The sequence below is a fragment of the Mesorhizobium waitakense genome (assembly GCF_056431085.1).
This window is the reverse complement of sequence record NZ_JBWKME010000046.1, coordinates 1-43,176: the sequence shown is the minus strand read 5'-3', so window position 1 is coordinate 43,176 and position 43,176 is coordinate 1. Positions and strand designations below refer to the sequence as shown.

Genomic DNA, 43,176 nt, shown 5'->3' with positions numbered 1-43,176 from the left:
GGGTTTGGGGAAGCTCGTCTACCGAATTGCCTTCAGGCAGCGGTCACGGACGTTCGGCCCGCCGCCGAGCCGAGCTTCGGCTCGGCGCATGTCGAGCTGCTCGAGGGTCGCACCCATCAGTGGCCAGCCTTGCCTTCGAGCGCCTTCCAGGCCGCCGGGAACAGGATCGCGGCCAGCACGGCCTTGACGACGTCGCCAAGGATGAAGGGATAGAGGCCTAGTTGCAGAACCGGCTTGTCGAAGCCGATAACCGCGCCCAGCCACAACAGCCCGGGCACGTAGATGACCGCGCCGGAAAGCAGCGCGGCGACCATGCCGCGAAGCGGATTGCGGTCCCAGCCATGCGCCGCCAGCCAGCCGCCGATCAGCGCGGCCGGCACATAACCCAGGAGGTACCCCCCCGTCGGTCCCATCATATAGGCAAGGCCGATGCCCTTCTCAGGCGTGCCGGCAAAGACGGGCAGCCCGACCGCGCCCTCGGCCAAATAGAGCAGTATCACGGCCGACCCCCGCCATGGCCCAAGCGCCAGGCCGAGCCCGATGACGGCGAAGGTCTGCATGGTCAGCGGTACCGGATAGAACGGCACGGAAATCTTCGCGGAGACGGCGAGCAGCAGCGATGCCGCCACGACAGTAGCCGCGTCCATGGCGAAGCTGCCCACACCGCGCCGATCGGCGATGGCGTTGAAAAGGGTCATTGTTTCTCTCCCGATCGGACTCGAATGGCGGATGGGCCGTCGGGAGGCAATTAGCCTAAGGAAGGCAGAGAGAAAATGGTTGAAAAGGTGCAAAGGCATAATATACAAAAAAGAATATTGCAAAATGCGAATTTGTGAAAATGGCACCTCCGAAGCTCTATATCGGCCGAAAGATCCGCGAACTGCGCGAGGCCAACAAGGCTACGCAGGCTGCCTTCGCCGATCGGATCGGCATTTCGACCAGCTATCTGAACCAGATCGAGAACAACCAGCGGCCCGTTTCGGCTGCGGTCCTGCTCGGGCTGGCGGAGAAATTCAAAATCGACATTGCTGAAATATCCCAGGGTGAAGGCGACCGGCTGTTATCATCACTGTCGGAGGCCTTGATAGACCCGCTTTTTGAGACCTATTCTCCGACCCTACAGGAGTTGAAGCTGGTCACGCAGAACACGCCGGGACTAGCGCGGGCGTTAATCTCCTGCCACCAGGCCTATCGGCGCAATAGCGAGCAATTGGCGAGCCTCGACGACACGCTCGGTCGCGGTGCATCGGCCACCGAGCTCACACCCTATGAAGAGGTGCGCGACTTTTTCCACTTCGTCGACAACTACATCCATGGTCTGGACGTCGCGGCGGAAAGGCTGGCGGCGGAGCTCGGCATCGGCGAGCGCGAAGCTGGTACCGTGCTTTCCGATCATCTCGAAAAGCGACACGGCGTGCGTGTAGCCCGTGCTGGCGCCGATGAGGACATCATTCGGCGCTTCGACGCCAAGTCGAAGCTGCTTTTCCTCAATCCGTATTCGCCAGCCTCGACGCGCAGCTTCCAGGCCGCCTTCCAGATCGCCGAGTTGGAAATGGAGCAGGAAGTGACGGAGGTGGCGCGCAAGGCAGACTTCCGCTCGGCCGAGGCGTTCGAGATCTGCAAGATCGGTCTCTACAACTATTTTGCCGGTGCACTGATCCTGCCATACCAGCTGTTCCTTACCGCGGCACAGGAGCTGCGCCACGACATCGAATTGCTCGCCACGCGCTTCGGCGCGAGCCTCGAGCAGGTCGCTCACCGTCTTTCGACGTTGCAGCGGCCTGGATTGAAAGGCGTGCCGGTGTTCTTCGCCCGCATCGATCGGGCTGGCAACATCACCAAGCGCCATAGCGCCGCCAAACTACAATTCGCGCGGTTCGGTGCGGCCTGCCCGTTGTGGAACGTACACCAGGCATTCGAAACGCCCGGCCGCATCATCCGGCAATTGGCCGAAACGCCTGACGGCGCGCGCTATCTCTGTATCGCGACCGAGATTGCCAAGGGCGGCCACGGTTTCAATGCTCTGCAAAGACGCTATGCGATCGCGCTAGGATGCGAGATTACCTATGCGAACGCCTTTGTTTATGTCGATGGTCTCGAACTAACCAACCGACGTGCGTTTGATGCGATCGGAATCTCATGCCGCATTTGTGAGCGCTCCGCTTGTCAACAACGCGCTGTGCCGCCGCTCAAGCGCAGGCTTGTGGTCGATCACAACGCGCGCGACGCGGTACCGTATAAAATTATCTAAGGACCAGCTCAGCGTCGGCTGCCATCGATCACATATGCCCCTAGTCGCAAAATCAAAAAACTGACCTGCCAGCCAACCGCTTTTCGCGTTGTCTCCGTGGATCAATGGCAGATTGCGGTGAAACAGGAGGGTGTAGGCTGCCGAACTGGATAAGGCAAGGCAGGCTGGCTGCCGGCTGCACAAAGCAGAGCGGCGGGACAAGCCCGCCGCTTTGAGGTCTTTCGGAAGCTTGCGATTAGCGGCCAAACAGGTTGCGGTCGCTGCCCTGCGTGACGGGCTTCTGGACAGGCGCGTCCGAGTTCTTGATGGACGTTGTGAACGAGGTGTCGACCGAAGCAGCCGGCTGGTTGGACTTGTCGGCGTTGTAGTGGTCGGAGCCGGCGAAGGCAGTGCCCGTGGCAACGAGGATGGCAACTGCAGTGAGAGCGATCTTGGTCATTTTAGGTATTCCAGATTTCAATGGTTGATGATCGATGGTTGGGGGACGGAACCGGCTTAGCGGCCAAACAGGTTGCTGTCGCTGCCCTGCGTGACGGGCTTCTGGACAGGCGCATCGGACTTCCGCACCGAAGCGGTGGTCGACTGGTCGATGTTGGCGACTGGCTGGTTGTTCGAGCCATAGTGGTCGGAGCCGGCGAAGGCAGTGCCCGTGGCAACGAGGATGGCGGCGGCGGTGAGAGCGATCTTGGTCATTTTAGGTACTCCAGATTACAAGTTTTCCGTCCGTCTAGCGGCGCGTCCTGGTAGGAATTCGCGTCGCTCGGAGACCACTCTCAGATCAGTCAGTCTCGCTGCCATTTCCAGTCACGAACTTGTGACTTACAAGAATCAGAGAAAGTATTGAATTTCGGCATTTGTCTCCTCACGCCACAATCTTTTTGATATTTATCAATTGGTTATAGGAACACCCCGAAAGGGGCGTCAGGCTCCAACGAGCCTGTGTTCACCATTTGCATACGGTCTGTCAACGATATCGAACCGAACGGTTCGGTTCGATCGCGACGAAAAACCCTTGCTGACGACGCTGTTCGGAAAGCAATCACATCTCGTGAGCCATCCGACCTGGTTAAGGCGATGTCGCTCGTCGTGATCTGCCTTGAGGAAGACGCCCCCCAGTATGGGTTGCAAGAGGCGCGGACTGCGCTACGTCATGGACCCACGCGATTTCCATACGGGTCGGTCTTGGGGCGTTTCAGGCTGGCCTCGATGCGTGGCGTCTTCCGAATAGTCGTTCAGGATCCTGTTCGGGCGGCCATGTTTGAATACGCCGCCTTCTCGCCCAAGTCGCGCGCACGGACATCCTCAACCTCGTCGAGGATGATGCGACCGACCTTGGTGCTGATGACACAGCCGCCGCGCGGTCGTGCCGCGAGCGCATCGCCCATCCGGATCTCTGCGAGGCCCGCCCCATAGATAGGTGCGTTGTCGTAATAGCGAATGCCGTCGTTCCAGGCAGCATCGACAGTCGCGGGCGTTTCGTCTTCTGGAATGTCGCGGAACATGTTTCCGAGCGGCGCTGCGCCGAAACCAAGCTTGCGGGGGAGGATATCTTTGAGTGCCATGGTCTGTTCCCCTTCAGGCGTGCGCGACAGGCCATCGTGCACCGCCACCCCGCTAGTCTAGTTCGACGCGCGAGCGTCTTCGATAAAAGAGGCGACTTTCCGCGGATGGGACAGCATCAGAGCATGGCTGCTGTCGATCTGCACCAGCTTGCCGCCTGTACGCTTCGCCATCACCCGCTGGACGCTCGGGGGGATCATGTGGTCCTGCGCCGTCAGAAGAAAGAAGGTCGGTTTGACCTTCTATGCCGCCTTGGTGAGCTTAGTCTGAGGTGCCTGCAGTCCCCAGGGCATCTAAGCCGCAGCCATGAACCGTGTCGTCGACGGATTGACATCGGCGGCGAACGCCGAAGGGAACTTCGCTGGGTCCACGATCAGATAGCCGTCTCTCGGCGGCAGCACCGGCGCACTGGACTCGCCCGGAGCCGGCTTCTCCGCCAGCTCGATCACCGACTCACCGACTCACCGACGTCCGGCGCGAAGGCCGCCAAATAGACATGGCTGCGGACCTTGGGATTGTCATCGGCTTCGCTAATCACCGGGCCTCCACAAGAGTGGCCGACGCGAATGACGGGATGCTTCGCCGCGCCGATGACGCGCTCGGCCGTTGATACGTCGTCATCGAGTGAGCAGGTCGGGTTCTGGACGATAAGGGCATACCAAAATCCTTGATTTTATTGAGTTTTTGGGGCCAGAATTAGAAATATTCCCGTATCGTTCCGTATGGTCTCGCCCAGCAGGCCCGCGCTGGTACGAGCCCATCGCAATATCCTCGGTTCAACGATGCCTCTGCCCACTGCCAAAGCAAGTGGGCGCCACCTACGATTACAGCAGTTCCAGGAGCGCCGGAATCGCCGAGATAGATCTGTTTGCGCTAATTTTGTACCGCCGCAACCGCCCGCCGGGCTCGCTAAGCAAACATCAGGACAACCGGGATATCGTTGACGTACCTTCCAGGCTCTGCCACCTTTTCGACGCCGAGACCGGCGAACGGCTAGCCATGCAATAAATTGAGCACTGCACGACGCTGACTGGGGTGGCCGAAGCGACATTCGAACTTGAGGAACAGCGGCAGCGCTCGCTCGCTGTCATCGCTCCCCGGAAGGGAGGCGCGGTGGCAAGGCCTTCATCGACAAGATTCGAGAGATAGCCCTCTATGCGGATCCCCGACGACGCGGAAGGCACGCAAGGGACTGGCGCCACTTTGCACTAGCGGCAGCCAGGGCGCTATCTGCCCGGAGAGTTGAGATCAGAACGCCGGGTATGGATCACCTTCACAGCTTAAAGGCAGGCTTCTGGCAGCCCGCTTCATCGCCGGCTTGTCAGGGGAATGTGGTACTCTGTTTTTCTTTTCCAGAAGGGGATTCGAGTCCACGTTTTGGGCCAATTGAAAAAAATATAAAGAAATCAATATATTAGGCTGGTATTTTGGTGGGCCCGGAGGGTGTGAGACTTCTCAAGAAAATCAATGGCTTACAGGATGGTTAGCCAACCCATATCCTTCGTATGATCTCGTATGGTCTGGCGAACCCGATAGCAAGGACACTGACTGATGATCCGCCGCGGTCGACATTTCGTCGGCAGCAACTGGCGACGCTGACGCCGCCACCGTCAGAGATACAGCAACTCCTAGCTTCGTCCGGATGAACGCTGGGACGATCTCGCCGATAGAATTCTTTTCGCTCGAGAACATCGCGGCAATCATGGCGACGCCGCAGACCTCGGTCTAACAAATTCTGGAAAGCTATCGTTGTGCCGCACGACATCGCACCTCACCAAGTAGTAAAACGCGCCTTGTTCAGCGCCTTTTGCCCTACGCCTTCCATTGCGTTAACCTGCGGACATGTCGTAATTCCATTCCGATCATTTCGCTGAGGGGGCGAAAGTTCATGGAAATGCAGCAGGTCCGCTATTTTCTGGCCCTGTCCACCACCCTGAATTTCACCAGGGCGGCGGAAGAATGCAATGTCACGCAGCCGGCGCTGACACGGGCCATCAAGACGCTTGAGGACGAGCTGGGCGGCGAGCTTCTGCGGCGCGAGCGCCAACATTCGCATCTGACCGAATTGGGGCGCCGTATGCTGCCCTTGCTGCAGCAATGCTACGAAGCCGCGAGCTCGGCGAAGTTGCTCGCCAAGGCGGTGCAGAGCAGCGACGTTGCGCCGCTCAACGTCACCATTTCCAACAGCATCAACATCGCGCTGCTTGTGTCGCCGTTCACGGAGCTGTTCCGCGCCTATCCAGGCGTGCACCTGAAGATCAGCCGCGGCTCGCCGACGACGGTGGTCGAAGCGCTGAAGAACGGCGACGTCGAACTCGCGGTGGCCGGCCCGCTGGGGGCGGCCTGGGATCGTCTCGACACCTGGCCGCTGTTCCAGGAAGAGATCGAGTTGGTGGTGAATTCCGATCACCCGCTCGGGCGCCGCAACGAATCCGACGTGGCGCTCAGCCAGCTCGCCGGCGAGCCGGTGCTCAGCCGGATAGATTGGGAGACAAGCGAGGAGCTGGCGCGCTGCCTAGCGGCCAAGGGGCTGACGCCGAGGACCGCGCATGAGGTCGAGACCGATCACGACCTGCTGGCGCTGCTGGAGGCGAATGCCGGTGTCGGCTTCGTCTCGGTGACGGCGCCACGGTCGCCGAACATCCGCAGGTTGAAGCTCAGGGACGTCGATATCTCACGGATCGTCGCCGTCTATGCGGTCGCCGGTCGCCATCGCTCGCCCGTCGCCACGACGCTGCTCAACCTGCTGCGGTCGACCGACTGGTCGCCGTTCGGCGTCAGCGAGCCCGCTTGAGTGCCGCGATCAGGTCATCGATATCCATGCGCCGGCGGTAGTCGGGATCGACGAAACGATCGCTGATGATCCCGTCCGTGCCGACAATGAACGTCGCCGGAATCGGCAGGAACCAGCTGCTGTTGCCTTGGTAGTTCGGCAGGTCATAAAAAACTCCCATCAGCCGCTGCATTTCCGCCCCGATCCAGATCGCAAGATTGAGCGAAAGCGCATAGCCATTGTCCATGTCGGTCAGGAAGGGGAATTGCGCGCCCACCGCATTCTTCATTGCCGCAGTGAACTTGCGCCGTTCAGGCACGATGGCCACCACCTGGCCGCCCATCGCGACAATCTCCCGCTGAACCTCGACAATGCCGACCGCATTCAAACGGCAATAGGGACACCAGTGCCCCCGCTGGAAGGTGACCACCGCCGGGCCCCGCTTGAGAAGATCGGCCAGACCAACCAGCCTGCCGGCCTCGTCAGGCAGCAGGAACGCCGGCATGGCGTCACCAGGCGCGGGGGACATCGTCCCTGCCCCTTGCTGCTGCAGGCGCACGATCAGGCGGTCGACCGCATCGGCAAAATCGGGGTTAAGGCGGCGAACGGCCCCGGCGATGACGTCCAGCCGCTCGTTCAGCGGCGCATCGAGTTCGACCGCCGCCTGCACGGACTGTTCGAACGTCATACCTTCCGTATCGCCTGCCATTCCGGCACTTTCACAATTCGCACGCAGTCTAGCATCGACGGCAGGTGATCAGGATCATGCCGTTTCCGCATGATTACCATTAGCCGGATGCATCGTCGCATCCCACCCCTGTTCCGTGTTCGCGCCTTGCCACCGATCCGTTACAACATGTTGTTGATATCAGACGAAAATGTCGAGAACCCGTAGACTGCTTCCGACAATTGCGAGGCCGTGATGCCGTTTTTCATCGCTAGCGCGAAAATATGGATCAGTTCCTCGCCCGTATGGCTCACGATATGTGCACCACCCAGGATCACCACATCGTATTTTTCCATGCCGCCCTCGCAAGGGTCAGTGCAGCTTGACCTGCGGCCTCGTGCGGCGCGCTAGGAGGTCGGCGACGGTGTCCAGCACGGTCTTCGCCGTGCCGTGCACGGCCTTGAGATGCATCTTGTAGAGCGAGCGGTACATCAGCCTCGCCATCAGGCCTTCGATCTTCAACCCGCCGATCAAACTGCCGAACGTGCCATAGTCGGCGAGCGAAACCAGCGAGCCGTAATCGCGGTAGCGAAACGCCGGCGCCGGCTGCCCTTTGAGACGGGCAGCGACGATCCTGACCAGATGATCGGCCTGCTGGTGCGCGGTCTGCGCCCGTGGCGGCAAGGGGCTGTCCTGTCCGGGTAAAGTGCAGTTGGCGCAGTCGCCGATGGCAAAGACGTTCTCGTCGCCCTTGGCCTGCAGAGTTTCGCCCACGACCAGGCGGTTAATGTGATCGGTCTCGAGACCGTCCAAGGTCTTCAGAAAATCCGGCGCCTTGATCCCAGCCGACCAGACGACAAGTTCAGCCGGCACGAACAGCTTTTCGCCGAGCCTCACCCCCTCGGAGGTGACTTCGGTGACCTTGACGCCGCATCGTATGTGGACGCCGAGATCGCGCAGCAGATGTGCCGATTGGCGCGAGAGATGCTCCGGCAGCGCCGGCAGGATGTGCGGCCCGGCCTCGATCAGGGTGATGCGGATCAGCTTGTCGAAATCGATGTTGTCGAGGTTGTGCGAGGCGATCTGGCGCATCGACTTGTGCAGCTCGGCGGCGAGCTCCACACCGGTCGCTCCGGCGCCAACGATGACGCAATGCAGCTGCCCCGGCGAAAGCTGGCCGTATTGGGCATTGGCGCGAAGGCAGGCATCGATCATGCGGCGGTTGAAGCGTGCGGCTTGACCGACAGTGTCGAGCGAAATCGCGTTTCTCGTCGCACCCGGTGTGCCGAAGTCGTTGCCGACGCTGCCGACGGCGATGACCAGCGTGTCGTAGCCAAGCACGCGCGGCGGGATGATCTGCCTGCCGTCCTCGTCGAAACTCGGCGCGACAAAGACCTGGCGTTTGGCGCGATCGATGCCAACGACCTCGCCGATCCGGTAGCGGTAGTGATGGCGGCTGGCATGGGCGATGTATTCGACGGCATCAGTGGCTGCGTTCAGCGTGCCCGAGGCCACTTCGTGCAACAGCGGCTTCCAGACATGCGTGCGGTTGCGGTCGACCAGGGTGACCGAAGCTCGCTTTGTCTCGCCGAACTTGCGTCCGAGGCGGGTGGCGAGTTCCAGCCCGGCCGCGCCGCCGCCGACGATGACGACACGGTGCAATGAGGCATCGGCATGGGACGGCGTTTCCGGAGTTTTGCGGAAGAGTGCTGCATCATTGGCCAGCACCGCTTCCGGCACCAGCCGCATCCCGGGCGTGATGATCTGCATCTGATGTCTCCGTCTTTCAGTCGGCGCGGCAAGCGCCCAAGATGCTCACTCTTGCGACTCGTGGATGACGATGCCTTGCAGCATGTCGACGTCGCATTCCCACGGCTTCTCCGACAGCACGCGCCGGGCGTGCTCGTAGCCGGCCTGCCAGCGTGTGCGGATGCCCGAGCGGGTGAAGTCGATATCCTTGGTATGGTCCTCGCCGTCGAGGCGCGGTGACAACAACCGCACCAGATGCATGACCGACGGGCAGCCATAGGAGGCGAGCTCCCTGAACATCGGATCGTCGCGCTGCGCTTCCGGCACGAGCTTGCCGAGTTCGCGCACGACATGCCGCAACCGGTGCAGTTGCTCCTGCCGCGCCACGTGGCTCTTGCCGCGGCTGGCATATTGCAGATCCTTCTGCCGGCCCATGACTTGCCAGATCGACTTCGGCTCGGTTCCGCGCGGCTGCCACATGTTGACCGCGAAAATCAGCGCGTCGCGGCGGGGACGCTCGTCGAGCACGACCTCGATCGGCGTATTCGAATAGATGCCGCCGTCCCAATACGGCTCGCCGTCGATACAGACCGCCGGAAAGGCCGGCGGGAGCGCGCCCGACGCCATGACGTGAGCAGCCGACAGCGGCATCTCGCGGGTGTCGAAATATTTGAGCTCGCTGGTGTTGACGTTAACGGCACCGACGGTCAGCCTTGTATGACGCTGGTTGAGATAGTCGAAGTCGATCAGATTGCTCAGCGTCTTCTTCAGCGGGTCCGTGGTGTAATAGGACGCCTTCTCGACGCCCACCTCCTGGTTCACGCCGAAGAGTGCGTTCGGATTGGGTTCGAAGAAGCCAGGGATGCCGCGCATCACCGTGCCCATATTGGCGAAGATATTGCTCGGCATCATCATGGCGAAGAACTCGTCGAGCGGGCTCGAGCGGCCAAGGCCATCCCAGAATTCCTTGAGACGAGGCAGCCGGTCCTTCGGCTCGTTGCCGGCGATCAGCGCGGCGTTGATGGCGCCGATCGATGTGCCGATGACCCAGTCCGGTTCGATGCCGCCCTCAACCAGCGCCTGGTAGACGCCGGCCTGATAGGCGCCGAGCGCACCGCCGCCCTGCAAGACCAGCACGGTCTGGCGTTTGGCGTCACGCTCCGTCAGATGGACAACGCTAGAACCTGCCTCGGCGGCCGGCGGAATCCGATTGATCTTGTTCATCGCTCTTGCTCCTGATTTCGGAATTAATGAGCCGTCCAGCCGCCCTCGATCGGCATGATGGCACCGGTGATCGAAGCCGCGTCGTCGGAAGCCAGGAACAGGCAGAGTGCCGCGACCTGGTCGACGGTGACGAATTGCTTGGTCGGCTGCGCTGCCAAAAGCACATCCTTGATGACCTGCTGTTCGGTGATGCCACGCGCTTTGGCGGTATCCGGGATCTGCTTTTCGACCAGCGGCGTCAGCACGTAGCCGGGGCAGACGGCGTTGACGGTGATGCCTTGTTCGGCCACTTCGAGCGCGACGGTCTTGGTCAGGCCGGCAACGCCGTGCTTTGCCGCGACATAGGCGGATTTGTAGGGGGAAGCGACAAGCGCATGCGCCGAGGCGACATTGATGATGCGGCCCCATTTGCGCTCTTTCATCGCCTTCAGCGCGCGCCGGATCGTGTAGAACGACGACATCAGGTCGATCGCCACCACCGCTTCCCATTTTTCGATCGGGAATTCGTCGATTGGCGCGACATGCTGGATGCCGGCATTGTTGACGAGGATGTCGATGGCGCCGAACTCGGCGATCGCCTTGTCCATCATGGCGGTGATCGCATCGCCCTTGCTCATGTCGGCGCCGTCATAGCGCACGGTGACGTCATGAGTGGCGGCGATCCGGGCGCGCAGCTTTTCGATTTCGCCGGCGTCGCCGAAGCCGTTGAGCACGATGTTGCAGCCCTTGGCCGCGAACGCCTCGGCGATGCCCTGGCCGATGCCGCTGGTGGAACCGGTAATGAGTGCCGTCTTTCCTTTGAGCATGATCCTGTCCTTCGATCTGGAGGGCCGGGCTGATACAGGGCAGCTGGCTACCCCACCTGTCCGCTCTCCGTTTGGTGTTGAGGATAAGTATGCCGACCAGCCTGAAGCATCGGAAATGCCGTTGAGACATAGATTCGATAGCCGGGCATCGTTGCAGCGGAAAACCATCAACCTCGGCCAACGGCCGAACTGCCGATCCTCGGCACATCGTTAGTTCTTCTTGATCGCCGAGGTCACCGACTGGATGACTTCGGTCGCCATCTTGAACTGGGCAACGCGGTCGGTGATGCCGTGGCGCTTGGCGATCCAGTCGAAGTCGGTATAGGCAGCGTAAACCTCGCCATCGGCCTTTTGGTAGACCAGCACGCGCACTGGCCAGTCGAGACCGGCTTCCGGATTGGCGGTGATGAAGGTCGTGCCAAGCGCCGGATTGCCGAACATCACCAGCCGTGACGGCAGGACGTCGTTGCCGGCCTTGTTGCCGAGCTTGGCCTGATCGACGACGCCGAAGAACATGATGCCTTTCTTGAGCACATCCTTCTTGATGCGGGCGACGGTCTCGGCGACCGTGTAGTCGCTCTTGACCGTGACGACGCCATCCGAGGCGGCGGCAGGGACGACCACCGCCATCAGCATGGCGGCACCGGCGATCATAGTTTTCAGAAAAGTGGTCATGTCAGTCTCCTTGGGGTTGTGACGACGGTTGAACTTCGAAACTTTCTCGGCGGTCAGGTCTTCGGCGTCTTCAGCACCTGCGCGACAGCGATGGCGCAGGCGAGAACCACGACCAGCACGGCGACGCAGGCGGTCCAGCCGATCCGGTCATAGACCTGGCCGAGCACGAAGCTGCCGGCGAGGCCGCCCGCATAGTAGGATGCAAGGTAAATGCCGCTTGCGGCCGTGCGGTCGCGTGAGGCGGTTCGGCTGACATGCCCGGTCGCGATCGCCTGTGCCAGGAAGGTGCCGATGGCGATCAGCGCCATTCCCGTGAGAACCACCGGCAGGCTGGTGGTGAGCAGCAGCAGCAGTCCGACGATCGCCAGCGCCAGCGAGGCGGCGATGCCCATCCTTGGACCGAGGCCGGCAGCGACACGACCGGCCAGCGGCGTCGTCAGCATCGAGGGCAGGAAGACGAAGTAGACCAGGCCCAGTGCCATCGGCGACAGCGAGATCGGCGCGGCGGTCAGCCTGAAATTGACGTAGGTGTAGGTGCCGATGAAGACGAACAGGATGAGAAAACCGATGGCGAAGCAGGCGCGCAGTTGCTCGTTCATCAGCGGCCCCCTCCAGGCCGAGCGCGGCGGCCCGCCAGTGGCGTCGGCACGCATCGTTTCTGATGTCTTCTGCAGCGTGAACCAGACCAGCGCGGCGCCTGCCAGGTTGAGCGCGGCGAAGGTGAGAAAGTTGGCCGAGATACCGAATGTGTCGGCGACGGCGGCCGACATCAGCCGGCCGAAGAAATTGCTGGCGACATTGCCGGTGACATAGGCGGCAAGTGCGCTGGTCGCCTGGCGCGAGGAAAAATGTTCGGCGAGATAGGCCATCGTCAAAGTGAAGGCCGTCGACATGCACAGTCCCTGGACGACGCGCAGCAAGGCAAAGACCAAGATATTGTCGGTCTGCGAAAGCAGGATCGTCGGGATCGCCAGTATGGCGAGGCTGATCCAGATGCCGTTGCGGCGATCGATGCCGCGCCCGAACAGAGCGACAGCCATGCCGGCCACCGCCATGCCGAAGGTGCTGGCATTGACGGCAAAGCCCATTGTGGCGCGGCTGACGCCGAACTTGATCACCAACGACGGCAGTATCGCCTGGGTGGCGAAGAGATCGACGAGCGTCAGAAAGGCGATCAGCGCGATCAATCCGAAGCGCCGGCTGTCAGCGACCGCCATGTGCGGCCGCGTCGGTGCAGTCTGTTCCGTCGTCGTCATGGCAGGCTCCGTTGATCAGGCGTCCCCAAGCCATCGCTTGAGGACGCAGTTTCAGTTCGCAAGGCGAACTCACATCATGTGATCGTCGTGCATCGCCGGCGGCAGCACGTCGGCCGAGTAGAGCACCGCCGGCACCTTGCCGTTGTTCTTCCACCAATGAGCGAGCTGGCCGAATTCAGCGGTCACATCGCCGGCCGGATGTTCGATGCCGACCTTGCAGGTGCTGCGGTATTCGGTGATCGAACCTTCGACGATGAGGATGTTGGCCGGGCGCACATCGTGCTCATGCCACGGCACGACACCACCGGGCTGCACGACGAGCTTGCGCAGGCGCAGCATGTTGCCTTTCCAGGCTTCGCCCTTCGAGCTGAGATCGATCGCCGACAGCACGTCGTCGGTCACGCCGACCGGCTTGCTCGGATGCTCCTGGATGTCGGTTGTCGCCGCCTGGCCGGCGGGACAGTCTCCGGCAAATGCCGGCGCGACGGAAAATGCCGCGGTTGCGGAAAGAAGCCCAAGCGCGAGAGCCAGATTGAGCGGCACGCGGGAGGCAAGTGCTGCGGAAGCCATTTCGTTTCTCCTTTGTCAGTGCCCAAACGCGAAAGGCGGGGCATGACGAGGAGAGTGACGGAGCCGGCGGCGAAAGAGAAATGCCACGTGGCTCTCAATTCGATACCGGAAAACTATCATGGAATTATTGGCGCGATCCTTGTCCCACGAGGCGAGGTGGGAAAATCAACGCAGGAAGGCGAAGAAATACTTCAGGCGGCGCTCTTGCGCAGATCCGGCTGAATGGCGCTCATCGCCCAGCCATGCGCCTTGACGCTGCCGACAAAGGCGGCGACCGCCGGCGAAAACCTGCGCCCGGCAACGATCACCAGCGACACCTCGCGCCACACTTCCGGATCGATGACCGGCCGCACCTGCAGACCGGGAATGACGGCGCTGAATTCCGGGATGAAGCAGATGCCGAGGCCGCCGGAGACCATGTTCTGGATCCAGTCCTCCCGCTCGCTGGCGTAGGAAATTCTGAGCTTCACGCCGCGCTCGCTGCACAGGCAGGCCAGATGGTCGCGGTATTCGCAGTTGAGACGCCTGAGGTAATTTTCGCCATCCAGTTCGGAGATGGCGACATCGTCGTTGCGGGTGAGACGATGCCCGGTCGGAAACGCCAGGACGAAGCGCTCGCGATAGAGCGGAGTGACGTCAAAGCGCTCTGGAAAACTCTCGCTCGAGGCCATGATGGCGACATCGATGTCGCCGGACTCGAGCAGCTTCGACAGCGTCGCCGGCACGCCTTCGACCAGTTGCAGCTGAATGCCCATGTGCCGCCGGTTGAAGTCGGCAAGCAGGCCGGTGAAGCGGCGCGGGCCGATCGTGCACATGACGCCGACTTTCAGGTTTGCATTTTCCAGGCAGAGAAACCGCGAAGCCTCCTGCCGTACGCCGGACAGTTCGTCGAGGATCTGCTGAAAGCGCGGCCGCAACAGCGACCCGAGATCGGTCAGATGCGTCAGGTTGCGCTCGCGGCGGAACAGCAGGCCGCCGACCTCTTCCTCCAGCTGCTGGATGGCGCGCGACAGTGCCGGCTGGGTGACGTTGCACTGCTCGGCGCCGCGCGTGAAATTGCGCGTTTCGCAGACAGCGAGGAAGTAGCGGATGTGATGAACGTCCATGCCGATTGCCTCGAATTGCGTGCGTTTCAGTTGCCAGAGCTTGCCGCAAAGACCACTACGGCGCCAATGCACTGCCGCTATGAAGTTCATAGCGGACCGTCATCAAGCGCAGGCCAACTTGCGACACTCGGCTCTGAAGCGCTGTTGGGCGATCGTTAAAAAAATGATGGCGGGCAAGGCGCCAGCCATCATCTAGTATCTGGTAGTTCGTCAGGACTGGCGTATCACTTGTTGGCGCCGCCGAGGGCCATCAGGTCGGCGCAGAATTCAGCATGAGGCTTGCTCATCGCGGCGTCCTGGCATTCCTTCATCATGGCGCCCTGCTTGTCCTTCGACATCGCATCCCAGGCGGCCTTGAACTCGGCCTTGGGCTTCATCGTCTTCATGCCGGCGTCGGTGAAGAACGGCTGCATGTTATCCGGCTCGTCGAGCGCGCCGGCGAAAGCAACGCCGCCGAGAATGGAGAGAGCAAACGCGCCGAGGCAAATGGCTTTGATGGTCTTCATGGTCATGGTCCTTCTCTGGAGTTTGGCGACCGTCCCATCGACAACCGCGGTGATGATTGGCAGCAACTAAAAACCTTGCGGGGGTCCTCTTTGCTGTTACGAAGCTTGCGGCAACGGACGGTCTCAATGCCAATGCAATATGCGTATGGTGTTTATGTCGGTTGGGCATTCGCCGCCGGCAATTCCGGCTAGTTGGCGCCACCCAGCGCCAGCACGTTGGCGCAGAACGGTGCATGAGCCTTGCTCATCGCCAGGTCGTTGCATGCCTTCTTCATCGCGGCCCGATCGCTTTTGCGCGTGGCCTTCCAGGCCTTCGTGAACGCGGCCATCGGCTTCATCTTTGTCATCCCGGCATCCGTGTAGAATGTCGGGAACGACGCCAGATCGCTGAGCGGATCGGCGAATGCGTTTCCTGCAAGAAGGCCCAGAGCAATCGCCCCCAGACACACAGCTCGTAGTCTCATGACGTGTTCCTCTCTCTGTTGAACGATTGCCCAGACGACCGTCGTGGCGCTGGTCGAAGCAACCGAAAGCTCGGCTTTGGTTGCCTGATGAAAACTTGCCGCGCGCGAGGGTCTGCAGCCAATGCAATATGCCTATGGAGTTCATGCCGCATCGGCATTTCGTAATCAGAGGCAAGTGCAGCACCCTCTAGGCCGACATCACCGAGAAGCACCCTGATGCAAACGGGAGGAAATGATGAACGCGCACAGTGAAATCATGATGCCGGCCGCTGCCGGGTTCATGCCCGGCCTGGGGATGAGCGTTCACGGCAGACGCACCCTCACCCTTGATCTTTCGGGCGGCACCCACAGCGCCTTGACATGGGGCATGCTCGACCGCCTGCTCGACGAACCCGGCCTCTTCCTTGCCAGCATCTCTGCCTCTGGCTTCGACGCCTTGAATGGGGCGGTGCTGGCGTATGGCCTGACCCTTGGCGGCCGGCGCGGCGCGCAGACAGCGTTGGCGAATTTCTGGCGTCGCATCAGCCATGCCGCCACATCAGGCCCGCTGCAGTTGAGCCTGCATGATCAGGCGGCAGGCCTTCGTACATCCAGTGAAGTCCGCCTGCTGACGCGCCTGGAACGCCCTTCTTCCCTTCACCCCAATCCGGTGCGCTCCTTGCTGCGGGCAACGATAGGTTTCGACGCCGTGCAAACGGCACGCCAGCCGGCTGAGCTCAGCGTCCGTGCCTGCAATGCACGGACCGGGGCTGATAGGATCTTTGCCGACAGCGAACTGTCGATCGACGCCATTGTTGCGGCGGCCACGGCCCCATTCCTGTTCCAGCCCATAGAGATCGATGGCGAGCTCTATTGGAGCAGCGGCGCCGACGCCGCCATATTCCCTGCGGCGCGGCCCGACGAAGTTCCGGATCTGCTGGTCGCTTCCGACGCGGTTCTCGAGAGCCGGATGCCTTCCGGACACAGGTTGCAGCCCGGACGGGAAACCGACTGGGGCTCGCTCATCGAACTGCGCGATGTCGGACGCGACCGGGCCGAGACCTGGCTCGCCGCCAACTGCGCAGGGACAGCCGCGCAATGACGAACTAGACCTGTAGCCGACACGACCCCAGGCGCTCCCTCCCGCCTGGCCCTGCCTGCACCGCAGCCCCCTCTCGAATGCAGGCGCAAAGCCCTCCGGTCTCCCCGACCGGAGGGCTTTTTTCGTTCCGTTTCAGCAGCATAGAGCCTGCGTATCAAATCTATGCCGAGACAGCATTTCAGCTTGCCGGCGCGATCGCGGACACTGCTTGCAGACGGGCCACATGGTCGGTCGTTCCCTCGAAACGCACATCAGGAGATATCAAAATGATCAACACCAGAACGCTCATCGGATCGGCTCTCGCGGCCGCAACCTCGCTCGCCGCGACTGCCGCCTACAGCGGGCCGGCCGCTCAGCCCAACTTCTCGTTCGAGAAGTGCTACGGCGTCGTCAAGGCCGGACAGAACGACTGCCAGACCGCGACGCATTCCTGCGCCGGCACCTCGACCGCCGACAACCAGGCCGACTCCTGGGTCTACATACCGGCCGGCACCTGCGGAAAGCTCACCGGCGGTATGGACAAGCCGAAGGCCTGAGCAAGCCAGAACTTCCAACCAACTTGAAAGGAGCAGACCGATGTTTCGCACATTCCCGTCACTCACCATCCCCGCCAGCGCGGGCATCGGTCTGCGCTCCCCTCATGTCAGTGAGATGCTGACGCGCCGGCCCTCGGCCGGCTGGCTCGAGGTTCATGCCGAGAACTACATGGGTGACGGCGCCGCCGTCGAGGCGCTGGAACGACTGCGCCAGACCTATCCACTCTCGGTTCACGGCGTTGGCCTGTCCCTAGGCAGCGCCCAGGGCGTCGACCGCGGCCATCTCGAGAGATTTCGCAAGGTCTGCGAGCGCTTCCAGCCTGACCTCGTTTCCGAACATCTCGCCTGGAGCGTCGCCGACGGTGCCTATCTCAACGATCTGCTGCCGCTGCGATATGACGAAGAGGCGCTGGCAATCGTGGCCCGCAATGTCGACACGATCCAGGACGCCTTGAAACGGCAGGTGCTGATCGAAAACCTCTCGGCCTATCTGGCCTTTGCCGGTTCCTCGATGAACGAGGCTGAATTCCTGACCGAGTTGGTGGCACGGACCGGCTGCGGCCTGCTGCTGGATGTCAACAACGTCCAGGTCTCTGCGCACAATCTGCAATATGACGCCAAGGCCTTCATCGATACGCTGCCGGCGAACGCCATTGGCGAGATTCATCTTGCCGGCCACGCCACCAATGAGGTCGGCGGCGACACCGTGCTCATCGACGATCATGGCTCGTGCGTGCCGCCTGTCGTCTGGTCGCTTTACCAGCACGCCATAACCCGGCTGGGGCCGCGTCCGACGCTGATCGAATGGGACACAGATGTGCCCTTGCTGGATGTGCTGCTCGGCGAAGCAATGTGGGCCGACATGCTGGCCGCGTCGATCATGTTCCACCGCAAGCAGGCGGCGAGACAGAATGCCGCCGCCAGGACGGAGGCTAGACCGATCGTCTTGCCTTTCGAACGAAGCGGCATGCCAGTGCTTGCGGCCTTCGCTGCCGCCAGGCTTGGGCCGACAGTGCCGGCGTTGCTTGAGAAACAGGGAGGATATCATGCTGCCGCTTGAACACCTGCAGACGACCCTGGCGCGCTCGGTGCTCGCCGTGGAGCCTTTCACGTCAGCCAAACTGCTGACCGCCGGCAACGCGGACCCGCTTGCCCGCCTTCGCATCTACCAGAACAACACGCGCAGCTCGCTGACTGCCGTGCTGATGGCAGTGTTTCCGGTGACGGTCCGCCTCGTCGACGAGCGCTTCTTCCGTTTCGTCGCGAGCGAATTCATTCGCCGGCATCCGCCGGTCGAATCGAGACTGGCACGCTATGGTGCCGGCTTTCCCCGGTTCCTGAAGTCGATCGACACACTTTCCGACATGCCTGTCGTCGCCGAGACGGCACGTCTCGAATGGGCCATCGCCGAGGCGCTGGATGCCGCCTCCCTACCGCCCCGTACACTCGCCGAATACGACAGCACGGATCTTGGACCGTCACCCGACATCGTGCTGCAGCCGTCGCTGCGGCTGATCCTTTCGCACTGGTCGATCCTGTCCGTCTGGACAGCACACCAGCACGGTGGCGCGATCGCTCACCACAATGCCTGGACGCGGCGGCCCGAGCGCGTGGCGCTTTGGCGGGCCGGCGACAGCGTAAAACTGGCGCGTCTCGACCGGGCCAATTTCGCCTTTCGCCATACCCTGAAACACGGCTTTGGCCTCGACCACGCCGTCGCCCGCGCGCTTGCCCGCGATCCCGCGTTCGACCTCGTGGCCGCATTCGTCAGCCTGTTCGGCGACGGGCTCGTCACCGATGTGCGGATACCCGCACCAACACTGCCAATTTGACTCTGAAGGAGATGATCATGACCGCGATGCAGGAATATTCCTCGACCTCACCCGCCGGCCTGGCCGGTCTCTACAGACGCGTCATCAGGCTGCCCGAGCACATCCCGTTCTCACTCGTCCAGCTAACTACCCGCGTCGCCATCTCGCATGTCTTCTGGCAATCGGCGCAGACCAAGCTGGCGTCCTGGCCGGTGACGCTGCAGCTGTTCGCCAACGAGTACAATCTGCCGTTCATCGACCCGTCGATCGCCGCGCCGATGGCAACCGCCGCCGAGATCACTGGTTCAGTGCTGTTGTTCTTCGGCCTATTCTCGCGGCTGGGCGCGCTGATGCTACTCGGCGTCGTATCGGTTATCCAGATCTTCGTGTTTCCCGAGAACTGGGCCGAGCACTTTTTGTGGGCGTCGCTGCTGCTTCTCGTGCTGACGCGCGGCGCTGGCGTCTTCTCGCTGGACTATATCGCCGACCGCTTGTTGCGCCGGAGCGCGTGAAGGAATGGGCCTTTGACATCCCGATCACCAGCTCTTGCCCGCAGCCATTCGTTTCGGCTCAGGTACATGGCAATTTCTAAGTCAAACCATCCCTTTCGCACGCCGCAGCCGCCGATCACCGCATCTATAGGTCGGAGGTCTTTCGGAGCCGAAATATCTGGACTACGTGTGGCTGGTCGCCGCCAGAAGGAAAAAAACGGAATAGGATTAAGGCTCAAGACCATTGTCGCGCTCAACAATCTGACCGTCTCCAGTTGACTCACCCCATAAAGGAGAAGTCATAAATCATTGATATTGTTGACATGGTGGGCCCGGAGGGTGTGCTATAAACATTGATTTCATTGGCTTTTTCGTGGGCCGAGATCATCAACAGTCCCGCATCGTTCCGTATGGTTCCGCACCATGCGGCGAGGTTCACGCCTTCTTCAGGAATGCTGTCTTCAGGACAACACCCTTCACCTGTCTCGTGTTGCATTCGATTTCTTCTGGATTGTCGGTAAGGCGGATGTTCTTGACCAGCGTACCGCGCTTGAGAGTTTCTGATGTGCCCTTCACCTTCAAATCCTTGATCAGCGTCACCGAGTCACCATCGTTCAGTGCAGCGCCGTTACTATCCTTGGCCTTTTCAACCATCTTTCTGGTCCTTTCCGTTCAGGTGCGGAACACGTCGCCGCCGGCGGCGATCAGTCCCCGCTCCCGTTTCATTGAGATCCATCCCGGCCGAGAGCGTCGATCCCGGCCAAGATCACGTTGATCAGGGTCACGTTGAGCTCAGCGAAGCCTTCAAGCACGAACTAGTCGCCGATCTCGAGATGATAGCCGACTGTCAGGAGCGGTAGTCTCGCCGCTGTCGGAGGAAAGCGCGACTAAAGCCTCCGCCGTATGCTCAGGTCGGCAACCAAGCATCATGCTCTTGATATGAACAGTCATGCATGAAACGTGATATAGGATGATCCACGTATTTACTGTCAAGCCCTGAACGGGAGCAGCCGACTGCTCCGCGGGCCAATGAATGGTCACCTTATCTGCGGCGCGGGATGCCGAGGCCTGAGCGTCAACAGACCAAGGTCGCGAATTATGTCGTCAATTCCAACCGACGGCGGCATCAACAACGATGGTTCTACGAAGCCATGGACATTGCCCGCCATGACAAGCACATTGCGATCGGGTGTACCGCGCATATCGAGAAGCCTTACGTCAGCCCAGATGCTGCTCATTTTTCCCGCAACACGATCCGGCATCATGTCAAGGTCGTGGCGAGCGTGAACGTTGGCGATAAGACAGCCGCGAGAATTCCGCAGGCGTGTCTGGGCAAGGCCGAAGAATGTCTCAGCGCATAAATGTTCTGGAATACGACCTCCAGAATAAGCATCCAAGACGATCGCGTCGTAGCGATGCCGATCGGCGCGAAGAAAATCGCGCCCGTCGGCGACGCAGCAGTCAATCTTAGGAGGAAGTCCAAAATACCGCCGGGCAATCTGGAACGCCCGTGGATTTACGTCGACGATGGTAACGCGCACGCCATGTCGATCCAGCATGGTGCCCAAGCTGCCGCCGCCACAGCCGATCATCAGTACGTCTAAGGCTTGTGCTTGCACGAGAAGACCAAAGATCGCGTGAATGTAGGGGACGATACTCACACCCTCAGGATCGCTCTCACTTTGAAAGAAGCCACCCTGCCGATAAATGACTGACCCGGTGTCCTTGGTCCGCAGAACCTCGATGTTTCCGAAATCGGTTCGATATTTGGCAATCCGGATCATAATCTGTCGCGATCACCAATTTCCTAGTCTGACGTTTCGCCGTCATGGCCTGACCCAGCGGCACAGCTAACTGGGCTGAAGCTTAGGGTAGCAGGAGGCGACATCGTCGGCGCTTCGGTTTCACCGTGCACTCAATCGGCATCGAATACCGCAAACCTCAGACAGCTCATTCATCGCAGTGCCATGGCAACAATGATATCTCAAACATCACTAATTGACTATGACACATTTCAATATATGCTGCAACGTGTAGAGATCATATCTCAAGGCTAACAAAGGAGGGCGATATGTTAACTGCTCCCCAGTTGCGTGCAGCAAGGGCGCTCCTCGGTATCGAACAGCGCAGACTTGCCGAATTGTCCGGTCTCTCGGTGCCGACAATCCAGCGCATGGAGGCCAGCGACGGTGTGATCCGCGGCAACGTCGATTCCCTGATGAAATTGATTGCGGCACTCGAAGGCGCCGGCGTCGAATTGATCGGAGAAGGCATCGCCAGCTCCGCTGGTGGACGCGGTGTGCGGCTGAAAGCGGACTTTAACCGCGCCCGAATTTTGGGCAGCGGCAATGCAGAAGCTAAATTCGGTGTGAGGAGCGTGGCGTGATTTCGGGTGTCACGCTCCTTTTGTGGGGTGTCGCCGCGCTTCTGGGAATTGCCGTGCTGGCTATTGTCGTCGGTCGACGAGATTCGGCAACCGGCCTGATCTATAGCGCGACGCTTGGCATCTCAACGCTCGCCTTCATCGTTGCAGCAAGCCACCTTGTCGTCGATCCCACCGCTGCATCGGTGGTGACGCTGCCGCTTGGGCTGCCCTGGATTGGAGCGCATTTCCGCCTGGATGCGCTCTCGACCTTCTTTCTTGTCGTCGTTAATTTCGGCGGCAGCGCCGCCAGCCTGTATGGACTTGGTTACGGCCGTCACGAGTCCTCACCGCATCGGGTGCTGCCATTTTTTCCGGCATTCCTCGCCGGGATGAACCTTGTCGTGCTGGCGGATGATGCCTTCACTTTCCTGCTCTCCTGGGAATTCATGTCGCTCGCCTCGTGGGCGTTGGTCATAGCGCACCATCGCGAACAGGAAAACACAAGGGCGGGCTATATCTATCTTGTGATGGCGAGCTTCGGCACGCTGGCGCTGCTGCTCGCTTTTGGCCTGCTGTCCGGACCAGGTGGAAATTATACGTTCGAAGCGATGCGCGCCGCCGGGCCTACGCCGCTTGTCGCGACGGTTGTTCTGGTTCTCCTGCTGCTAGGCGCGGGGTCGAAAGCCGGCCTCGTCCCGCTGCATGTCTGGTTGCCTCTCGCTCACCCTGCAGCGCCAAGTCATGTTTCGGCCTTGATGAGCGGCGTCATGACCAAAGTCGCGGTCTATGGTTTCATACGTGTTGTTTTCGACCTGCTCGGCGCGCCGACTTGGTGGTCGAGCGTCATCGTGCTGTTCCTTGGCGGTTTGACTGCGGTTCTCGGCATCCTCTACGCATTGATGGAGAAGGATCTAAAGCGTCTTCTCGCCTACAGCACCATCGAAAATATCGGCGTCATTTTCGTGAGCCTTGGCCTGGCGCTCGGCTTCAAGGCGAACGCCATGCCTTTGGCAGCGGCGCTGGCCATCACCGCCGCTCTCTTCCACGTTCTCAACCATTCTCTTTTCAAGAGCCTGCTTTTCTTTGGTGCAGGTGCCGTGCTGACGGCAACCGGCGAACGGAACATGGAGAAGCTAGGCGGCCTCATCCATCGCATGCCGTTCACCAGCTTCGTCTTTCTCGTCGGCTGTGTCGCGATCTCGGCGCTGCCTCCCTTCAATGGGTTCGTTTCGGAATGGCTCGCCTTCCAAGCCATATTGCAAAGCCCCGATCTGCCTCAATGGGGTTTGAAGATCATGGTGCCCGCTGTCGGTAGCCTACTGGCTCTGTCAGCAGCATTGGCCGCGGCCTGCTTCGTCAAGGCGTTCGGGATCACATTCCTGGGTCGGGCAAGAACCGCGGCAGCCGAACAGGTCGAGGAGGTCGACCGCTTTTCGCTGACTGCGATGTTCATCCTCGCGGGGCTTTGCCTGCTTGCAGGCATCCTGCCGGGTTTTGTCATCGACAGAATTTCATCTGTAACGCTTTCGCTCGCCGACAGTCGCATGCCTGTGCAGATGGCCGAACCCTGGCTGTCGATCGTACCGATCGCCGAGAGCCGCAGCTCGTACAACGGTCTGCTGGTTTTTATCTTCATAGCGATTGCCGCATCGCTCGCAGCCCTTGTGATCCACCGTTTTGCTTCACACGCGCTCCGTCGAGGCCCCGCCTGGGGTTGCGGCTTCCCGGACGTGACCCCAGCCGCTCAATATTCGGCGGTGAGCTTCGCGCAACCCATTCGTCGTGTGTTCGGGACATACGCCTTCCGCGCCAAGGAAACCGTCGACATGCCGCCGCCCAGCGAGGTCAGTCCGGCGCGTCTGAATGTTGAGATCCATGATCTCGTCTGGGAAACGTTTTATCAGCCGATCGCTGGTGCCATCGGCTTTGCAACCGACCGGCTCAATCATCTCCAGTTCCTGACCATCCGGCGCTATCTGACGCTGGTCTTTCTCTACCTCGTCGCCTTGCTTCTGGTGCTGGCGCTATGGCCCTGATCCTCGCACTGGTCGTTCAAGGTGTGCAGATGGTGCTGGTGCTGGCGCTGGCACCGCTGCTGACCGGCTTTGTGCGCAAGGTAAAAGCAAGGCTGCAACGGCGCCAGGGGGGCCCTCTGGTCCAACCCTATCGCGATCTCCTGCGGCTGATGCGCAAAGAGGTCGTCCTGGCCGACAACGCATCCTGGCTGTTTCGCGTCACGCCCTACCTGATTTTTGCCGCCACCTGGGTCGCCGCCGCTCTCATCCCGACCTTTGCCATCGGCCTCACCTTCAGCTGGAGCGCCGATCTCATCGCCATTGTCGCCCTTCTTGGAAGCGCTCGCTTCTTCCTCGCACTGGCAGGGATGGATGTCGGAACGAGCTTCGGCGGCATAGGTTCGAGCCGTGAGGTCATGATCGCATCGCTGGCCGAACCTGCGATGCTGCTCATCGTGTTCAGCCTGGCACTCGTTGCCGGAGCCACCCAGCTCTCCACGGTAGCCGCTTTCATGAGCTCGTCCGAGGTTGGTCTGCGGGTGTCGCTCGGGATGTCACTCATCGCTCTCATCATCGTGGCGATCGCAGAAAATGCCCGCATACCGGTGGACAATCCGGCAACGCATCTCGAGCTCACAATGGTCCATGAGGCGATGGTGCTGGAATATTCCGGCCGCCACCTGGCCATGATCGAGTTTGCCGCTTTTCTAAAACTCCTACTTTACGTGTCGCTGATTTCCTGTGTTTTCATACCTTGGGGGCTGAAGGCCGACGGGGCTGGTGCGGGATCCTATGTTCTGGGTGTCGCCGCCTACATCGCCAAGCTTGCAGCCTGCGGCATTCTTCTCGCTGTATTTGAGACCGCCATTGCCAAGATGCGCGTTTTCCGGGTCCCGGATTTCCTGGGAGCGGCACTGATGCTGGCCCTGCTCGGTACACTCCTGCTGTTCGTCTCACGGAGCCTCTGATGGACGGCCTTACCTTCGACATCGCTCATCTGCTCGCCGGCAGCCTGGTGCTGGTCAGCTTCATGATGCTCTATCAAGACCGCCTCTTTGCGCTGATCAATGTTTTCGCACTTCATGCCATCGTCCTCGCCCTTTCCGTGGCCTGGCAAGCCTATATCCAGGACGCGCACCACCTTTACGTCACCGCGGCGATCGCTCTCGTCTTCAAGGCGATCGTCATTCCCGTGGGGCTTCACCGCATCATTCAGCGGCTAGGCATCCACCGCGACATCGAGACCGCCGTCGGCATCGGCCCGACCATGCTCGCCGGAATTGGCTTGGTGGCCCTGTCCATGGTCTTGATGTTGCGGGTCACGTCCGCCGCCGATCCGCTTGCCCGCGAGGATCTGGCGTTCGCGCTGTCCATCATCCTTCTCGGGCTCCTGGTGATGGTCACCCGGCGCAATGCCGTCAGCCAGGTTGTCGGATTCATGTCGCTCGAGAACGGTCTGGTTCTCGCTGCCACGGGTGCAAAGGGTATGCCGCTCGTCGTCGAGATCAGCGTCGCCTTCTCGATCCTGATTGCTTTCATCGTCATCGGCGTTTTCCTGTTCCGCATTCGCGAACGGTTCGACTCGGTCGATGTCGGCGCGCTTGATGAGTACCGGGGGGAACGCCGATGACAGCGCTTCCCTTCGATGCCGTGGCTGCCATCTTGCTGGTTCCCGTCGGCGCGGCGGCACTTCTGGCTGTATTGCCGAACTATCGGCTGGGCGCACGGATCAATGTGGCCGCGAGCCTGCTTACCTTGCTCGCCGCGCTGTCGCTTTTCGTTACAGGGCGACCGCAGCCGGGTCAGTATCTGCTAGTCGACGATCTCAATATCGTTTTCATCGTGCTCAACACATTCGTCGGCTTCACTACCAGCGTCTTCAGCGCCTCCTATATCGCGCACGAACTGGACACCGGAAGGCTGACAGCAACGAACCTGCGATTCTACCACGCAATGTATCAAATCATGATGTTCGGCATGAACCTGGCGTTCGTGTCGAACAATATTGGCTTGATGTGGGTGGCGGTCGAGCTCGCCACGCTATCCACCGTGCTCATGGTCGGCATTTACCGCACGCATGAGGCGCTGGAAGCCGCGTGGAAGTATTTCATCTTGGGAAGCGTTGGCATCGCATTGGCGCTGTTCGGTACCATCCTCGTCTATATGGCCGCCCAGCCGGTTGTCGGCGAAGGGACGAACGCGATGGTCTGGACGGTGCTTATCGAACGAGCGAAGGACTTCGACCCGGCCTTGCTCAACGTTGCTTTCGTCTTCCTGCTGCTCGGCTACGGGACGAAGGTCGGGCTGGCACCCTTGCATGCCTGGCTGCCCGACGCGCATGCCGAAGGCCCAACGCCTATCTCCGCTGTGCTGTCGGGATTGCTCCTCAATGTCGCCCTCTATGCGGTGCTGCGCTTCAAATTGCTGCTTGCCGCAAGTCCGGAGGCAATAGCACCGGGGCCGTTGATGGTCACAATGGGGCTTACATCGCTGATTTTCGCGGGTTTCATGCTCTACCGCCGCCGCGACATCAAACGCCTGTTCGCCTATTCTTCGATCGAACACATGGGCATCATCGTGTTTGCCTTTGGCATGGGGGGTCCGCTCGCCAATTTTGCCGGACTGCTGCACATGGTCATGCACAGTTTGACCAAGTCAGCGATCTTCTTTGCTGTCGGCCATATCGCCCAGGTCAAGGGGACGCAGAAGATCGCCGATATAAGAGGACTGACGGAAACGCATCCCGGCCTTGGCTGGGCGCTCGTCATCGGGGTCGTCGCCATTGCCGGTCTGCCGCCACTCGGCATTTTCATGAGCGAATTCCTGGTCGTCAGTTCGACGTTCGCGCGGCAACCATTTCTCGCCATTCCCCTGGTCTTCGGGCTTCTAGTCGCTTTCGGCGCGTTGCTGTTGCGGTTGACCGCCGTCGCCTTTGGCGAGCCGCGTGGCAGCACCGCGCCTGCCGAGGCATCCTATGTGCCGATGTACTCGCATCTGGCATTGGTGTTCGCGGCCGGGATCTACCTACCGCCACCGCTGGTCACCTGGTTCCAGCACGTCGCCGACATTCTGGGATGAAGCAGATGAGGAGACAACCATGCCCGCATTGATCGATCTCATCCTTGCTAGCCACTGCGTCGAGCATCATATGCCCTGGGCGCGTGCGGTCGTTACTCCGAAAATCTGGAATTTTGCGGCAGAACAGCTAGCCGAGGGCCACTGGACCCTGCTTGATCTCTGGGGCGAACCGGGAACCGTCCACATGGCACTTGTCGACGGAAATACCCGGGACGTTGGGGTCGTCAGCCTCGAATGCCCGCACGGTCGCTATCCATCGGTCGGCCGCCTGCATCCACCCGCGATACGTCTTGAGCGGGCAACCGCGGATCTGTTCGGGCTGCTGCCACAGGGGTTGCCCGACACGCGGCGGTGGCTGGATCACGGCCAATGGGGTGTCAGCTATCCGATGGCGGTGGGTGCCCACACCGCGGCTACCCCGCTGCATCCTTATCGTTTCCTTCCCGCTGAGGGCGAGAGCCTGCATCAGATCCCCGTCGGCCCTGTGCATGCCGGCATCATCGAGCCCGGGCATTTCCGGTTCACGGCAAGCGGCGAAACGGTCGTCCGGCTGGAGGAGCGTCTCGGCTATGCGCACAAAGGCATAGAAGGTCTGATGATGGGGTTGGCGCTAGACCAGGCGGCCGAGCTGGCAGGCAGAGTCTCTGGCGACAGCACGGTAGCATATTCTTTTGCTTTTGCCCGGGCGGCCGAAGCGGCACTGGGTGTCGAGGTGCCACCGCGCGCAGTATGGTTGCGGGCGCTTATGGCCGAGATGGAGCGTCTGGCCAATCATCTGGGCGACATCGGTGCCATTTGCAACGACGCTGCCTTCGCGCTCATGCATGCACATTGCGGCGTGCTGCGCGAACGCGTGTTGCGCGCGAGCGACATAGCCTTCGGCCATCGTTTGATGCGCGATCGCATCGTGCCGGGCGGAGTAGTGAACTACCTCAACGATGAGGGGACGAACGCAGTTCACGCATTGATCGCGGAAGTCAGGCAACGCTTCCCCGCTTTGGTTGACCTTTACGACAACACCGCGTCGCTGCAGGATCGGACTGTCGCGACCGGTCGGCTCAAGACCGAACTCGCACGACAATATGGCGCCGGCGGCTATGTCGGACGAGCGTCCGGCCGGGATTTCGACATGCGGCGCAATCTTGGCTATCCCCCATACGGCGAACTCACCTTCGATGTACCTCTGCTCCAGGAGGGCGACGTGAACGCACGTGTCTGGGTACGCATCCACGAGGTCAATCAGAGCCTGTCTCTGGTCGAACAGATCCTGGAACGGTTGCCAGAAGGCCCTATCCGTGTCGATGTTGCAGACGCAGGAGAACTGCGCGAAGGCATGGCGCTCATCGAGGGATTTCGGGGCGACGTTCTGGTCTGGCTCCGTATCGCTCGAAACGGCGTGGTCGAGCGATGCCGCCTGCGTGATCCATCGTGGTTTCAATGGCCGCTGCTCGAAGCGGCGATTGAAGGAAACATCGTGGCCGATTTTCCGCTCTGCAACAAATCATTCAATTGCAGCTATTCCGGTCATGACCTTTAGAGACGGGTTGTCATGCGCAAGCACCTCTTCCAAGGCCTGATACGGCCTCCCCTCACCGAACGGCCGCCGGAGGCGAACCATTCGGCGATCGATGAACTCGCCCGCGCGCTCGATGGCGCCGCTCGCAAGCGGCTGGGGCGAAGTCTATCGATTCGGGCGATCGACGCTGGCTCCTGCAACGGCTGCGAGCTTGAAATGCACGCGCTCAACAACGCCTTTTACGACATCGAACGCTTTGGGATCCGTTTTGTCGCCTCGCCGCGACATGCCGATGTGCTCATGGTCACAGGTCCTGTCACCAAGAACATGTGCGAAGCGTTGAAACGAACCTATGACGCAACGCCCAACCCCAAATGGGTGGTCTCGATCGGCGACTGTGCAAAGGATGGCGGTTGCTTCGCAGGCAGCTATGCCGTCGTCGGCGGAGTATCCGATGTGATACCTGTGGATCTGCACATCGGCGGTTGTCCACCGCCGCCGATCAAGATTCTGCAAGGACTGCTCGCGCTGATCGATGGCGTGAATGCGAAGGCGGGCTCTTCCTGACAAGCGTAAAAAATTTGGAGACCAGAAGTGACTACAGCCTCGCAGATGCGCGCTGCCAGAGCGTTGCTTGGAATTGACTAGAAAGCCCTAGCTGCGCGTTCGGGGGTCTTCCGCGCATCATATTTCCAAAACCGCTCAGACGCATGACTGCTGCCTAGTCGAATCGTCCTATTCGCAGGTGGTTGCCGCCGATCACCGCACGTGTAGCTCGGAGGTCTTTCGGGGCTGAAATATCTGGATTATGTGTGACTGTTCGTTAACAGCAGAGAGTTTGGAACCGAACAGATACGAGTCCGCTTCCCTTGCCCTTGGGAACTGCCCGGTCGCGACTAATCGCTAATAGGCCCAGATTGATCGAATTTTGATCGCCAGGGGCTAAACTATTGATATTGTTTGTATGGTGGGCCCGGAGGAACGTCGTCTTTTCAACAAAAACAAACAGTTAGCGGGTGGTTCGCCAAACCGTATCCTTTGGATGTTCTCGTATGGCCTGGCGACCCGAAGAAGAGACCCGACTAATGCAGACCAAAAAAGCACTGCCCGCCGGCTCGCGCTCTCCGGGACCAATATTTTACTGATACGGCCCTTTGAGGTTCGATTTTTCAACTGCAAGGCAAAGGCGATTTATCAGCCGGACAAGCTCTTCGCCTTGTTCAGCGACGATCTCGCCGCGCTCACGCAGACGCGCGTCCGCAAGAGCCCGCCACAACCGGGTTTGCCGCTCGCAGAGATCCGCGAGGTCGGAGCATTCCTGTTCATTCAATTGCAAAAGGTCGCGCGCTGTCACTGGTCCGATGCCCGAAGGCGTGGTTGCGCCCAGTGAAAGATACTCTGGCGGCACGGTGCCTTTGGCGTTCGTCACCGATTTTTGGCAGATGACGTCGAAGATCTGGTCGACGGCCTGCCTGGCGCCGGCGACGCGCGAAGGGTGATCCGTATCGGCCGCGGCATGCGGCAGAAGTTCAAGCTTGCCGCCATGCCTCTCGACCAGGTCGAGATAAGGTAGCATAGGCCCGGAGAGGCTGCCGGTCGTCGCATCCCTGAACAGGTCGGCATCGATTGCCGCATGGCGCACAAGTCCTGATGACAGGGCGTCGTCAAGAGCCCGAACGTCGACAAGCTCACCGCGATCGTAGTTGACCAGCACCGCGCCCTTGTTCATGCGTGACAGGACATCCGCACCGACGAGCCCGGCGTTGGCGTAGCGCCCGGTTTGCGCGTCCTGCTTGCCCAGTCCGACATGGACACTCAGTACATCGGCGCCTTCAGCCGCGGCGCAGAGATCTGACGCACAGACAAAACCCTCGGCTTCTATCCAGTCTCGATGGCGTGGCCGTGCGTGGATCACCACGCGCATGCCGAAGGCGCGGGCGAGCTTGGCCACCTCGCGGCCGATATTGCCGTAGCCGATGATGGCGATCGTCTTGCCTTCGAGCTTCTCGGTGGGAAAGCCGCGCAGGTCCCTGCCGGTGTCGAAAGCGCCGCGCACCACTCGGTCGTGAAGCCTGTCGACCGGAAGGTCCGGCAACACTTTGAGGATCGCCTTCATCACCATCTGCGCCGTGGCGCGGCTGTTGATGCCGGGCGTGTTCATCAGCACTGCGGTGCCACCCTCGCCGTTGCCGCCGCCCCACGAGCGTGAGCCCATATTGCCGGTGCCGGCGCCGATCCGCACGCCGGCGAGCGGAAAGACGGTCTCGGCAGGCAGGAAGGTCGCTGCCGCGATGACGGCGTCATAGCGCCCGTCGCCGGCGGCTTCGATAAGCTCTTCTCGCGTGCTGAGATCCGGCTGATAGAAGAAATGGACCCGGCCAGGTTCGAGGCTGGTCTTGTCGCCAAGCGCTGTCGCATGAAAGCGGCCGCCCTTGGCTTCGATATGGCTCTGCACCTCGCTGGAGTCGGGCTTGCCGTCGGGGCCGAAGAGCAGGCCAACCAGATCGCAGATCAGTACTGTGTAGGCGCGTTGCGGATCGATCAACCCGACCGATTCCAAATCTGCCTTTGCGTCTGGGGTCACGTCGTCGCTTCCTCCTGAAAGAACGGGTAAAGTCGGTTATCACTGGTGGGAACGGCTTCTCAATCTTGCCAGTGAACTGTGATCAATCAGAACCTATCAGCCCGGAAAGGCGTCAGATCGATTACCGGCGGCAGACCGGAGGCAAGCTGCGACACGATCTTGCCGGTGACAGCCCCTCCGATCAGGCCCTGATGGCCGTGGCCGAAGGCGTAGATGACGTTCTTCGCCCGCGACGCGCGGTCGATGACCGGTATGCTATCGGGTGTGCCGGGACGATGCCCCATCCAGCGTGTGACCTCGCCTACCTCCAGTTTTCGGAACATCGGCCGCGCCTGTTTCAGGAGAACATCCGCCCGGTTCATGTTGGCAGGCGCCCTCAGGCCGGCGAATTCGACATTGCCGGCGATCCGCAGGCCCTCCTCCATCGGCGACGCAACGAACTTGCGGTCAGCCGAAATGGTCTGGATGCGCAGGCCGGTATCGGCACCCCTGACCATGATGTGGTAGCCACGCTCAGTTTCCAACGGAATGCGGTCGCCGAGCTTGCGGGCAAGATCGCCCGACCAGGCGCCGGCGCACAGCACCACGGTTTCGACCGGCATGCGCCCGCCGCCTTCCAGCCTCAGCGCCGAGGGACCATTGGCCCCATATCGAAGCCGAGCACTTTTGCCCTGATGAAGCGGGCGCCCTGACGTGCCGCATGTTCGGCGAGCTTGGCGACAAGACGGCCGGGGTTGGGGCACTGCCCTTGTTCGGGCAGATAGGCCGCACTCTTGAAGATCGGCGCCAAGGCCGGTTCGAGCTGGCGGACTTCGTCGGCATCGAGCATGTCGACCTTGACGCCGTCCGCAACACCTTCTGTAGCCTATCGGCCACGGGTCAGAATGGGAAGCGCATTTGAACCTTGTGGTCGGATGGCCAACATCCCTCTCTTCGAACTCACGCTCGTGCTGCCGCATTGGCGACGACAAACACCGAATAGAGCGACTGCCGCGCCGTGATGAACAGGCGGTTGCGCTTGGCGCCGCCGAAGGTGAGGTTCGCCACCGTCTCCGGAATGCGGATCTTGCCGATCAGCGTGCCGTCGGGATCGAAGCAGTGGACGCCGTCGCCGGCGCCCGCCCACACACGCCCGGCCGTATCCACCCTGAACCCGTCGAACAGGCCTGCGCCGCAGGTGGCGAAAACGCCGAGTTCCCCGAGCGTCGCACCTTCGACGGCGAACTTGCGGATGTGCCGCGGCCCGTCCTTCTGGTGCGTGATGCCGGTGTCGCCGATATAGAGGATGGCCTCGTCCGGCGAGAAGGCGAGACCGTTTGGCTTGGCCATCGTCGAGACGACGCGCGCCACCTCGCCGGTGAGGGGGTCGGCGCGATAGACGTGGCAGCCCTCGATCTCCTGTCCGGCGTGATCGCCCTCATAGTCGGTCGCGATGCCATAGGGCGGATCGGAAAACCACACAGTGCCATCCGAGCGCACCACCACGTCGTTTGGCGAGTTCAGCCGCCTGTCCTCGAAACGGTCGGCGATCACCGTGATCGATCCGTCATGCTCGGTGCGGGTGACGCGGCGCGCGCGATGCTCGCAGGTGACCAGCCGCCCCTCCATGTCGACGGTGTTGCCGTTGGCGTTGCTGGAGGGCGCACGGAACACCGAGACCACGCCGTTGGTATCGTCGTAGCGCATGATGCGGTCGTTCGGGATGTCCGAAAACACCAGATACCGCCCGGCCGCGAACCATGCCGGACCTTCCAGCCAGCGCCCGCCAGTCCACAGCCGCTCGACCGCCACATGGCCGACGAAACAGCTCTCGAACCGCTCGTCGAGAACCTCGAAGCCAGCGCCCTCTATGTCTCCGAACATGCCTCATCCTCCGCGAAACCGGAGCTATCGATAGCCTTCGCGGCGACCCATTTTCAAGACTTGACCTGCAAAAATGTTAGCGATAACATCGGTATCAATTCAAACCGTTTTCTTGGCTTGGGAGGAGGCCAAAACGATGCGGCCCAAGCTCATCGAATTCATCGACATCTCCAAGCGCTTCGGCGGCACGCTGGCGTTGAAGTCGGTCTCCCTCGACATCCACGAGGGCGAGATCGTGGCGCTGCTGGGCGAGAACGGCGCCGGCAAGTCGACGCTGATCAAGGCGCTGGCCGGCATCCACAAGCGCGACCAGGGCGCGATCCGCTTTCGCGGCGAGGACTACCACCACCGCCCGCCACGCCCCAACCAGCCGCAGAAGGTCGCCTTCATCCATCAGGATCTCGGCCTCATCGAATGGATGACGGTGGCCGAGAATGTCGGCATGGCGCAGGGTTTCTCGCGCCGCTCGGGCCTGATCGACTGGGGCGACACCGAGCGGCGTGCCGAAAGCGCCCTGGCGCTGGTCGGCTGCACTTTCGATCCGGCGACACGCGTGCAGGATCTGTCGCGCACGGAAAAATCGCTGGTGGCGATCGCCCGCGCTTTGGCCACCGAAGCCGACGTGCTGGTGCTCGACGAACCGACGGCCAGCCTGCCGGCAGACGAGGTCGAGCGCCTGTTCGAGGCGCTGCGGCCGCTGCGCCAGCGCGGAGTCGGCATGATCTATGTCTCGCACCGGCTGGACGAAGTCTTCCGCATCGCCGACCGCGTCGCCGTCATGCGCGACGGCCGCATGGTGGCGGTGAAGCCGGTTGCCGAAACGACGCCGCAGGAACTGGTCGACCTCATCGTCGGCCGCCCCGCGCATCAGATGTTCGCCAAGTCGCGCTGGCAGGACGGACCGGAGCGCCTGAAGGTCGAGGATCTGCGCTGCGGCAGCGTCGGTCCGGTTCGCTTCGAGGCGCGATCGGGCGAACTGCTCGGACTGGTCGGCCTGCGCGGCGCCGGACAGGAAGTCGTCGGGCGCGCGCTGTTCGGCACCGAGCCTTTCGAGGGCAGTGTCTCACTCGACGGCAGGCGCCTCGAGCTGTCCTCGGTCGGCGCCGCCCTTGCCGCTGGTGTCGGACTGATCGCGCGCGACCGCACCGAGGAGTCGGTGGCGTTGTCACTCTCCGTGCGCGAGAACATGTATCTCAACCCGTCGGCGGTCGGCCGCGGGCTGTTTTCCTTCATGAAGCCGGCGCGGGAGAGCGAGCTGACGCAGGCGCTCGGCGCGCGGCTGGGGCTGAGGCCAAACGATCCGCATCTGCCGATCGAGGCGCTCTCCGGCGGCAACCAGCAGAAGGTCGTCGTCGGCCGCTGGCTGGCGACGGGCCGCAAGCTCCTGATCGCCGAGGATCCGACGGCCGGCGTCGATGTCGGCGCCAAGGCCGAGATCTACCGGCTGATCGCGGCCGCCGTCGAGGCAGGACTGGCGGTCATCGTCGTGTCCACGGATTTCGAGGAGGTCGCCCATATCTGCCATCGCGCCCTTGTCTTTTCGCATAACCGCATCGTGCGTGAACTGGCCGGCGATGCCTTGACGACGGCGGCGCTTATCCACGCCGCCTCCGTATCCGAAGCCGCCTGAGGAGGATCCATGAACTCGATCAAATCGACGGCGCTGGAGCCGACCCGCTCGGAACTCTCCGGGCTTAGCTTTGGCCAGAAGGCGGCGCGCTATCTGCCGGTCTACGGCTTGCCGATCCTGACGCTGCTCTTGATCCTGCTGTTTTCGCTGCTCCTGCCGCGCACGTTCCCGACGCTGCTCAATCTGCGCTCGATCATCTCCGACAAGGCGATCATCGCGCTCCTGTCGCTGGCGGCGATGATCCCCATGGCTTCGGGCCGCATCGACCTGACAGTCGGCTACGGCATCGTGCTGTGGCATATATTGGCCATCAGCCTGCAGACCGCCTTCGGCATCCCCTGGCCGATCGCGGTGCTCATCGTCATCCTGCTCGGCGTCCTGACCGGCTTCATCAACGGCCTGCTGGTCGAGGTGGCGCGCATCGATTCCTTCATCGCCACGCTCGGCACCGGCACCGTGCTCTACGCCTTGGCCATGTGGTACACGGGCGGCCGCCAGGTCGTCGGTGTGCTGCCCGACGGCTTCCTCTCCCTCAACGGCACCATGCTGTTCGGCCTGCCCATCACCGGCTACTACGTGGTCATCCTGGCGCTGGTGATGTGGCTGGTGCTCGAATATATGCCGATCGGCCGCTACCTCTACGCCATCGGCGCCAATCCCAAGGCCGCCGCGCTCAACGGCATACCGGTGCAGAAATTCGTCATGGGCGCCTTCGTCGCCTCCGGCGCGCTGACGGCGCTGGGCGGCGTGCTTCTCGCCTCCAAGCTCCGGATCGGCCAGGCCAGCGTCGGCCTCGAATACCTCCTGCCGGCGCTCGTCGGCGCCTTCCTCGGATCGACCACCATCAAGCCCGGCCGCGTCAATGTCTGGGGCACGATCATCGGCGTCGTCATCCTCGCCGCCGGCATTTCCGGCATCCAGCAGTTCGGCGGTTCGTTCTGGGTCGAGCCGCTGTTCAACGGCGTCACCCTGCTCGTCGCCATCGGCATTGCCGGCTACGCGCAGCGCCGCCGCGGCGCCGTCGTGCCGCCCCCATCGATTACCCACCAACCAACAAAGACAAACGACAATGCTTAATGGGAGAAGAAACATGCATCGCAGAACAGTCCTTCAGCTTGGCGTCGCCTGCCTGGCGCTCGGCATCGCCTCGCCGACCCTTGCCGACCCGATGGCCGACGCCAAGGCCGTCGTCGACAAATACGCCAGCAAGGTCGAGAAATGGGACGGTCCGACCACGGGGCCAAAAGGCGCCGCTGGCAAGACCATCGTCGTGCTCGGCGCCGACATGAAGAACGGCGGCATCCTCGGCGTCACCAAGGGTGTCGAGGAGGCGGCGGCGGCCCTCGGCTGGACGGTCAAGACGCTTGACGGCGCCGGCTCGATCGGTGGCCGCACCGCGGCCTTCGGCCAGGCGCTGGCGCTCAACCCCGACGGCATCATCATCAACGGCTTCGACGCCGTCGAGCAGAAGCCGGCCCTGGAGCAGGCCAAGGCGGCCAAGATCCCGATGGCGGCATGGCATGCGGCGCCGACGGTCGGTCCGATCGACGATCTCGACATCATCGCCAACGTCTCGACCGATCCGATGGAAGTGTCGAAGGCGGCGGCCGACTGGGCCTTCGTCGACGCCACGGGCAAGCCCGGCGTCATCATCTTCACCGATTCCACCTACCAGATCGCTATCGCCAAGGCGGACCGAATGAAGAAGGAGATCGAGGATCTCGGCGGCAAGGTGCTCGAATATGTCGACACGCCCATCGCCGAGACCTCGCAGCGCATGCCGCAGCTCACCACCTCGCTCCTGCAGAAATACGGCGATGCCTGGACCCATTCGCTGGCGATCAACGATCTCTATTTCGACTTCATGGGCCCGTCGCTGGCGGCCGCCGGCAAATCCGGCACCGACGCGCCGATCAACGTAGCCGCCGGTGACGGTTCCGAATCCGCCTACCAGCGCATCCGCTCCGGCCAGTTCCAGAAGGTGACGGTGGCCGAGCCGCTGAACCTTGGGCTGGCAGCTCGTCGACGAGCTCAACCGCGGCATGGCCGGCGAGAAATGGTCGGGTTACATCTCGCCGCTGCACGTTGTGACGTCGGACAATGTCGAGTTCGACGGCGGCCCGGACAACCGCTTCGATCCGGGCAACGGCTACCGCGACCAATACAAGAAGATCTGGGGCAAGTAAGCTCGACAGGGCGGTAACCGGGCAACGGCCGGCGGTCATCCCGCCGGCCGTTCCTTGTGCTGTCGGCCACTCAGGCCGTATGGCGCACGATCACCTGGGGTGTCATGCCGACCACCACCCGGTCGTCGGCCGCGCGGCGCCCGTTGAGCAGGTCGAGCACCAGCTCGGCGACGCGGATGCCGATCTCGTGCGCGCCGACATCGATCGTGGTGATCGAAGGCACCGACTGTTCGGCGAGGTCATAGGCGCCGAAACCGGCAATCGCGACGTCGTCGGGAACGCGGATGCCGCGCCTCACGCATTCCATCAGCGCGCCGAAAGCCGAAAGATCCGACACGCACATCACGGCTTGCGTGTCCGGCCAGCGCGAGATCATCTCGACCATGGCGGTGGCGCCCTCGCGCATCGAGATCGGCGGCACGCCGGAGGCGATAACGCGCGAGGCGTCGAGGCCGCGGTCCTGCAGCGCCGCGACGAAGCCGCGCCGGCGGTCGAGGCCACGCGTGTCGCGCGACGTGTCGCCGCCGATGAAGCCGAGCCTCGAGTAGCCGCGCTGAATGAAATGATCGACCATCAGCCGCCCGGCCGCGGCGTTGGAGAAGCCGACGACGTGACCGATCGGATCATCCGGCAGGTCCCAGGTCTCCACCACCGGCACGCCGGCATTCTCCAGCATCTTGCGGCAGCGCGGCGTGTGCCGGCCGCCGGTGACGATGATTGCTTCCGGCCGCCGCCTGAGCAGTTGGCCGACCAGGCGCTCCTCCTCCTCGACATTGTAGTCGGTGAAGCCAAGCAGGATTTCCAGCCCGCTGTCACGCAGGCCCTCGGTCATGCCGCGCACCGTGTCGGCGAAGTTGGCGTTGTTGATCGAAGGGATCGTCACCGCCACGAAACCGGAGCGGCGCGACGACAGGTTGGCGGCGATACTGTCGAAGACATAGCCGAGCTCTTCCGCCGCCTGCAGGATGCGGTCGCGCGTGTCGGCGCTCACCGACGCGTCGCTCTTGAAGGCGCGCGACACCGTCATCGTAGAGACGTTGGCGCGATGCGCGACATCGGCCATGGTTGGGCGTTTGGGCGAAGGCTGCATCGCCGTACGTTATCGATATCACTGCGGAATGCAACGCGCCGCGATGCTTATGCGAAGGCGATCTGAACCTTCATCGCCCGGCTGCGGTCATTGGCAAGTTCGAAGCCGGACAAGGCCTCGTCGCAGGCCACGGTGTGGGTGATCAGCGGCTTGACGTCGATCAGTCCCTTGCGCATCAGCTCGACCCCGACGGCGAATTCGGGGTGGAAGCGGAACGAGCCGTTGATCGTCAGTTCCTTGGCGGTGACTGCCGACATCGGCAGCGCCATCTCGGCACCACCGAGGCCGAGCTGGACTATCGTACCGCGAGGACGCAGCGCCGCGATGCCCTGCGCCAGTGCCGCCGCGGCACCCGAGCATTCATAGAGGATGTCGAACGTCCCCTTGTCGGCGAGATACGGCGCCAGCCCTTCCGGATCGGCTTTTGTGTTGATGGTCTTGTCGGCGCCGGCGCGCATTGCCATCGCCAGGGTGAAGTCGGTGATGTCGACGGCAACGATTTCGGCCGCGCCGGCGCGTCGCGCGCTGACGATCGACAAGAGGCCGATCGGTCCGCAGCCGGTCACCAGCACGCGCTTGCCGAGTATTTCGCCGGCCCGGCGTGTGGCGTGGAGACAAACCGCCAGCGGTTCGGCCATCGCCGCCTCGCCGGCGCTCAATCCGTCGGCCGGCACGCATTGCAGCGCGTCCGCCACCAGCATTTCGCGGAACGCGCCCTGGATGTGCGGAAACGGCATCGCGCTGCCGTAGAAGCGCATGTTGAGGCACTGGTTGTGCATCCCTTCGCGGCAGTAGCGGCAGCTGTAGCAGGGCCGCGACGGCGACACCGCGACCAGTTGGCCGGGCTTGAGCCCGCTGACGCCAGAACCCAGCTTTTCGATGACGCCGGACACCTCGTGGCCGAGAATCATCGGCTCCTTCAGGCGCACCGTTCCGAAGCCGCCATGATTGTAGTAGTGCAGATCGCTGCCGCAGATGCCGCCGGCGGCGAGACGCAACAGCACCTGGCCCGGGCCCGGCTCCTCGACCGGACGGTCCTCGATGCGCAGGTCCTTGGCGGCGTGGATGACGATCGACTTCATGGTCAGCGAACTCCTCGGGCAATTCCAGGAAAAATGTGCAGCGGTTTTCCGTCCGAATCTGCGTAAGACAAGCCTAGAGCACCGGCGTGAGCAATGGCTGGCCGGCGAAATGGGCGGCAAGATTGTCGCGCACCAGTTTGCCCATCGCCTTGCGCGTTTCGATGGTGCCCGACGCATGGTGCGGCTGCAGCAGCACATTGTCGAGCGCCAGGAAGCGCGGATTGAGCTTCGGCTCGCCTTCGAACACGTCGAGCGCGGCGGAGCCCAGCACCTTCGTCTCGAGCGCATCGAGCAACGCGTCCTCGTCGATGTTGGAGGCGCGCGAGATGTTGATCAGCATGCCGTCCTCGCCGAGCGCCGCGAGCACATCCTTGTTGACGATGTGGCGCGTCGCGGCAGACGCGGCAAGCGTCACGAACAGGAAATCCGAACGCCTGGCCAGTGCGACCGGATCGGCGACGAATTCCCAATCCGGGGCGAAATCCTTCGGCGCGACATCGCTGTAGGCGATGTCCATGCCGAAGCCGGCGAGGCGCTTGGCCACCTCGTAGCCGATGCGGCCGAGTCCGAGCACGCCGGCCCGCCGGCCCCAGACGCGGCGCTTCAGCGGGTAAAGCCCCTTCGCCGCCCAGCTGCCGTCGCGAACCCAGCGCTCGGCACCGATCATGCCGCGCGACTGGCACAGCATCATGGCGATGCCGAGATCGGCGACGTCGTTGGTCAGCACGTCCGGCGTGTTGGTGACGCGCACGCCGCGCTCCCGGCATGCCGCGAGATCGACCGCGTCGAAACCGACGCCATAGACAGACACGACCTCGAGCGAAGGGCAGGCCTCGATCATGGCGCGGTTCGCGCCGAGCTCGCCGCGCGTGGCGATGGCGCGCACTTGCGACCCGATCCCGGCGAGGAAAGCCTGCTTGTCGTCGGCCGCGAAATAGCGGTGCACCGTGAAGGCTTCGTTGAGCGGCTCCTCGTCCCATGCCGGATAGGGTCCAACCTGAAGGATGTGAGGCCGCTGCATCGCTATTCTCTCCACTTGACTTGACGGATGATGTTATCGATAACATAAGACGCTCAGCGACGAGAGGCAATCGGAAAAATGTCATCCAATCTGTTCAATCTCGGCGGGCGCACCGCGCTCGTGACCGGCTCCTCGCAGGGCATCGGATTTGCTTTGGCCAAAGGGCTGGCCGAGGCCGGCGCCAGAGTGGTGCTCAACGGCCGTGACGAGGCGAAGCTCACGGTTGCGGCTGGGCAGATTCCAGGCGCCGCGACGCTCGCCTTCGACGCGACCGACCACGACGCCGTCAGGGCCGCAATCGACGCCTTCGAGCAAGCCAGCGAGCCGATCGACGTTCTCGTCAACAATGCCGGCATGCAGTTCCGCACGCCGCTGGAGGATTTTCCCGCCGATGCGTTCGAACGCCTGCTGCAGACCAATGTCGCCAGCGTCTTCCATGTCGGCCAGGCGGTGGCCCGGCACATGATCAAGCGCGGCCGCGGCAAGATCATCAACATCGCCAGCGTGCAGACCGCGCTCGCCCGGCCGGGCATCGCGCCCTACACGGCGACCAAGGGCGCCGTCGGCAATTTGACCAAGGGCATGGCGACCGACTGGGCCAGGCACGGCCTGCAATGCAACGCGATCGCGCCCGGCTATTTCGACACGCCGCTCAACGCGGCACTCGTCGCCGACCCGGCCTTCAGCGCATGGCTCGAAAAGCGCACCCCGGCCGGCCGCTGGGGCAAGGTCGAGGAGCTGGTCGGCGCCTGCGTCTTCCTGGCCTCCGACGCATCATCCTTTGTCAACGGACACATTCTCTATGTCGATGGCGGCATCACAGCTTCGATCTGACCGGCCGCCGCGCATGGTGGTCATGGGCGTCACCGGTTCGGGCAAGACGACGATCGGCGAGGCGCTCGCCCGCGCAATCGCGGCGACATTCGTGGACGGCGACAAGCTGCACCCTGAGGCCAACATCGCCAAGATGAGCGCCGGCATTCCGCTGGACGATGCCGACCGGTGGCCATGGCTGTCCAAGGTCGGCGAAACGCTGCGGCTAGGGCCCGCGCCGGTCATCGTCGGCTGCTCGGCGCTGAAGCGCGCCTATCGCGATTTCATCACCGAGCAGGCGGGTGCGCCGGTGCTGTTCATCCATCTCGACGGCTCGCGCGAGCCGATCTCGAAGCGCATGCATGAGCGCACCGGCCACTTCATGCCGACCAGCCTTCTCGACAGCCAGTTCGCGACACTGGAAGTGCCGGGCAAGGACGAGAATGCGATCGCCGTGCCGATCGACGCGCCGCTCGATGAGATTGTCGCGGACATAACAACGAAATTCGGGGAGCGATCGTCATGACCCACAAAGTCTCATTGATCGGCGCCGGCGCTATGGGCGGGGCGATCGGCGAGCGCCTGCTTGCCACCGGCAATCGCCTCGCCGTGTTCGATCTCGACAAGGCCAAGGTGGAGGCGCTGGTCGCCAGGGGCGCGACCGCCATGGCGAGCGCGGCCGAGGCCGCCGGCGCGTCCGACTACGTGATCCTCAGCCTTAATTCGGCGGCGATCGTGCGCCGCGCCGTGTTCGGCGATGCCGGCGTGGCGGCTGGGGCGAAGCCCGGCACGCTGATCATCGACATGTCGTCCATCGACCCCGACGCGACGCGCCAACTCGCCGCCGACGCCAGCGAGAAGGGTTTGCGCTGGGTCGACAGTCCGCTGTCTGGCGGCGCGCCCAAGGCGCTGACCGGAGAATTGACGCTGATGGCCGGCGGCGAAGCCGAGGACGTGGCCGACGCCCACAAGGTGCTGCGCCACGTCGCCACCAACTACACGCATATGGGCCCGGCCGGAGCCGGCCAGACGACCAAGCTGATCAACCAGGTGCTGTGCGCGCTGAACTTCATGGCCGTCGCCGAAGCGACCAAGCTGGCGCTCGACGCCGGCGTCGACGCGCTCAAGATCCCGCAGGCGCTGAAAGGCGGCCGCGCCGACAGCGCCATCCTGCAGGAATACCTGCCGCGCTTCGCCACCCGCGACTACCGGCGAACCGGCCGCATCGACAACATGGTGAAGGACCTCAACGCCGCCCAGGACCTGGCGCGGCGCACGCACACCGCAATGCCGCTGACGGCCGTCTGCGCCGAGGTGCACCGGCTATTGACGGCCGCAGGGCTGGGCGGCGAGGACCAGGCGGCACTGATGGAATTTTTCCAACGCAAGGATGAGGAACCGAGCAGATGATCACGCGCTATGCGTTGTTTGAAGGCAAAGTGAAGGAAGGTCAGATCGAAGCGTTCCGCAAGGACGTGATTGAGACGGTTCTGCCGAAGTGGAAGGCCTTCCCGGGCGCGCTCGACGTTCGAGTCAGCTTCGCGGAAAAACGCGACGATGGTGCGCCTGAATTTCCGATGATCCTGGCGATCAACTACCCAGATATGGCGGCCGTCGATGCGGCTTTGGCCAGCCCCGTACGCGCTGAATCGCGTGCCGCGACAGAGGCAGTGTTGTCCAGGTACTTCGAGGGTCGCATTCACCACCACGTCACCATCGCCAACGAGTTTTCATTGGCCGGAGATTGACGAATATCAGGACGAAGATTCGATACTTATCAGCGCTCGACAGGAGACGCAGTGTAGAACGCAGTGAGGTCGGTTTGGTGCAATCTTTTGAGTAAGCATGCCAGTCACGCCGAACACCGCCGGCGACGCGAAAGTATGGCCCCATTGCTGGCGAGCACTCCTCAGCACGTATTTTGCCGAACTTTCCGTTGTCGACGCGTTCGACGGACGCTTCGATCGGTCTCAAATTAGCCTTCAGCGGCTGACGTAGCGATGTCGGCTTTTGGACGACGGCAATAGCCGATTGAATGACCGAGGTGCAGGCGCAGAGCTGCCGTTCGCTAGAAGATAAATGCGATCGGCGAGTGGCGGACCGGCTCCTTGAATCGACTTTGGCGAACCTCTTCGTAAGCTATTGATAGATAACGATTATATTAGTCGCTGAGGGTCGTCGTTTTCCACTGGAAATCAATATGTTAGCGTATGGTTAGCCAGCCCATATCCTTCGTATGATCTCGTATGGTCTGGCAAACCCGAAAACAACGAACGAGATTGATTGCTGGCTCGACATACCAGTTTAGCCTGAGTTGGCCCAGGACTCACTTTGTGAATGGCCGAAATGTGGCCGCAGAACGAACCCGCTGCGCGGGAGGGGCGCTTGCGGTTGAGGTAGAGATCAA

43 protein-coding genes and 3 pseudogenes are annotated in these 43,176 nt (G+C 62.0%); 21 read left to right on the top strand and 25 right to left on the bottom strand.

The features are described 5' to 3' along the window. Positions 1-116: 116 nt before the first annotated feature. On the bottom strand, positions 117-698 hold the full coding sequence (locus AC07FD_RS10710) for a biotin transporter BioY (RefSeq protein WP_478349816.1): 582 nt from the start codon (positions 696-698) through the stop codon (positions 117-119). 140 nt (positions 699-838) lie between these two features. Between AC07FD_RS10710 and AC07FD_RS10705 the strand changes: the two genes are divergently transcribed. Next, entirely contained in the window at positions 839-2,251 is a 1,413-nt protein-coding gene (locus AC07FD_RS10705) for a helix-turn-helix domain-containing protein (RefSeq protein ID WP_478349815.1), read from the top strand. Between the two features lie 235 nt (positions 2,252-2,486). Here AC07FD_RS10705 and AC07FD_RS10700 read toward each other — a convergent pair whose 3' ends face one another. From AC07FD_RS10700 to AC07FD_RS10685, 4 genes and pseudogenes are all read right to left on the bottom strand, one after another. Then, entirely contained in the window at positions 2,487-2,690 is a 204-nt protein-coding gene (locus tag AC07FD_RS10700) for a DUF680 domain-containing protein (protein ID WP_478349814.1), read from the bottom strand. A 56-nt stretch (positions 2,691-2,746) separates the two neighbouring features. Then, positions 2,747-2,944, bottom strand: a complete 198-nt coding sequence (locus AC07FD_RS10695) for a DUF680 domain-containing protein (RefSeq protein WP_478349813.1) — start codon at positions 2,942-2,944, stop codon at positions 2,747-2,749. A gap of 445 nt (positions 2,945-3,389) precedes the next feature. Further along, a pseudogene (locus AC07FD_RS10690) lies at positions 3,390-3,813 on the bottom strand (aldo/keto reductase); the annotation flags it as partial. Positions 3,814-4,104: 291 nt separating this feature from the next. Beyond that, a complete protein-coding gene (locus AC07FD_RS10685) occupies positions 4,105-4,260 on the bottom strand; it encodes a hypothetical protein (protein WP_478349812.1) in 156 nt (51 codons plus the stop codon). 1,439 nt (positions 4,261-5,699) lie between these two features. On the opposite strand from AC07FD_RS10685, the gene AC07FD_RS10680 reads away from it, so the two are divergent. Further along, entirely contained in the window at positions 5,700-6,605 is a 906-nt protein-coding gene (locus AC07FD_RS10680; protein ID WP_478349811.1) for a LysR family transcriptional regulator, read from the top strand. On the opposite strand, the gene AC07FD_RS10675 is transcribed toward AC07FD_RS10680, so the two are convergent. The 11 genes from AC07FD_RS10675 to AC07FD_RS10625 all read right to left on the bottom strand — a co-directional run bounded on the left by AC07FD_RS10675 (position 6,589) and on the right by AC07FD_RS10625 (position 15,607). Beyond that, positions 6,589-7,293, bottom strand: coding sequence for a peroxiredoxin-like family protein (locus tag AC07FD_RS10675; protein WP_478349810.1), 705 nt, complete (start codon positions 7,291-7,293; stop codon positions 6,589-6,591). The two genes, AC07FD_RS10680 and AC07FD_RS10675, sit on opposite strands and share 17 nt — an antisense overlap. Before the next feature lie 140 nt (positions 7,294-7,433). Further along, positions 7,434-7,607 carry a hypothetical protein gene (locus tag AC07FD_RS10670; RefSeq protein WP_478349809.1) on the bottom strand — a complete coding sequence of 58 codons (174 nt, stop codon included), beginning with the start codon at positions 7,605-7,607 and terminating at the stop codon, positions 7,434-7,436. Between the two features lie 16 nt (positions 7,608-7,623). Further along, on the bottom strand, positions 7,624-9,021 hold the full coding sequence (locus AC07FD_RS10665) for an NAD(P)/FAD-dependent oxidoreductase (protein ID WP_478349808.1): 1,398 nt from the start codon (positions 9,019-9,021) through the stop codon (positions 7,624-7,626). 45 nt (positions 9,022-9,066) lie between these two features. Continuing rightward, complete coding sequence (locus tag AC07FD_RS10660) at positions 9,067-10,224, bottom strand: patatin-like phospholipase family protein (RefSeq protein ID WP_478349807.1); 1,158 nt, start codon at positions 10,222-10,224, stop codon at positions 9,067-9,069. Between the two features lie 23 nt (positions 10,225-10,247). Continuing rightward, positions 10,248-11,030 (bottom strand): 3-hydroxybutyrate dehydrogenase, encoded by a 783-nt coding sequence (locus tag AC07FD_RS10655; RefSeq protein WP_478349806.1) that lies wholly within the window; start codon positions 11,028-11,030, stop codon positions 10,248-10,250. 210 nt (positions 11,031-11,240) lie between these two features. After that, positions 11,241-11,705, bottom strand: a complete 465-nt coding sequence (locus tag AC07FD_RS10650; RefSeq protein WP_478349805.1) for a DUF302 domain-containing protein — start codon at positions 11,703-11,705, stop codon at positions 11,241-11,243. Positions 11,706-11,758: 53 nt separating this feature from the next. Beyond that, positions 11,759-12,961 (bottom strand): MFS transporter, encoded by a 1,203-nt coding sequence (locus tag AC07FD_RS10645; protein ID WP_478349804.1) that lies wholly within the window; start codon positions 12,959-12,961, stop codon positions 11,759-11,761. Between the two features lie 69 nt (positions 12,962-13,030). Further along, entirely contained in the window at positions 13,031-13,531 is a 501-nt protein-coding gene (locus AC07FD_RS10640; RefSeq protein ID WP_478349803.1) for a cupin domain-containing protein, read from the bottom strand. Positions 13,532-13,722: 191 nt separating this feature from the next. Beyond that, entirely contained in the window at positions 13,723-14,637 is a 915-nt protein-coding gene (locus AC07FD_RS10635; protein ID WP_478349818.1) for a LysR family transcriptional regulator, read from the bottom strand. A gap of 224 nt (positions 14,638-14,861) precedes the next feature. Continuing rightward, positions 14,862-15,143 carry a hypothetical protein gene (locus AC07FD_RS10630; protein ID WP_478349802.1) on the bottom strand — a complete coding sequence of 94 codons (282 nt, stop codon included), beginning with the start codon at positions 15,141-15,143 and terminating at the stop codon, positions 14,862-14,864. Between the two features lie 188 nt (positions 15,144-15,331). Then, positions 15,332-15,607 carry a hypothetical protein gene (locus tag AC07FD_RS10625; protein WP_478349801.1) on the bottom strand — a complete coding sequence of 92 codons (276 nt, stop codon included), beginning with the start codon at positions 15,605-15,607 and terminating at the stop codon, positions 15,332-15,334. Between the two features lie 235 nt (positions 15,608-15,842). On the opposite strand from AC07FD_RS10625, the gene AC07FD_RS10620 reads away from it, so the two are divergent. The 5 genes from AC07FD_RS10620 to AC07FD_RS10600 all read left to right on the top strand — a co-directional run bounded on the left by AC07FD_RS10620 (position 15,843) and on the right by AC07FD_RS10600 (position 19,547). Beyond that, entirely contained in the window at positions 15,843-16,688 is an 846-nt protein-coding gene (locus tag AC07FD_RS10620) for a patatin-like phospholipase family protein (RefSeq protein WP_478349800.1), read from the top strand. Between the two features lie 266 nt (positions 16,689-16,954). Beyond that, positions 16,955-17,224, top strand: a complete 270-nt coding sequence (locus AC07FD_RS10615; RefSeq protein ID WP_478349799.1) for a BufA1 family periplasmic bufferin-type metallophore — start codon at positions 16,955-16,957, stop codon at positions 17,222-17,224. 40 nt (positions 17,225-17,264) lie between these two features. Beyond that, entirely contained in the window at positions 17,265-18,284 is a 1,020-nt protein-coding gene (gene bufB, locus AC07FD_RS10610) for an MNIO family bufferin maturase (RefSeq protein ID WP_478349798.1), read from the top strand. Continuing rightward, positions 18,271-19,056, top strand: coding sequence for an HvfC/BufC family peptide modification chaperone (locus AC07FD_RS10605; protein ID WP_478349797.1), 786 nt, complete (start codon positions 18,271-18,273; stop codon positions 19,054-19,056). The genes bufB and AC07FD_RS10605 overlap by 14 nt, the downstream gene beginning before the upstream one ends. Positions 19,057-19,073: 17 nt before the next feature. Next, positions 19,074-19,547, top strand: coding sequence for a DoxX family protein (locus tag AC07FD_RS10600; protein ID WP_478349796.1), 474 nt, complete (start codon positions 19,074-19,076; stop codon positions 19,545-19,547). 414 nt (positions 19,548-19,961) lie between these two features. Here AC07FD_RS10600 and AC07FD_RS10595 read toward each other — a convergent pair whose 3' ends face one another. Then, positions 19,962-20,180 (bottom strand): alkylphosphonate utilization protein, encoded by a 219-nt coding sequence (locus AC07FD_RS10595; RefSeq protein WP_478349795.1) that lies wholly within the window; start codon positions 20,178-20,180, stop codon positions 19,962-19,964. A gap of 383 nt (positions 20,181-20,563) precedes the next feature. Next, complete coding sequence (locus tag AC07FD_RS10590; RefSeq protein WP_478349794.1) at positions 20,564-21,310, bottom strand: spermidine synthase; 747 nt, start codon at positions 21,308-21,310, stop codon at positions 20,564-20,566. A gap of 287 nt (positions 21,311-21,597) precedes the next feature. On the opposite strand from AC07FD_RS10590, the gene AC07FD_RS10585 reads away from it, so the two are divergent. From AC07FD_RS10585 to AC07FD_RS10555, 7 genes are read left to right on the top strand one after another with little or no spacing between them, the layout of a single operon-like run. Further along, complete coding sequence (locus tag AC07FD_RS10585) at positions 21,598-21,912, top strand: helix-turn-helix domain-containing protein (protein ID WP_478349793.1); 315 nt, start codon at positions 21,598-21,600, stop codon at positions 21,910-21,912. Then, on the top strand, positions 21,912-23,927 hold the full coding sequence (hyfB, locus tag AC07FD_RS10580; protein WP_478349817.1) for a hydrogenase 4 subunit B: 2,016 nt from the start codon (positions 21,912-21,914) through the stop codon (positions 23,925-23,927). Before AC07FD_RS10585 ends, hyfB begins: the two co-directional genes overlap by 1 nt. After that, positions 23,918-24,874 carry a respiratory chain complex I subunit 1 family protein gene (locus tag AC07FD_RS10575; RefSeq protein ID WP_478349792.1) on the top strand — a complete coding sequence of 319 codons (957 nt, stop codon included), beginning with the start codon at positions 23,918-23,920 and terminating at the stop codon, positions 24,872-24,874. Before hyfB ends, AC07FD_RS10575 begins: the two co-directional genes overlap by 10 nt. Next, positions 24,874-25,536 carry a hydrogenase-4 component E gene (locus AC07FD_RS10570; protein WP_478349791.1) on the top strand — a complete coding sequence of 221 codons (663 nt, stop codon included), beginning with the start codon at positions 24,874-24,876 and terminating at the stop codon, positions 25,534-25,536. The genes AC07FD_RS10575 and AC07FD_RS10570 overlap by 1 nt, the downstream gene beginning before the upstream one ends. Then, positions 25,533-26,984: a hydrogenase 4 subunit F gene (locus AC07FD_RS10565; protein ID WP_478349790.1), complete on the top strand. Its 1,452-nt coding sequence runs from the start codon at positions 25,533-25,535 to the stop codon at positions 26,982-26,984. Before AC07FD_RS10570 ends, AC07FD_RS10565 begins: the two co-directional genes overlap by 4 nt. 19 nt (positions 26,985-27,003) lie before the next feature. Then, positions 27,004-28,521, top strand: a complete 1,518-nt coding sequence (locus tag AC07FD_RS10560) for a hydrogenase large subunit (protein ID WP_478349789.1) — start codon at positions 27,004-27,006, stop codon at positions 28,519-28,521. Between the two features lie 12 nt (positions 28,522-28,533). Beyond that, a complete protein-coding gene (locus tag AC07FD_RS10555) occupies positions 28,534-29,067 on the top strand; it encodes an NADH-quinone oxidoreductase subunit B family protein (RefSeq protein ID WP_478349788.1) in 534 nt (177 codons plus the stop codon). Between the two features lie 571 nt (positions 29,068-29,638). On the opposite strand, the gene AC07FD_RS10550 is transcribed toward AC07FD_RS10555, so the two are convergent. The 4 genes and pseudogenes from AC07FD_RS10550 to AC07FD_RS10535 form a co-directional block, all read right to left on the bottom strand. Continuing rightward, positions 29,639-31,084: an NAD(P)-dependent oxidoreductase gene (locus AC07FD_RS10550; protein WP_478349787.1), complete on the bottom strand. Its 1,446-nt coding sequence runs from the start codon at positions 31,082-31,084 to the stop codon at positions 29,639-29,641. A gap of 86 nt (positions 31,085-31,170) precedes the next feature. Further along, entirely contained in the window at positions 31,171-31,686 is a 516-nt protein-coding gene (locus AC07FD_RS10545) for an NAD(P)/FAD-dependent oxidoreductase (protein WP_478349786.1), read from the bottom strand. A 20-nt stretch (positions 31,687-31,706) separates the two neighbouring features. Continuing rightward, positions 31,707-31,919: pseudogene (locus AC07FD_RS10540) on the bottom strand (FAD-dependent oxidoreductase); the annotation flags it as partial. Between the two features lie 104 nt (positions 31,920-32,023). Further along, positions 32,024-32,947 carry an SMP-30/gluconolactonase/LRE family protein gene (locus tag AC07FD_RS10535; protein WP_478349785.1) on the bottom strand — a complete coding sequence of 308 codons (924 nt, stop codon included), beginning with the start codon at positions 32,945-32,947 and terminating at the stop codon, positions 32,024-32,026. Positions 32,948-33,083: 136 nt separating this feature from the next. Between AC07FD_RS10535 and AC07FD_RS10530 the strand changes: the two genes are divergently transcribed. From AC07FD_RS10530 to AC07FD_RS10520, 3 genes and pseudogenes are all read left to right on the top strand, one after another. Beyond that, positions 33,084-34,577, top strand: coding sequence for a sugar ABC transporter ATP-binding protein (locus AC07FD_RS10530; protein ID WP_478349784.1), 1,494 nt, complete (start codon positions 33,084-33,086; stop codon positions 34,575-34,577). Positions 34,578-34,586: 9 nt separating this feature from the next. Next, positions 34,587-35,654 carry an ABC transporter permease gene (locus AC07FD_RS10525; RefSeq protein ID WP_379022450.1) on the top strand — a complete coding sequence of 356 codons (1,068 nt, stop codon included), beginning with the start codon at positions 34,587-34,589 and terminating at the stop codon, positions 35,652-35,654. A gap of 13 nt (positions 35,655-35,667) precedes the next feature. Continuing rightward, a pseudogene (locus AC07FD_RS10520) lies at positions 35,668-36,763 on the top strand (ABC transporter substrate-binding protein). Positions 36,764-36,833: 70 nt separating this feature from the next. On the opposite strand, the gene AC07FD_RS10515 reads toward AC07FD_RS10520, so the two are convergent. The 3 genes from AC07FD_RS10515 to AC07FD_RS10505 form a co-directional block, all read right to left on the bottom strand. Then, entirely contained in the window at positions 36,834-37,853 is a 1,020-nt protein-coding gene (locus AC07FD_RS10515) for a LacI family DNA-binding transcriptional regulator (protein ID WP_379022448.1), read from the bottom strand. A 47-nt stretch (positions 37,854-37,900) separates the two neighbouring features. Further along, positions 37,901-38,935, bottom strand: a complete 1,035-nt coding sequence (locus tag AC07FD_RS10510) for an L-idonate 5-dehydrogenase (RefSeq protein WP_478349783.1) — start codon at positions 38,933-38,935, stop codon at positions 37,901-37,903. Between the two features lie 73 nt (positions 38,936-39,008). Further along, a complete protein-coding gene (locus AC07FD_RS10505; RefSeq protein WP_379022444.1) occupies positions 39,009-39,956 on the bottom strand; it encodes a 2-hydroxyacid dehydrogenase in 948 nt (315 codons plus the stop codon). Between the two features lie 78 nt (positions 39,957-40,034). Here AC07FD_RS10505 and AC07FD_RS10500 point away from each other — a divergent pair, with 78 nt between their 5' ends. The 4 genes from AC07FD_RS10500 to AC07FD_RS10485 are packed head-to-tail and all read left to right on the top strand — an operon-like array spanning position 40,035 to position 42,517. Then, positions 40,035-40,790, top strand: a complete 756-nt coding sequence (locus AC07FD_RS10500; RefSeq protein WP_379022442.1) for an SDR family oxidoreductase — start codon at positions 40,035-40,037, stop codon at positions 40,788-40,790. Continuing rightward, the gene (locus AC07FD_RS10495; protein ID WP_478349782.1) at positions 40,759-41,295 is read left to right on the top strand and encodes a gluconokinase; all 537 of its coding nucleotides are present in this window, start codon (positions 40,759-40,761) and stop codon (positions 41,293-41,295) included. The genes AC07FD_RS10500 and AC07FD_RS10495 overlap by 32 nt, the downstream gene beginning before the upstream one ends. Then, positions 41,292-42,179: an NAD(P)-dependent oxidoreductase gene (locus AC07FD_RS10490; RefSeq protein WP_379022438.1), complete on the top strand. Its 888-nt coding sequence runs from the start codon at positions 41,292-41,294 to the stop codon at positions 42,177-42,179. The genes AC07FD_RS10495 and AC07FD_RS10490 overlap by 4 nt, the downstream gene beginning before the upstream one ends. Next, positions 42,176-42,517, top strand: a complete 342-nt coding sequence (locus tag AC07FD_RS10485) for a hypothetical protein (protein ID WP_379022436.1) — start codon at positions 42,176-42,178, stop codon at positions 42,515-42,517. The genes AC07FD_RS10490 and AC07FD_RS10485 overlap by 4 nt, the downstream gene beginning before the upstream one ends. The last annotated feature ends 659 nt before the right edge of the window (positions 42,518-43,176 follow it).

Bases quoted from the DNA above. Each gene is read 5' to 3' on its own strand.
- AC07FD_RS10530 (WP_478349784.1), top strand. From the start codon at position 33,084: ATGCGGCCCAAGCTCATCGAATTCATCGACATCTCCAAGCGCTTCGGC.
- AC07FD_RS10510 (WP_478349783.1), bottom strand. From the start codon at position 38,935: ATGAAGTCGATCGTCATCCACGCCGCCAAGGACCTGCGCATCGAGGAC.
- AC07FD_RS10565 (WP_478349790.1), top strand. From the start codon at position 25,533: ATGACAGCGCTTCCCTTCGATGCCGTGGCTGCCATCTTGCTGGTTCCC.
- AC07FD_RS10485 (WP_379022436.1), top strand. From the start codon at position 42,176: ATGATCACGCGCTATGCGTTGTTTGAAGGCAAAGTGAAGGAAGGTCAG.
- AC07FD_RS10675 (WP_478349810.1), bottom strand. From the start codon at position 7,293: ATGGCAGGCGATACGGAAGGTATGACGTTCGAACAGTCCGTGCAGGCG.
- AC07FD_RS10590 (WP_478349794.1), bottom strand. From the start codon at position 21,310: ATGATCCGGATTGCCAAATATCGAACCGATTTCGGAAACATCGAGGTT.
- AC07FD_RS10630 (WP_478349802.1), bottom strand. From the start codon at position 15,143: ATGAAGACCATCAAAGCCATTTGCCTCGGCGCGTTTGCTCTCTCCATT.
- AC07FD_RS10600 (WP_478349796.1), top strand. From the start codon at position 19,074: ATGACCGCGATGCAGGAATATTCCTCGACCTCACCCGCCGGCCTGGCC.
- AC07FD_RS10625 (WP_478349801.1), bottom strand. From the start codon at position 15,607: ATGAGACTACGAGCTGTGTGTCTGGGGGCGATTGCTCTGGGCCTTCTT.
- AC07FD_RS10620 (WP_478349800.1), top strand. From the start codon at position 15,843: ATGAACGCGCACAGTGAAATCATGATGCCGGCCGCTGCCGGGTTCATG.
- AC07FD_RS10605 (WP_478349797.1), top strand. From the start codon at position 18,271: ATGCTGCCGCTTGAACACCTGCAGACGACCCTGGCGCGCTCGGTGCTC.
- AC07FD_RS10650 (WP_478349805.1), bottom strand. From the start codon at position 11,705: ATGACCACTTTTCTGAAAACTATGATCGCCGGTGCCGCCATGCTGATG.
- AC07FD_RS10665 (WP_478349808.1), bottom strand. From the start codon at position 9,021: ATGCAGATCATCACGCCCGGGATGCGGCTGGTGCCGGAAGCGGTGCTG.
- AC07FD_RS10710 (WP_478349816.1), bottom strand. From the start codon at position 698: ATGACCCTTTTCAACGCCATCGCCGATCGGCGCGGTGTGGGCAGCTTC.
- AC07FD_RS10500 (WP_379022442.1), top strand. From the start codon at position 40,035: ATGTCATCCAATCTGTTCAATCTCGGCGGGCGCACCGCGCTCGTGACC.
- AC07FD_RS10615 (WP_478349799.1), top strand. From the start codon at position 16,955: ATGATCAACACCAGAACGCTCATCGGATCGGCTCTCGCGGCCGCAACC.
- AC07FD_RS10495 (WP_478349782.1), top strand. From the start codon at position 40,759: ATGTCGATGGCGGCATCACAGCTTCGATCTGACCGGCCGCCGCGCATG.
- AC07FD_RS10695 (WP_478349813.1), bottom strand. From the start codon at position 2,944: ATGACCAAGATCGCTCTCACCGCCGCCGCCATCCTCGTTGCCACGGGC.
- AC07FD_RS10660 (WP_478349807.1), bottom strand. From the start codon at position 10,224: ATGAACAAGATCAATCGGATTCCGCCGGCCGCCGAGGCAGGTTCTAGC.
- AC07FD_RS10525 (WP_379022450.1), top strand. From the start codon at position 34,587: ATGAACTCGATCAAATCGACGGCGCTGGAGCCGACCCGCTCGGAACTC.
- AC07FD_RS10515 (WP_379022448.1), bottom strand. From the start codon at position 37,853: ATGCAGCCTTCGCCCAAACGCCCAACCATGGCCGATGTCGCGCATCGC.
- AC07FD_RS10535 (WP_478349785.1), bottom strand. From the start codon at position 32,947: ATGTTCGGAGACATAGAGGGCGCTGGCTTCGAGGTTCTCGACGAGCGG.
- AC07FD_RS10555 (WP_478349788.1), top strand. From the start codon at position 28,534: ATGCGCAAGCACCTCTTCCAAGGCCTGATACGGCCTCCCCTCACCGAA.
- AC07FD_RS10490 (WP_379022438.1), top strand. From the start codon at position 41,292: ATGACCCACAAAGTCTCATTGATCGGCGCCGGCGCTATGGGCGGGGCG.
- AC07FD_RS10595 (WP_478349795.1), bottom strand. From the start codon at position 20,180: ATGGTTGAAAAGGCCAAGGATAGTAACGGCGCTGCACTGAACGATGGT.
- AC07FD_RS10645 (WP_478349804.1), bottom strand. From the start codon at position 12,961: ATGACGACGACGGAACAGACTGCACCGACGCGGCCGCACATGGCGGTC.
- AC07FD_RS10705 (WP_478349815.1), top strand. From the start codon at position 839: ATGGCACCTCCGAAGCTCTATATCGGCCGAAAGATCCGCGAACTGCGC.
- AC07FD_RS10585 (WP_478349793.1), top strand. From the start codon at position 21,598: ATGTTAACTGCTCCCCAGTTGCGTGCAGCAAGGGCGCTCCTCGGTATC.
- AC07FD_RS10570 (WP_478349791.1), top strand. From the start codon at position 24,874: ATGGACGGCCTTACCTTCGACATCGCTCATCTGCTCGCCGGCAGCCTG.
- AC07FD_RS10640 (WP_478349803.1), bottom strand. From the start codon at position 13,531: ATGGCTTCCGCAGCACTTGCCTCCCGCGTGCCGCTCAATCTGGCTCTC.
- AC07FD_RS10545 (WP_478349786.1), bottom strand. From the start codon at position 31,686: ATGCCGGTCGAAACCGTGGTGCTGTGCGCCGGCGCCTGGTCGGGCGAT.
- AC07FD_RS10700 (WP_478349814.1), bottom strand. From the start codon at position 2,690: ATGACCAAGATCGCTCTCACTGCAGTTGCCATCCTCGTTGCCACGGGC.
- bufB (WP_478349798.1), top strand. From the start codon at position 17,265: ATGTTTCGCACATTCCCGTCACTCACCATCCCCGCCAGCGCGGGCATC.
- AC07FD_RS10635 (WP_478349818.1), bottom strand. From the start codon at position 14,637: ATGGACGTTCATCACATCCGCTACTTCCTCGCTGTCTGCGAAACGCGC.
- AC07FD_RS10505 (WP_379022444.1), bottom strand. From the start codon at position 39,956: ATGCAGCGGCCTCACATCCTTCAGGTTGGACCCTATCCGGCATGGGAC.
- AC07FD_RS10680 (WP_478349811.1), top strand. From the start codon at position 5,700: ATGGAAATGCAGCAGGTCCGCTATTTTCTGGCCCTGTCCACCACCCTG.
- AC07FD_RS10655 (WP_478349806.1), bottom strand. From the start codon at position 11,030: ATGCTCAAAGGAAAGACGGCACTCATTACCGGTTCCACCAGCGGCATC.
- AC07FD_RS10560 (WP_478349789.1), top strand. From the start codon at position 27,004: ATGCCCGCATTGATCGATCTCATCCTTGCTAGCCACTGCGTCGAGCAT.
- AC07FD_RS10670 (WP_478349809.1), bottom strand. From the start codon at position 7,607: ATGGAAAAATACGATGTGGTGATCCTGGGTGGTGCACATATCGTGAGC.
- AC07FD_RS10575 (WP_478349792.1), top strand. From the start codon at position 23,918: ATGGCCCTGATCCTCGCACTGGTCGTTCAAGGTGTGCAGATGGTGCTG.